Origin of the sequence: Anaerocolumna sp. AGMB13020, assembly GCF_033100115.1 — a bacterium.
In the GTDB taxonomy this organism is placed as follows: domain Bacteria; phylum Bacillota; class Clostridia; order Lachnospirales; family Lachnospiraceae; genus Anaerocolumna.
Window position 1 is genome coordinate 4,938,431 of the sequence record NZ_CP136910.1, and the last position, 57,671, is coordinate 4,996,101.

Annotated in this window: 51 protein-coding genes and 1 other RNA gene (1 of these 52 cut by a window edge); 40 read left to right on the forward strand and 12 right to left on the reverse strand. The window is 37.8% G+C overall.

The window, feature by feature from the left end:
• Both rnr and smpB read left to right on the forward strand, forming a co-directional pair.
• Positions 1-881: the 3' end of a ribonuclease R gene (rnr, locus tag R2R35_RS20805; RefSeq protein ID WP_317731779.1), read on the forward strand. Its footprint begins 1,246 nt before the window's first position; only the last 881 of its 2,127 coding nucleotides appear in the window; its start codon lies beyond the left edge, outside the window; its stop codon occupies positions 879-881.
• Between the two features lie 132 nt (positions 882-1,013).
• Complete coding sequence (smpB, locus tag R2R35_RS20810) at positions 1,014-1,481, forward strand: SsrA-binding protein SmpB (protein WP_033167761.1); 468 nt, start codon at positions 1,014-1,016, stop codon at positions 1,479-1,481.
• A gap of 235 nt (positions 1,482-1,716) precedes the next feature.
• Here smpB and R2R35_RS20815 read toward each other — a convergent pair whose 3' ends face one another.
• Positions 1,717-2,058, reverse strand: coding sequence for a hypothetical protein (locus R2R35_RS20815; protein ID WP_317731782.1), 342 nt, complete (start codon positions 2,056-2,058; stop codon positions 1,717-1,719).
• A 55-nt stretch (positions 2,059-2,113) separates the two neighbouring features.
• A complete protein-coding gene (locus tag R2R35_RS20820) occupies positions 2,114-2,683 on the reverse strand; it encodes a hypothetical protein (RefSeq protein WP_317731784.1) in 570 nt (189 codons plus the stop codon).
• Positions 2,684-3,129: 446 nt separating this feature from the next.
• On the opposite strand from R2R35_RS20820, the gene R2R35_RS20825 reads away from it, so the two are divergent.
• The 4 genes from R2R35_RS20825 to ssrA all read left to right on the forward strand — a co-directional run bounded on the left by R2R35_RS20825 (position 3,130) and on the right by ssrA (position 7,328).
• Positions 3,130-3,399, forward strand: a complete 270-nt coding sequence (locus R2R35_RS20825) for a hypothetical protein (RefSeq protein ID WP_317731785.1) — start codon at positions 3,130-3,132, stop codon at positions 3,397-3,399.
• A 138-nt stretch (positions 3,400-3,537) separates the two neighbouring features.
• Complete coding sequence (locus tag R2R35_RS20830) at positions 3,538-5,397, forward strand: HD-GYP domain-containing protein (RefSeq protein WP_317731786.1); 1,860 nt, start codon at positions 3,538-3,540, stop codon at positions 5,395-5,397.
• A 338-nt stretch (positions 5,398-5,735) separates the two neighbouring features.
• Positions 5,736-6,710 (forward strand): hypothetical protein, encoded by a 975-nt coding sequence (locus R2R35_RS20835; RefSeq protein ID WP_317731788.1) that lies wholly within the window; start codon positions 5,736-5,738, stop codon positions 6,708-6,710.
• Between the two features lie 257 nt (positions 6,711-6,967).
• Positions 6,968-7,328, forward strand: a transfer-messenger RNA (tmRNA) gene (gene ssrA / locus R2R35_RS20840).
• Positions 7,329-7,528: 200 nt separating this feature from the next.
• On the opposite strand, the gene R2R35_RS20845 is transcribed toward ssrA, so the two are convergent.
• Both R2R35_RS20845 and R2R35_RS20850 read right to left on the reverse strand, forming a co-directional pair.
• The gene (locus tag R2R35_RS20845) at positions 7,529-9,499 is read right to left on the reverse strand and encodes a S8 family peptidase (protein ID WP_317731790.1); all 1,971 of its coding nucleotides are present in this window, start codon (positions 9,497-9,499) and stop codon (positions 7,529-7,531) included.
• A gap of 702 nt (positions 9,500-10,201) precedes the next feature.
• The gene (locus tag R2R35_RS20850) at positions 10,202-10,750 is read right to left on the reverse strand and encodes a DUF3862 domain-containing protein (protein ID WP_317731792.1); all 549 of its coding nucleotides are present in this window, start codon (positions 10,748-10,750) and stop codon (positions 10,202-10,204) included.
• Positions 10,751-10,941: 191 nt separating this feature from the next.
• On the opposite strand from R2R35_RS20850, the gene R2R35_RS20855 reads away from it, so the two are divergent.
• The gene (locus R2R35_RS20855; RefSeq protein WP_317731793.1) at positions 10,942-12,042 is read left to right on the forward strand and encodes a hypothetical protein; all 1,101 of its coding nucleotides are present in this window, start codon (positions 10,942-10,944) and stop codon (positions 12,040-12,042) included.
• A 262-nt stretch (positions 12,043-12,304) separates the two neighbouring features.
• Positions 12,305-12,772 (forward strand): DUF3783 domain-containing protein, encoded by a 468-nt coding sequence (locus R2R35_RS20860; protein WP_317731795.1) that lies wholly within the window; start codon positions 12,305-12,307, stop codon positions 12,770-12,772.
• Here the strand turns inward: R2R35_RS20860 and R2R35_RS20865 are convergent.
• Both R2R35_RS20865 and R2R35_RS20870 read right to left on the reverse strand, forming a co-directional pair.
• The gene (locus tag R2R35_RS20865; protein WP_317731796.1) at positions 12,769-13,806 is read right to left on the reverse strand and encodes a bifunctional glycosyltransferase family 2/GtrA family protein; all 1,038 of its coding nucleotides are present in this window, start codon (positions 13,804-13,806) and stop codon (positions 12,769-12,771) included. The genes R2R35_RS20860 and R2R35_RS20865 overlap by 4 nt on opposite strands.
• A 214-nt stretch (positions 13,807-14,020) precedes the next feature.
• On the reverse strand, positions 14,021-14,953 hold the full coding sequence (locus R2R35_RS20870; protein WP_317731797.1) for a phosphodiester glycosidase family protein: 933 nt from the start codon (positions 14,951-14,953) through the stop codon (positions 14,021-14,023).
• Positions 14,954-15,203: 250 nt separating this feature from the next.
• Here R2R35_RS20870 and R2R35_RS20875 point away from each other — a divergent pair, with 250 nt between their 5' ends.
• From R2R35_RS20875 to rlmH, 10 genes are all read left to right on the forward strand, one after another.
• Entirely contained in the window at positions 15,204-15,851 is a 648-nt protein-coding gene (locus R2R35_RS20875; protein ID WP_317731799.1) for a flavodoxin family protein, read from the forward strand.
• A 120-nt stretch (positions 15,852-15,971) separates the two neighbouring features.
• A complete protein-coding gene (locus tag R2R35_RS20880) occupies positions 15,972-16,697 on the forward strand; it encodes a peptidylprolyl isomerase (RefSeq protein WP_317731800.1) in 726 nt (241 codons plus the stop codon).
• Positions 16,698-16,929: 232 nt separating this feature from the next.
• Positions 16,930-17,604, forward strand: a complete 675-nt coding sequence (locus R2R35_RS20885) for a response regulator transcription factor (RefSeq protein ID WP_317731802.1) — start codon at positions 16,930-16,932, stop codon at positions 17,602-17,604.
• A gap of 46 nt (positions 17,605-17,650) precedes the next feature.
• Positions 17,651-19,180 carry a sensor histidine kinase gene (locus R2R35_RS20890; protein ID WP_317731803.1) on the forward strand — a complete coding sequence of 510 codons (1,530 nt, stop codon included), beginning with the start codon at positions 17,651-17,653 and terminating at the stop codon, positions 19,178-19,180.
• A 172-nt stretch (positions 19,181-19,352) separates the two neighbouring features.
• The gene (locus R2R35_RS20895; protein WP_317731804.1) at positions 19,353-20,108 is read left to right on the forward strand and encodes a DUF4352 domain-containing protein; all 756 of its coding nucleotides are present in this window, start codon (positions 19,353-19,355) and stop codon (positions 20,106-20,108) included.
• Between the two features lie 24 nt (positions 20,109-20,132).
• On the forward strand, positions 20,133-20,471 hold the full coding sequence (locus R2R35_RS20900; RefSeq protein ID WP_317731805.1) for a PH domain-containing protein: 339 nt from the start codon (positions 20,133-20,135) through the stop codon (positions 20,469-20,471).
• 323 nt (positions 20,472-20,794) lie between these two features.
• Positions 20,795-21,571, forward strand: coding sequence for a threonine/serine exporter family protein (locus tag R2R35_RS20905; protein WP_317731806.1), 777 nt, complete (start codon positions 20,795-20,797; stop codon positions 21,569-21,571).
• A complete protein-coding gene (locus R2R35_RS20910) occupies positions 21,568-21,993 on the forward strand; it encodes a threonine/serine exporter family protein (RefSeq protein WP_317731807.1) in 426 nt (141 codons plus the stop codon). Before R2R35_RS20905 ends, R2R35_RS20910 begins: the two co-directional genes overlap by 4 nt.
• 114 nt (positions 21,994-22,107) lie before the next feature.
• Complete coding sequence (locus R2R35_RS20915) at positions 22,108-22,683, forward strand: histidine phosphatase family protein (RefSeq protein ID WP_317731808.1); 576 nt, start codon at positions 22,108-22,110, stop codon at positions 22,681-22,683.
• A gap of 20 nt (positions 22,684-22,703) precedes the next feature.
• Positions 22,704-23,183 carry a 23S rRNA (pseudouridine(1915)-N(3))-methyltransferase RlmH gene (gene rlmH, locus R2R35_RS20920; protein ID WP_317731809.1) on the forward strand — a complete coding sequence of 160 codons (480 nt, stop codon included), beginning with the start codon at positions 22,704-22,706 and terminating at the stop codon, positions 23,181-23,183.
• A 94-nt stretch (positions 23,184-23,277) separates the two neighbouring features.
• Here rlmH and R2R35_RS20925 read toward each other — a convergent pair whose 3' ends face one another.
• Positions 23,278-23,517, reverse strand: coding sequence for a hypothetical protein (locus R2R35_RS20925; protein ID WP_317731810.1), 240 nt, complete (start codon positions 23,515-23,517; stop codon positions 23,278-23,280).
• Between the two features lie 462 nt (positions 23,518-23,979).
• Here R2R35_RS20925 and R2R35_RS20930 point away from each other — a divergent pair, with 462 nt between their 5' ends.
• The 6 genes from R2R35_RS20930 to pflA all read left to right on the forward strand — a co-directional run bounded on the left by R2R35_RS20930 (position 23,980) and on the right by pflA (position 30,875).
• Positions 23,980-24,612: a histidine phosphatase family protein gene (locus R2R35_RS20930; RefSeq protein ID WP_317731811.1), complete on the forward strand. Its 633-nt coding sequence runs from the start codon at positions 23,980-23,982 to the stop codon at positions 24,610-24,612.
• A 289-nt stretch (positions 24,613-24,901) separates the two neighbouring features.
• On the forward strand, positions 24,902-25,654 hold the full coding sequence (locus R2R35_RS20935; RefSeq protein WP_317731812.1) for a transporter substrate-binding domain-containing protein: 753 nt from the start codon (positions 24,902-24,904) through the stop codon (positions 25,652-25,654).
• 239 nt (positions 25,655-25,893) lie between these two features.
• Complete coding sequence (locus tag R2R35_RS20940; RefSeq protein ID WP_331670166.1) at positions 25,894-26,634, forward strand: amino acid ABC transporter permease; 741 nt, start codon at positions 25,894-25,896, stop codon at positions 26,632-26,634.
• Positions 26,621-27,343 (forward strand): amino acid ABC transporter ATP-binding protein, encoded by a 723-nt coding sequence (locus R2R35_RS20945; RefSeq protein WP_317731813.1) that lies wholly within the window; start codon positions 26,621-26,623, stop codon positions 27,341-27,343. The genes R2R35_RS20940 and R2R35_RS20945 overlap by 14 nt, the downstream gene beginning before the upstream one ends.
• A gap of 182 nt (positions 27,344-27,525) precedes the next feature.
• Positions 27,526-29,751 (forward strand): formate C-acetyltransferase, encoded by a 2,226-nt coding sequence (pflB, locus tag R2R35_RS20950; RefSeq protein WP_317731814.1) that lies wholly within the window; start codon positions 27,526-27,528, stop codon positions 29,749-29,751.
• Positions 29,752-30,083: 332 nt separating this feature from the next.
• Positions 30,084-30,875, forward strand: a complete 792-nt coding sequence (pflA, locus tag R2R35_RS20955) for a pyruvate formate-lyase-activating protein (protein WP_317731815.1) — start codon at positions 30,084-30,086, stop codon at positions 30,873-30,875.
• 173 nt (positions 30,876-31,048) lie between these two features.
• Here the strand turns inward: pflA and R2R35_RS20960 are convergent, their stop codons facing one another.
• The 4 genes from R2R35_RS20960 to R2R35_RS20975 all read right to left on the reverse strand — a co-directional run bounded on the left by R2R35_RS20960 (position 31,049) and on the right by R2R35_RS20975 (position 34,813).
• Entirely contained in the window at positions 31,049-31,855 is an 807-nt protein-coding gene (locus R2R35_RS20960; protein WP_317731816.1) for a Cof-type HAD-IIB family hydrolase, read from the reverse strand.
• Between the two features lie 23 nt (positions 31,856-31,878).
• Entirely contained in the window at positions 31,879-32,784 is a 906-nt protein-coding gene (locus R2R35_RS20965) for a GGDEF domain-containing response regulator (RefSeq protein WP_317731817.1), read from the reverse strand.
• Between the two features lie 249 nt (positions 32,785-33,033).
• On the reverse strand, positions 33,034-33,354 hold the full coding sequence (locus R2R35_RS20970; protein WP_033167738.1) for a putative heavy metal-binding protein: 321 nt from the start codon (positions 33,352-33,354) through the stop codon (positions 33,034-33,036).
• Positions 33,355-33,604: 250 nt separating this feature from the next.
• Positions 33,605-34,813 carry an argininosuccinate synthase gene (locus R2R35_RS20975; RefSeq protein WP_317731818.1) on the reverse strand — a complete coding sequence of 403 codons (1,209 nt, stop codon included), beginning with the start codon at positions 34,811-34,813 and terminating at the stop codon, positions 33,605-33,607.
• Positions 34,814-35,345: 532 nt separating this feature from the next.
• Between R2R35_RS20975 and R2R35_RS20980 the strand changes: the two genes are divergently transcribed.
• From R2R35_RS20980 to R2R35_RS21055, 16 genes are all read left to right on the forward strand, one after another.
• Positions 35,346-35,948 (forward strand): Maf family protein, encoded by a 603-nt coding sequence (locus R2R35_RS20980; protein ID WP_317731819.1) that lies wholly within the window; start codon positions 35,346-35,348, stop codon positions 35,946-35,948.
• Between the two features lie 193 nt (positions 35,949-36,141).
• On the forward strand, positions 36,142-37,362 hold the full coding sequence (gene argJ / locus R2R35_RS20985; protein WP_317731820.1) for a bifunctional glutamate N-acetyltransferase/amino-acid acetyltransferase ArgJ: 1,221 nt from the start codon (positions 36,142-36,144) through the stop codon (positions 37,360-37,362).
• A 139-nt stretch (positions 37,363-37,501) separates the two neighbouring features.
• A complete protein-coding gene (gene argB, locus R2R35_RS20990) occupies positions 37,502-38,395 on the forward strand; it encodes an acetylglutamate kinase (RefSeq protein WP_317734829.1) in 894 nt (297 codons plus the stop codon).
• Positions 38,396-38,484: 89 nt separating this feature from the next.
• The gene (locus R2R35_RS20995) at positions 38,485-39,663 is read left to right on the forward strand and encodes an aspartate aminotransferase family protein (RefSeq protein ID WP_317731821.1); all 1,179 of its coding nucleotides are present in this window, start codon (positions 38,485-38,487) and stop codon (positions 39,661-39,663) included.
• Positions 39,664-39,802: 139 nt separating this feature from the next.
• Complete coding sequence (locus R2R35_RS21000; RefSeq protein WP_317731822.1) at positions 39,803-40,243, forward strand: DMT family transporter; 441 nt, start codon at positions 39,803-39,805, stop codon at positions 40,241-40,243.
• 135 nt (positions 40,244-40,378) lie between these two features.
• Entirely contained in the window at positions 40,379-41,089 is a 711-nt protein-coding gene (locus R2R35_RS21005) for a helix-hairpin-helix domain-containing protein (protein ID WP_317731823.1), read from the forward strand.
• Positions 41,090-41,130: 41 nt separating this feature from the next.
• Positions 41,131-41,817, forward strand: a complete 687-nt coding sequence (locus R2R35_RS21010) for a response regulator transcription factor (RefSeq protein WP_317731824.1) — start codon at positions 41,131-41,133, stop codon at positions 41,815-41,817.
• 25 nt (positions 41,818-41,842) lie between these two features.
• Positions 41,843-43,252 carry a sensor histidine kinase gene (locus R2R35_RS21015; RefSeq protein WP_317734830.1) on the forward strand — a complete coding sequence of 470 codons (1,410 nt, stop codon included), beginning with the start codon at positions 41,843-41,845 and terminating at the stop codon, positions 43,250-43,252.
• 74 nt (positions 43,253-43,326) lie between these two features.
• The gene (locus R2R35_RS21020) at positions 43,327-44,388 is read left to right on the forward strand and encodes a GerMN domain-containing protein (RefSeq protein ID WP_317731825.1); all 1,062 of its coding nucleotides are present in this window, start codon (positions 43,327-43,329) and stop codon (positions 44,386-44,388) included.
• A gap of 92 nt (positions 44,389-44,480) precedes the next feature.
• Entirely contained in the window at positions 44,481-46,916 is a 2,436-nt protein-coding gene (locus R2R35_RS21025) for a DNA internalization-related competence protein ComEC/Rec2 (protein ID WP_317731826.1), read from the forward strand.
• A 267-nt stretch (positions 46,917-47,183) separates the two neighbouring features.
• Entirely contained in the window at positions 47,184-48,014 is an 831-nt protein-coding gene (locus R2R35_RS21030) for an undecaprenyl-diphosphate phosphatase (protein WP_317731827.1), read from the forward strand.
• A 328-nt stretch (positions 48,015-48,342) separates the two neighbouring features.
• Positions 48,343-49,818, forward strand: coding sequence for an ABC transporter substrate-binding protein (locus R2R35_RS21035; protein ID WP_317731828.1), 1,476 nt, complete (start codon positions 48,343-48,345; stop codon positions 49,816-49,818).
• Positions 49,819-49,908: 90 nt separating this feature from the next.
• On the forward strand, positions 49,909-50,820 hold the full coding sequence (locus R2R35_RS21040; protein ID WP_317731829.1) for a carbohydrate ABC transporter permease: 912 nt from the start codon (positions 49,909-49,911) through the stop codon (positions 50,818-50,820).
• A gap of 11 nt (positions 50,821-50,831) precedes the next feature.
• A complete protein-coding gene (locus tag R2R35_RS21045) occupies positions 50,832-51,710 on the forward strand; it encodes a carbohydrate ABC transporter permease (RefSeq protein ID WP_317731830.1) in 879 nt (292 codons plus the stop codon).
• Positions 51,711-51,713: 3 nt separating this feature from the next.
• On the forward strand, positions 51,714-54,008 hold the full coding sequence (locus tag R2R35_RS21050; protein ID WP_317731831.1) for a glycoside hydrolase family 65 protein: 2,295 nt from the start codon (positions 51,714-51,716) through the stop codon (positions 54,006-54,008).
• 46 nt (positions 54,009-54,054) lie between these two features.
• The gene (locus R2R35_RS21055; RefSeq protein ID WP_317731832.1) at positions 54,055-56,247 is read left to right on the forward strand and encodes a glycosyl hydrolase family 65 protein; all 2,193 of its coding nucleotides are present in this window, start codon (positions 54,055-54,057) and stop codon (positions 56,245-56,247) included.
• A gap of 155 nt (positions 56,248-56,402) precedes the next feature.
• Here R2R35_RS21055 and R2R35_RS21060 read toward each other — a convergent pair whose 3' ends face one another.
• On the reverse strand, positions 56,403-57,419 hold the full coding sequence (locus tag R2R35_RS21060; RefSeq protein WP_317731833.1) for a LacI family DNA-binding transcriptional regulator: 1,017 nt from the start codon (positions 57,417-57,419) through the stop codon (positions 56,403-56,405).
• Between the last annotated feature and the right edge of the window lie 252 nt (positions 57,420-57,671).

The following is a 57,671-nucleotide window of genomic DNA, read 5'->3' on the forward strand; positions in this document are numbered from 1 at the left end:
ATTTTGATTTTCCAGAAAGTAAGATTATTTTAGATCCCGAAGGACATCCCATTGAGATTAAACCATATGACAGAAACAAAGCAACCAGGATAATAGAAGACTTTATGTTAATTGCCAACGAAACAGTTGCAGAGGACTATTTTTGGCAGGAGATTCCGTTTGTATACAGAAGCCATGAAAATCCGGATTCTGAGAAAATAAAGGAACTGGGCATCTTTATCAATAATTTTGGCTATAGCATTCGTATTGGCCAGGAGGAAATCCATCCAAAAGAATTGCAGAAGTTATTGAGAAAAGTAGAAGGTACACCTGAAGAAGCACTAATCAGCAGACTTACCCTGCGCTCCATGAAAAGAGCGAAATATACACCTGACAGTGATGGTCATTTCGGATTAGCAACCAAATACTACAGTCATTTCACCTCACCGATCAGACGATATCCTGATTTACAGATCCATCGCATTATAAAGGAGAATTTAAAAGGAGGATTAAGCGAGAAACGTTATAATCATTATCATAAAATTCTTCCGGATGTCTCAAGACAGGCAAGTATAACGGAGCGCCGTGCCGATGACGCAGAAAGAGATGTATTAAAGCTTAAAAAAGTAGAGTATATGAGCGACAGGATAGGGGAAGAGTTTGAAGGTGTTATTTCAGGTATTACCAATTGGGGTATGTACGTGGAACTTCCCAATACAGTAGAAGGTCTTGTCAGGGTTACTGATATGGAGGATGACTTCTATATCTATGATGAAGAACGTTATACCATGACAGGTGAGCACACTAAAAAGAGCTATAAGCTCGGACAAAAAGTCAGAGTCAGAGTCACAGCTACTGATAAATTACAGAAGGTTATAGATTTTGAACTTGTAGAAGAATAAAAAGAAAAAATATATAAAAAAGAATATGACAATTTAAGAGTTAGGCCCTTCAAGTGTAAGTTAGAATTCGGAGAACTTACACTTGAAGAGGTACATTCATTTCATGAAATTAATTATTCAGAAAGAGGTTGTATGGGAAAAGATGCTATAAAGATGATTGCCAATAATAAGAAAGCCAGATTTGACTTTTTTATAGAGGATACTTTTGAAGCAGGCATTGTACTGCATGGTACAGAAGTCAAATCCTTAAGAATGGGCAAATGCAGTGTGAAAGAATCATTTATCAGGATTGAGAATGGTGAGGTTTATATATACGGTATGCATATCAGTCCATATGAAAAAGGCAATATTTTTAATAAAGACCCTCTACGTGTGAAGAAACTGCTGCTTCATAATTATGAAATCAATAAAATAATGGGAAAAGTGGCACAAAAAGGTTATACTGTTGTTCCGCTTACCGTGTACTTAAAGGGAAGCCTCGTAAAGGTTGAAATTGGACTTGCAAGAGGTAAAAAACTCTATGATAAGAGAGAAGACATAGCTAAAAAAGATCAGAGAAGAGAAGCGGAGAAGGATTTCAAGATAAAAAACCTCAATTAATCTTTTCGCTTACTGCTTCGTATGAGAGAAATTTATGTATGAATACGTGGGAAAAGCAGTATTTCAACTGTATTTTCTTAGGACTGATACTCAGTGTACTCTTCACGCTTTCCAAATTCTGCGGTGTTATTTTGGGAACGTAATACCACTACGTCCCCAAAATCCTGCCTTGTCTCCAGCAAAGAAGAACTCCAGGCGGGCACATGAACTTACCCGTATATAAAAAGTTTCATGATTAACAGGTATGGTCCCAGAATAAAGATGATATTACAATTGAAGGACCGGCATTGAGGAAGAGGATTTTGGGTGTGAAATTAATGAATTTATCTACTTCACAGCCTCTTTTTCTAACAGCTAATTCGGTTTTTGCACATTGCCCAAAGTTACAATAGCAAGCATAGATGCAGTCAAGGAATGGATTTAATTCATTACCAAAACATACTTTCTTACACTCGCCAATCAGCAGGCAGAACTCTTCTATGTGAAAGGTACAACCGGGAGTATCTCTCTCTCTGACTGTTAATGTAACGTTTAAGTCAGAACAGGTATGATTGATAAACTCTTTCACTCCATCCATAAGCTACCTCCGTACATAATGTTGTCACAATCGACAGGTTATAGAATAGTATATGTCATTTTATATTCTGTTGTGATGAATAAAATACCAAAAAGCCATTCCATAGCACATCTGCGATCATAAGTACAAAATATTCTATATTGTCATATTGATAGACATCATCTGCATATTGCATGTTTTTACGTTTATTTGCTTCATCCAGGGTCATGGATAAAAGATTACCAAGCAGATTTTCAAACTGATTCTCATTCCACTTATTATTAATAGATGCCAGCTCGGCAGACAAGGCTTTGGTATTTTCCATCCATAAAGGGGCGGTCTGGTTAAAAGAATCTGAATCTCCGGTAATGGTGTCCTTAACCAGATCCATTGTATACCTGATGTGATCTCTTAAAAGAATCTCGATCTGTGCTGCCGTTTGATCACCATAATAAATTCGAAAAACACCTGCAATAGCAATCGGAATTTCCAACAGTCGGTTTTCAATTACTTCCTGGTCTTTTATTGCGGCAGCTACACTGACAATATAAAATCTCATCCAGGTGGAATATTGTGTCAGATATAATCTAAGAATATTTCTTAAGTCTTCTTTGGAATAAAATCCGGTTTCTTTGTCATTATTCACATACTTGCCTCATATAATTATACTTATCATATAAATGTAATGATCATATTCGTGCGGCTTCTTGTTCATTATATTTATATATAAACAGAAACAAAGCCTTTTTACACCTATATGAGTTAAGGAAAAACTGCCTGGCGAATATTAAAATTAACAATGATAAGCAAATTATATTTATAATCAATTATATTTATAATTTATATACAAGAAGAAGAAAAAGTTCCAGATTAATAGAAAAATTACAACTTCGGAAAGGATGTTTCCTTAAGCATTACAGCCTGTTTTTCTGTAAGGTTGATTTTGGCTAAGGATTATTTAGTCTGGTAGGAGGACAATAAGATAACAATGCAAGTTATATAGTAAACTGCATATAATAGTATGAACTGCAATTTTAAGTTCACCCTGATTTTAAACGCATGTTTTAAGCATGCAGAAAGGAGTAAAAGTTTATGAAATATCAGGATTACGAAAAAATAGTGAAGGAAGCATTACATGACTATCTGCAAAGAGGTGGTTCACTGGTAGATGCTGCATTAAAAGATATTCCCAAGGAATACATATACGAATTTGATGACAAGTATCCGGAAGATACTAAAAAACAGCTTATTGATAAAGCACATCAAGCCATGCGGAGCAGACAGGATTTACCGAAAGGAATCCGTCTGGTCAAAGTAGTATTCATTATAGGTGAAAAAGAAGAAAGAATCCGAAGAACGTAAATAAAAATCGTAATATTCTATTGCAAAACTTTAATGATTGTGTATGATTGTAGTATAAACAACTAACGGACAACGCATTGGAGCTATAGTACATTACAGAAGATGGAGTTAGATAAAGTGGGCAGGATAAAAAGACCAATGAAATTCCGCTACAAAATAGGTGGATTATTATTTGCATCAGTAATTATTGTTTCATGTATATCTTCAATTGTGGAATTGGTTATTAACACCACATATCTAAAAAATGAATTCTCCGAGCAGCAGAATATGATAGGACAGAGACTGCTGAATAATCTGAGCAATACAGATTATATTAATTATCTGATTGAAAAGCCTATGGATGAAGAGGCGAAGCAGGTTCTGAATAATGTTATGAAAGAATATGAGAAAAAGGGAGATATTAATTTTTCTCTGGAGGATTTTCAAACAGGAGAGAATGATTTTGATCTCTATATTATAAATTATGATAATATAATAATATCATCTACAGATAAACAGGATATGGGATTGAATTTTAATGGAAATAACAGCTTTGTAGATTTTCTGAGTCAAGTTCGCACAGAAGGCAAATTTGTTGCATCCCGTATCGATTTATCTTTAGCTGACGGTATTATGACAAAATATTGCTATTTGCCCTCAAAAGACGGGAATTATATTTTTGAATATGGTGCACCTATTGTGCAGGATGAAAGTCTTATGAAGGGAATCAGTTTTGTAAATTTCTATGAACAGATACAAGCAGATAATGTAGATGTTGATAGAATTCTATTGTATAACTATCTGGGAGTATCTTATAAAAAAACTCGTGACGGTAAGAATACCGTAATAGACAGCGACCATACTGTATATTTTAAACAGGCTATGCAGACGATGAGTACGGTAAAGGTTACCAAAAAAGAAAACGGACAGAAGGTATTCTATCAATATATTCCATATAAGATTAATGGCTCAACAGGCGGAAATGAAATAAATGTCGTAGAGGTAATTTATAACAATGACAGAAATGATAAATTAATAAAAAATTATATACTTCGAATAATAATGATTAATATATTCGGAGCTTTTGTTGCCGCAATCTTTGGGGTACATGAGTCCAGAAAAATGATTAAGCCTGTAGAAATCCTTACAGAAGGAGCTAAAAAGATAGGAACCGGTGATTTTGATCACGAGATAGCCGTAAAATCCAATGATGAACTGCAGTTACTGGCAGATCAGTTTGTGAAAATGCAAGCACAGATAAAAGAACTTTTGCAGGAAAGATACCAGGCAGAGCAAAATCTTGAAAATAAAAATAAAGAAATATCAGAACACAAAGATGAAATAGAATCTTTATACGAAGAAACCATATCCATCAACGAGGAATTGGAAACCTTATTTGCCAAAAATAAAAATAGCTATTTTGAGACCGTCAAAGTATTAGCCAATGTAATTGAAGAAAAAGATCTTTATACCGGGGGTCATTGTGAACGGGTAATGATCTACTCTATGATGATAGGTGAAGCTCTAAAAATAGGAGAACAGGAGAAGAGTGATCTTCAATTCGGCAGTATTCTTCATGATATTGGAAAGATTGGCGTTCCTGAGTATATTCTTCATAAGAAGGAACGTTTAACCCAGGAAGAGTATGAGAAGATTAAAGAGCATCCGGAAATTGGATATCAGCTCTTATCAAATCTGGATTTCTTAGACAGCAGCAGACGTATCATCTATGAGCACCATGAACGAGTAGACGGCAAAGGTTATCCAAGAGGCCTAAAAGGGGATGATATTCATTTCCTTGCTAAAATCGTGTGTGTTGCGGATGCATTTGATGCTATGACCAGTAATAGAGCATATCGTGCTGTTATGTCTGTCGAGGATGCTTTAAAAGAACTGATTGCAAACAAAGGAACTCAATTTGATGCGGAGATAGTTGATGCCTTCATAGAGTATTTTGAAGCACAGGATATTAAAAGCAAGATGCCAATCCATATGTTAAACTCAAAAATAATTTCATAGAGTATAGGATATAAGCTGAATCTAAGTTCAATCAATAAAGGAGTAAAGATGTCTGGTGCTACAGCATTTCCAACTTTTGAATGATTGGACTTATTTCAGTTTTATTAAAATATAGCTAAATCTGATTGGAAAAGCTGCATAATTCTTTACGTTATGCAATATTGAATCATGTTTGCTGAAATGGTATTGTTAGTTCTAATAAAGGTTTATGTGGAGCTGAATTGAAGTAAACTGGTTTTACAATAAAGTTGATATAGAGCTTGATAAAAAAGGATATGTTTCATATCTCATAATCAATAGGAGCGTTATCGCTGTGAAAAAAGAGGGAGGTTTATAAGATGGGTATAGATAAGGCGATTGAAATGTATGAGACCCAATATGGTTGTCTGACAGGAATAACAACACCGGATTACTACAAGAACGGAAAGCTTATGGAATGTTCCTTCGAGGCAAAAAATATACTGCACACTCCTTATGGTGATTTTATACCACAATACACAAACGAGGGTACCCGTAAAAAGTATATCAAATCCTTGTCCTTTTATGAAAATGGTAATTTAAGACGGTTGGCCCTGGAAGAACAGACCTTGATACATACAACAGCAGGTGAGATACAGGCAGAACTAGTTACTTTTTATGATAGTGGTGAAATAAAGCGTATATTTCCGTTAAACGGAAAAATTACAGGCTTTTGGACAGAAGAGAATGAATATGGATTGGCACAGCCTATAACCCTTAAGATGGATCAGGGTTATGTGGAGAAAAAGTTTATCAGTTTGCATTACTATAGAAATGGAAATATAAAGAGTCTGACACTCTGGCCAAAAGAAACCATGTCAGTACCTGCCGGAGATATTAAAATTAAAGTTCGTTTTGGGATAGCCTTTTATCCAGAGGGAAATACAAAATCTCTGGAACCTGCGTATCCTTTATTTCGGAATACTCCAATAGGTAAAATAGCCTGTTTTGACATGAATGCTAATGGAATCAATGGTGATATGAATTCGCTAAATTTTAATGAGGATGGAAGTATAAAATCACTTATTACCTCCACAGATCGCATTAAGATTCGAAATAGGAAGGACAACAGTATAGAAATAATTGAACCATATTTTAAGATAAGTTTGATAAATGACAGTGAAGAAGATATTGTGCCAATAAAAATAGAATTCATAGATAAGGGATGTATCCTTTACGGAAAAAATATATACACTTACGTTTATAAGGATTATGAATTTGAAATAGAAAACATGGCTGTTACACCAAAGAGCAGCTGCAGCGATTGTGCTTCTTGTAAAAGTACCTGCGGCTGAATAAAGGAGGAGGGACTGTAGCAATTTCCAGATGGAATTCACTGCTACAGTCCCCTTTTATGAAAAAAATTATTTAACCAAGAATTCTCTTGTGTCTACAATAGTTATTATATCGTTCATATATGTATATACTTTGAATAGAGTTTAAATATTATATTAATTTTTTTTAGACACATTTTAGACACAATTAGTGGTTATACTATGGATGTAATATTTAATAAATCGCATGTCTGCAAACCAAATTATTCCGAATATTCGGGGTTGTACTGGTTTCGACGGGGGTTTTGAAGTTGCGGAAGCCATTCGCGGACTAGGACCGCGTCATCAACTTAGAAATAAAATTAAACGCAGACGATAATTTAGCGTACGCTGCCTAATGGCAGCTGTCGACCTTAGGTTTCTTGCGGCTTAAGACCTCGGCATCAAATTAGCAAGGCACTTTGTCTTCAAAGCTTTGAGAAGATAAAAGAACCATGAAGCTACCAAAGTCATGAGCCTGTCAACCGGCGCTTGGCGGAGGGAACAGCAGGTAAGACCTGCATAAAAGATTGACTGTAATGGGAGATGCTGCAATGGATGGGCTTTCGGACAGGGGTTCGATTCCCCTCAGCTCCATTCTAAAACCTCAGTTTTTACTGGGGTTTTTAGTTTTGTGTTGCATTATTATTCAGTTTATTATTAGTAAGCTATTATCTCATTTTTATACTGATCCTTCTTTAGTTTATATTAAAAGAAAATCCATGATTTACCCAAAATAGAATAAGCCGAAAAGGAATGGTATAATTAATCCTTTTCGGCTATTAATACCAAGTTGCTATTTAATAGGTACTAATTGAATCAAAGAGTATTTTGTTGCTATTGTAATAAGTACTATTGACTGCATTAGCCTTGGTAGCATAAGTTGGTATCTTAAAAGTACCATCATATGTGCCTCTTATTGCCTGAGCAAAATCCGAAACATCACCTGCTGTATAACCGGAAATCCGTGTAATCAATGCTCTAGCCATTTCAGTTGCACACTTAGACCTATTTGCAATATATGTCCAAGTGTCTGCTCCTGAATCATGATTAATATAAGTGGTATCAGGCAGATAAGTACTATGTGAAAATAAATCTGTTGCTGTATGCAAAGCAGTACCATACATAAATAATCTTTTATTTCTATCCGTTACTCCATTGCTTCCGAGTACATCTTTCCATAAAACACCACAAAATGTAGTAGCTGTTGCTTTACCATTAATGTTATTATAGTCTGCTTGTGACATGTAAGAAGGTTTAGCCGGTGCCGTAAAGGTATTTGAATTTGTATAATCTTTTGGGAAACCAAGTGCTACCCTGGTTAGTAAAATATAGGAAGCCATGTAGTTACAATATTGTTTCGTTCCGCTTGCGTCAGTCCAGCTGGTAAACCCATGCCATTGGGGATATACACCCATTCCTTGAATATTATATATAGATTTATCCGGTGCAGCGGCGCCTAGTTTAACTACAGCCAAAGCAGCAGCGGTTAAAATATTACCAGTTCCTGCCAGCTCTTCATGTTTACTTGTAGCCCAGCTTCCAGTAACATAATCGATATCTTCGAATAAAGTAATCTCGCTATTATTTTCAATATTATTGTTATTATTATCATTTATACTGCTGGCTTGTACACTATTATATGAAATTTTAAAGTTATCGTAGACTTCCAAGGCATATCCTAAATCAATAAGACCGCAACCATATTCGTTTCTATCTCCGTATTTATTAGCACTAACATCAAGTAATTTACGTATAAAATCCCTTGAGGAAGACAAATCTTTTTCCCATAGTATTGAGGCTACACCAACGACATGGGGTGCTGCCATGCTGGTCCCTTCTGAAACTGAAACCCCTCCAAATGCTCCGGTAGAAAGAATTTGCTCACCTGGTGCCATCAATTCAAGTTCTGCTCCCGTAGCACTGCCGTCACTACGCTCACCTTTACTGTTTACAGCACCAACAGCGACAACTTCATCATATGCCGCCGGATATTCAATTGTACCACTATTACCTGCTGCTGCAACAATCAGGATACCTGCATTATAGGCATCTTGAATTGCATGTCTTAATGCTTCAGAGTTTGTAGTGGTACCAAAACTAATATTAATGATATTTACATCCTCATCAATTGCCCAATATATTGCATCTATTACTCGACTAATCGGAGCTTTATTCTCATGATCCAGCACTCTGGCAGAATATAATTCTATATTGGGATTTATACCCGTTATCCCTTCACCATTATCTTTTGCTGCCATGATACCAGAGATGCTTGTACCATGACCGCTGCTATCTTCATATAAAACAGATACGTTATCTTCCCCCGGGATGAAGTTTTTTCTTTTATATACATCTATATCATTGGTATAATCAACTCCCGAGTCTATAAGTGCGACCTTTACTTTTGATTCTGAATTTCTTACAACAGAATCTGCATTTATCATTTGCAAATTCCATTCTGTCTCGATATCTTTTAGAGCTAAATCATTAGTATTCTTTTCATGGTTCAATTCAATATTTGATAATTCTTGCTGACTGCCATATACATAACTGTCTTCTTCAATTACCAAATTATTTTTATCTTTTTTCATTTTTGACATCTCAGAATAGCTCAAATCAAATGTATGAATCTTATAGTTAGAATTTTCATATCGTAAAACTAAATATTGCTTGTCGGTTTGTTCTGAAATACCTTTGTCATATGTATTAAACGGTGCTGCTATAATACTGCAAATAGCTAATATTGCTATAACTTTTTTCTTGTTCATTATATTTCCCCTCTCTTGTTTATCTATTAATAGTTTCTGAATCCTTATTTATTATTAATCACTCCTTTCTATTAAATTTTAAGACTTGCAGATGATTATTTGCTATATATTTCCTTACAATATTTATTTTACATATATTTACTCATAGAGTCAACTATTTAAAGTTAATTTAAGCTTTATGTAATAGATTATCATTTAATATTTGGATTCTTAAAGTATTTGTAAGTTTATTAATTTCTTTTTAGTATAATGAGTTTAATCAGCACTTAACTTTCTCTAATTATCCAACAGGTTTGCCTAATACCTAAAATTCAAAATCGGAAAATGTTAGGGAAGTGGTATAGGACTTCAGACACTTTATAGAGATACTTGCGGGCAGATAGCTAATTCAATATACATAGTTGCTAAATTTACTGTTTATGAAGGAGTATATAAAAGTAACCCGGAGATTTACGCCTCCGGGTATATTTTTGGTAAATTATTAATAAACTCTTTAATTTCAAACTTGAGATCGTATCGACCAAGATAAACGCTTAATTCTTAAATAGGGCACTATGTAGAAGACCTAATAACACAATTAGTAACTTTTTTCTATAAGTACTAATTATGTAAAATAAAATACCGGTGGGTTATTCCTTTGATAATAAATGTTGCTATTTAATGTGAATAAATCTTTGTCTTTTATAACACCAGAAAATCATCTTATTCCAGACCAATTTGAGCTTTACCTGTTACTTTATTATTAGTAAATGTAACATTTGCATTTGATCCATTAAATCCATTACCATACCAAGAAATTATCTTAATCGAGACATTACCGACGGAGGATTCACTCATAGAGGTTCCTTCGCTTCCAATTAGTTTAACAACCTCATCATAGGTCATGCCATTTTTAATTGAGTTATATTCTGCTAATGTTATATATTCCAATTCATCATCAGACTCCATAGAGGTGCTTGGGGTTGTAAATTCAGATTTAAAAGTCTTTTTAATATCAGAGCTAAAATTTACATATATAATACTAAATAAAATGCCGCATAGTATTATTATCAAGAAAATAAAGAAAGATTTTCCAGCAGCAGAACCTTTATTATCAAGCTGATAATTATTTATATTTGCTTGGATGTGCTCTGAAGGTTCATATTGATCTGTATTGTCGACATTTTTTTGATATGCTATGGGTTTCCCGCAATTTGGACAAAAATTCCCTTCCGCTAAGGGGTCCCCACAATAACTACAATAATTATTCAAAAAATACTCCTCCTATGTATGTAATTACCTATAGTATGACATATGATTATTTAATTGGCAACAGAGTCTTAAGATAATTACAATTACTCTTTTATGGCACCTTGCAGCCGACATTTTTTTATGTTATAATGGAAAAAATTTCAAGTGAATTAGGAAAGCTTCTATAGAAAACCTACGAAGGAGATTGTATAATGAATTTGATAAATCAAAAATTTGACAATTTAGGACAAAGAAGCATCTGTTCTTTTCTGGTTACCTATCCGCCTTTTACTCCTGTGATTTCATCGGAAGCTACAGAAGTAGATCAAAAGTGCGCTTATTTATTTATCAAAGAAATTTATGAAAGATTGTACAAAGATCCTTCTTTGTTGAGCTTAAGAAATCTTCCGGATGATTCTTTTAACGATTGGGAATATCATAAAACGAATCCTCAACTAGTAGTAAATATTAGAGGGGGTATTAAAAAAGTTGAACAATTTATTGAGCTATTGTTTCAGATTTGTTTATCGAAGCAAATTAGTGATAACACTTTTTCTGTTAGTAGAAGTGATATGGAATTAAAACTTTCCACCAGGAAACACCTTGAGAAATTTGGAATAAAGACTAATATGACAGAGAATGAGTATATATTTTTGTTCCCCATAGAAGTGGACGGATTAAGACTTTTAGCCAATATCTCAAAACAGGGTACAACAAGTGAAAGTGATAAGGAATGGCTTTTATTTTCCAGAGGAGTATTTGACCCGGCTGCGCCTTGGACGCAAGAAGCTTACAAAGGAATGTTTGATGAAGGTGATGCTTTTGAGGAATTAATGGAGTTCTTTCAAAGGGAGGGTTACACAAGAATCGATGGGCAAAATAGTGTCTCTTTGAATTATGTTAAAAATTACAGCAAGAAAGAAGAAAAATTAAAATCTGCATGGGCAGAGCGAACCCATGGTGGAATCGAGATTATCTATGAAGAAACAAGGAGGAATCAACCACTCATATCCCTTCGTATTCCTTACTTTGATCAGGTTTTGATAGCATATGGCCGTATGAATGATAAAGTAAAGAGCTTTGTTTTAAACACCTCAAAAAAGTGTGATAATTGCGGATATTGCACACAGACAGATAAAACAGGAAAAAGACCAAGGGCCTATATCACCAATGATGAATTTAAAATATGTCCATTATTTTGTGGATATCAATATAGATGGAAATCAGTAGACCATGGCCTTGTCGAGAATATGATTGAACTGCTGCAATTTGTCGATGAGATATTTCATGATCGTGCCGTTGTGGCAGGATAAAGGCGGCTCTATAATTGAAATAATAAATAACTCCCTTCTCCACCTTAATATGGAAAGGGAGTTATTAGTGTTTATAAAGGTGTTCTATGAAATATGAATTTTTATGCCATCGATTGTCTTAGTATTATGTAATCTAAGAATAAAATAGCTTACGGTTTGCATACAGAACATGGGTCATAATTCTTTTTGGCTTCTGATGGAAATAGGCAGCAGTGCTGGTAACTAGTACAATTAAAAACAAAACATAGAAAAGAGACTTATCATGAAAGAAACAGTATTACTATTTAATATAACCTCAAGAGAAAGCAGACTAAAAATCGGTAAAGCCCTTCTACCCATGAATATAGCAGTAAAAGCTGTTGCCACGGAGGAATACAGCCAGAGCATCGGGTACCTTGCTGGAATGAAAGATAGGGAGACAAGGATTAAAGTTATAGAAAAAAATGTAGCAGAAACAAATGTAGCAGAAACAAATGCTGTAGTAACAAATGCTAAAGAAACAAATACCTTGGAAGGAAATACACCATATGATAATCTGGCCGGTGAGATGATAGTAATGGCAGGACTTACCGCTTCCAAAATGGAACTGGTACTGCAGGCTTTCAGAAAAGCCGGTATATTAAAGAGCTGCTTAAAGGCGGTCTTAACAGATACGAATCGGTTTTGGAACGCCTTTCAGTTATATGAAGAACAGAAAAGGGAATATGATAAAATGAATAATGTAAATTAAAGTTTGTTCTTTTTGAAAATATAGTTTTTTTGTATTTTATAGCTTAATAGGAACAGAAGTACTTCCGTTACTATTTTGCTAAAGGTAAGCGGCAGGGATATCCCAAAAGTAAAGAAGCGTATCAGATAATAATTGCATAGTAACATAAAGCCTGCCAGCAGATAGTATTTTACGAAACTTTCACCTGTTGATACCTTGCTTTTATTAAATACCAGCTGTTTGTTACAGAGAAAGTTGATCACAGAACTTATCATTCTTGAAATTACCACGGAGAATAATAAATTATTCGTTAGTTTCATAAATAAGAAGAGAAGGATGAAGTCAATTGAGCCTGCCAGCAGGGAGGAGAACAGGTATTTAAAGATTGGCAGATAGATGCGAAAGGAATCCTTTACGGGATGAAAATGTGTACCCTCATTTCTATTCTCGTAGATTGTTTCAATGGGAATACATTGAAGGACGATATTGGAGTCCTTTGCTTCCAGAAGCTGGTTCATTTCATACTCATATCGATTACCATTAATCTGAAGCAGCCAGGGTAGAAGCTCCGAGGAGAAGGCTCGTAAGCCTGTTTGAGTATCCTTTAGATTCTGACCGGATATCATGGTATATAAAAGGCTGGTAAGCTTGTTTCCGATTATGCTTTTTAAAGGAATTTTCCCTATGAAGTCTCTGCAGCCAAGCACAAGAAGTCTGCTGTCGTTTTTTAGAGCGGCGGATACCTTTAGGATGTCAGAAGGCCGATGCTGTCCGTCACAATCAGCACAAACAATCGCACCTTTAAATCCGCTGTTCAAAAGATAAGAGAACCCGGTTTTAAGTGCCGCACCTTTTCCCTGGTTTATCCTGTGCGAAAGTATTCGACAGCCTTTTTTTGAAGCCGCTGTAAAAATCGTGTCATATTCCGAAGAACTTCCGTCATTGATAATGAGAATATCAAAATCAGTGGTATTTCTTAGTGTATTTTTTAGAGAATCTATAAGTATTAATAATTTTTCGTCCGGTTCATAAGCTGGAATTACAATTTCAAGCATATTCATCACCCGCTGATATCGCTGGATAGAAGCGATATTGCCACAAAATAAAGCGCGAAAGAAGCTTATTGTGGCAGCCTTTCATAGATTTTCTTTCACACTTACCTAATAAAATAACGTTTAACCTGGCATAGGCAATTATTAGATGAGCTATGCCCCCATATGCTTAGACGGTTTCTTGTGAAAAGGCTCTACAGCTATCCTTATTAATAGGCTAACCGATATAGAGAATATCACTGACACCACGTTCTTTACCTTTGCCAAGAGGATTATTAACAACCCTGCCCATAAAGTACATGGTAGAGGAACCGCCGCCATCCAGGTTATAAGCTTCGGTGCAGCCAAGGCTTACAAAAAGATCTGCAAATTCCTCTAAGGACATGCCTTTGCTGTAGCCGCTGCTGCGACCATCCACTACAGCAAATGCATAATGGTTTGGGCTGATAATGCCTACACCGGTTCTTGGGTTGGAGCCTTGCATGGAATGATTGCCAAAGTTGGTGTCAATCTCCACTTTTCCAAGATTTGTAACAGCTGCACTGCCTGTAACAAGTGCTGGACCAAAGGACAGAGTTTGCGTTACTCCCGCATCCACTAATTCCTGTGCAGAAGTGTCAGTCTCGTCATATATTTTCATGGTGCCGTCAGTATAAAAGGCCAGACCTGTTCTTGCGGGGCTGTCCCGAAATACTGTTCCGTTTCTTATTACAATTCCATCCTCTCTGAAACCGTAATAATCACCATTAATTGCGAATATGGCATGATTGTCCTCTGCAATTTCAGAGGTATATTCGATTATGTTCTGACCAAATTTATTATCTGCAAAAGCAGATTTTAAGCTTGCTGAATCTTTTAGGATTACGTCTGCTATATAATAGGTAATGGTATCTGAACCAGTTCCAGCAGCTACTTTTTTAATTTGGATTGATACTGTATCACTGGTATAATTCCAATCATCTGCGGTATAATCAGTCTGAGAATCCTCTGTCCCTGTTTCTGTGGTATCAAGAGCATTTTCAACTTTTACATGCTTGATGAGGTAACGGTCGGCTGCCATATAAAGCAGTAAGGCAATAAGCATTAAGGCAAGGCTTAGAATTATGAAGGGTTTCTTTGTGGGTTTTCTGGCTGTTTTTTCAGTTTGCAAAGCAACAGCTCCTTTCAAATAAAGTAGATAACCTCAGTATAGAGGAATATTATGTTCAGTCTGTTAGCAAACTGTGATAAATCTGTGGTTTGGCTCAGCAATAAAGCTTGACAGGCTGTTATGAGAAATTATAAAATAAATAAAAATAAACCATAACTAAGAACATATCTCTCGTTTCTACTCTTAAGAAGAATGATATTAATGAAAGACAGAGTTCGAGGTAACATAAAAGGAATACAAGGAGGTATTTATGAAAGTTATAGCAATTAACGGGAGTCCTAGAAAACATGGTAATACTGCTGAAATGTTAAAAAGTGCATTGGAGGGAGCAAAGGAAAACGGTGCAAAGACTAAAATATATAACCTCTATGATATGGAATTTACCGGCTGTGTCAGCTGTTTCGCTTGTAAGAAGAAAGGAAAAGACTGTAAAGGTCTTTGTGTAATAAAAGATGACCTGAAAGAAGTATTAGAAGAAATTTTAAAATGTGATGCTCTGTTAATCGGTTCACCCATTTATTTTTCTGATGTAACCGGTGAAGTCAGATCTTTTCTGGAAAGGCTGCTTTTTCCTATTCTGTCTTATAAGAAAGGAGAGAGAGAAATCTTAAAGGGAAATATTCCTTCTGCATTTTTGTATACCATGAATGTACCATTGGAGCAATATGATAGTCTGGGGTATAAAGCAATCGCAGAAAGAAATCAGAAAATCATAGGAGGGCTTTTAAAAGCTGAGTCCCAAATACTGGTATCCTGTAATACCTATCAGTTTAAGGATTATGACAAATACGATGCCAGCCGCTTCTCCGTAGAAGAAAAAGAAAAGGTTCGGAAAGAGCAATTCCCCCAGGATTTAAAAGCAGCTTTTGAATTAGGCAAACAGCTGACAGCCAAATAGGGTTTTGCAGAGAATACCTTGCAGATAATTTTGACGTTGATGTTTTCCTGTGGTATTATAAGTGATTGAGCATATTAAATGGTTTGTATGAAATGAGAAGGAGAAAGGAAGAAGTACAAGATGAAGAAGAGTCTAATCACTATTTTAGTTGTATTAATTGTCATAATTGGAGTAGTTGCTGCGGGATTTGCGTTAAGAAAAGGGAATACAGCAGGAGGAGGTTCAGCTGTATCAGGTTATAAAGAACAGTTAGCTGAACCCAAAAACGGTGAGACAGTGGCTGAACTGGTAATAAAAGACTTTGGTTCCATTCGCGTGAAGTTTTTTCATGAAGAAGCTCCCAAGGCCGTGGAAAATTTTATAACGCATGCAAAAGACGGTTATTATGATGGTTTATCCTTTCATAGGGTTATGGATAACTTTATGATTCAGGGCGGTGACCCTACAGGAACCGGAATGGCTGGTGAAAGCATCTGGGGAGATAACTTTGAAGATGAGTTCTCAGATAATTTGCAGCCCTACCGCGGAGCACTTTGTATGGCCAACAGCGGAGCGAATACCAACGGAAGCCAGTTCTTTATCGTGCAGGCGAAGGACACTTACGATGAGGCAACCTTAGCCTCCATTACACAGCAGATGGGTACTGCTTATAATGATGACGCCATTGAAGGGTATTCTAAGAATGGAGGAACTCCCTGGCTTTATCGAGCACATACGGTTTTTGGACAAGTATACGAAGGACTTGAGGTTCTGGATGCAATTGCTGGTACAGCTACAGATGAAAATGATAAACCTGTTTCGGATGTTATCATTGAAAAGATTATTGTTTCGGAATATGGTAAATAATATAAAAAAGACTGCCGGTTTGGCAGTCTTTTTTAGAAGGAAAAAACATACTTTTTTCATAAATATCTGTTATAATAAAGCCACATACAGCGGATAATCTGTCATTGATGAAAATAATACATATAGGAAGATTAGAGCGGCTCAAAGCGATTTTCGTTGAAAGACAGATGAAAGAATAATATAAAGTATAAACGAATAAGGCTTCCGGCTAATATTAAGAAGAGAGGTAACCATGGATAAATTAAAAGTTTTAGTAGTTGACGATGAAAGCAGAATGCGTAAACTTGTAAAGGACTTTTTAAGTAAAAAGAATTATGAGGTATATGAAGCAGAAAATGGAGAACAGGCCGTTGATATGTTCTTTAACATTAAGGACATTTCTTTGCTTGTACTGGATGTCATGATGCCTAAAATGGATGGGTGGCAGGTATGCAGGGAAATCCGGCAGTATTCCCAGGTTCCTATTATAATGCTCACAGCAAAGAGTGATGAAAAGGACGAGTTATTAGGCTTTGAGCTTGGTGTTGACGAATATATCTCAAAACCCTTCAGTCCCAAAATTCTGGTGGCCAGAGTTGAGGCAATCCTTCGAAGAACCAATGCCATAGAAGAAGGTATCGTAGAAGTAGGAGGTATCGTACTTGATAAAGCTGCTCATATGGTGAAGATAGATGAAGAAGCAATCGACCTCAGTTTCAAGGAATTTGAACTGCTTACTTATTTTATCACGAATCAGGGCGTGGCATTATCCAGAGAGAGGATATTGAATAATGTATGGAATTATGACTACTTTGGAGATGCCAGAACCATTGATACCCATGTAAAGAAACTGAGAAGCAAAATGGGTGAAAAAGGAGAATATATAAAGACAATTTGGGGAATGGGTTATAAATTTGAAATCGATTAACCATGATAGCTTCTATATTAAATTAAAAGACTGGAATGATTGATTTATGAATCTAAAATTAATAAAATACCTGAACTTAAAATCGATCAGGATTAAACTTACCCTGACCCTTGCTATTCTGATTACAGCTACTATAGGAATACTATGGATACTAAACAGATCTTTTTTACAGGAATATTATATAAACAGTAAGGTTGCCAGCCTTGGAAAAACCTATAAGGACATAAAAGCAGTTTATGAAACCATTGATACGAATAACTTGACTGCCGAGGATAACCTTAACATGGAAAAAGTTACAGAGTATCGTAATATCAATGTCTTTGTTATAAATACCGAAACATATATTTGGTATGAAAATAAGGAGTGGTATTCCGCTAAAAATGCATCCCTTGCCAATAAAGAACGTTATGGTCAGTTAATGGCAAAAGTTTATTCCATATTAATGACGGATAATGATATCGTTAAGGATATGGGGGAATATTTTGTTTTTAAAGAGTATGAAGCAAGGGTCAATACCAATTATTTAAGACTACTAGGTCATACAGAAGGCAAGAGTTTTATTTATATTGAAACTAATCTGGAAACCATGAGAGAAAGTGTGGCGGTGGCCAATCAATTCCTTGCTTATGTAGGAGTAATTGCAGTAATTATATCAATTCTTGTAATGCTTTGGATAAGTAAGAAATTTACCGGCCCAATTCTTCAGCTGGCAGGAATTGCAAAAAAGATGAGTGATTTAGACTTTGATGTGAAGTATGTGGTTGACTCAGAGGATGAATTAGGTGAATTGGGAGGCAGTATTAATGTATTATCGGAGAAGTTGGAAAATACGATTTCAGAGTTAAAAAGTGCCAATAATGAGCTGCTTTCGGATCTCCAGAACAAGGTTCAGATAGATGAGATGCGAAAAGACTTTTTATCCAATGTAACCCATGAGTTAAAGACCCCGATAGCTTTGATACAGGGTTATGCAGAAGGTCTTAAGGATAATATCAGTGAAGATCAGGATAGTAAGGATTTCTATTGTGAAGTTATCATTGATGAAGCACAGAAGATGAATAGTATGGTAAAGAAGCTGCTATCCTTAAACCAGATTGAATTTGGTAGTAACCAGCCAAACATTGAACGTTTTGATTTGACAGCCTTGGTTAAATCAGTGATTCACTCAACTGAAATACTTCAGGAACAGAAAAAGGCCACAATGCATTTTGAAGAGACGGAGCCTTTATATGTATGGGCTGACGAATATATGATAGAAGAAGTACTTACCAATTACATCAGCAATGCCTTGAATCATGTAGAGGGGCCCAGAATAATAGAAGTTAAGTTTATTCAAATGGGAGAGGTAGTTAGGGTAGCTGTCTTTAATACGGGTATTCCAATACCGGAGGAGGATCTTGAAAATATCTGGATCAAGTTCTATAAGGTGGATAAAGCCAGAACCAGAGAATACGGCGGCAGCGGTATTGGACTGTCCATTGTAAAAGCTATTATGGATTCCCATAATAGAAAATGCGGTGCAATCAATCATGAAAATGGCGTAGAGTTCTGGTTTGAACTGGATACGAATGTGTAACAGGGACTTTTGTCACAAAAAAGCTAGAGTTTTTAATTTTGGCATTGCCCATTTTTGTAAATAGTGGTATTATATATTCACATATACTTACTACGGAGGATGAAGAGTGAAAAATGACTTTCACTCCCCCTGAATTTATACGTGTACTAAAATACGCAGATGGGAGCCAAAGATGAAAAAACCACTTTTATTACTTACCTTGTTTTGTGGGATGATGTTTACAGGCTGTGCGAAAATGACTGATTTATCAGATCAGCAAAGTGATGTTATTGCGGAATATATGGCAGGTTCCGTGTTAAGATATACAGATAATTATAAGGAAGCTCTGATTTATCCCGAAGACACGAAAGATGAACAAAACAACGGAAGCATTATAAACGAAAGCAAGGACACCACGACAGAAGAAAACACAGCAAATACTGCCCCAGACAATGAGGAAACCAATAAAGGCGCTGTTACAACAGGTAACAGTACAGGAACAAAAAATACGGAAGCGGTAAAAAGTGATTTAACTTATCAGGAATTTTACAAAATTATCAGTGATAATAAATACCAGTTTAAGTATACTGACTACAAACTGCAAACAAGCTATGCACAGAGAGAGGCGTATTTCACACTTACACCGACTTCAGGCAATAAGCTGCTTGCTGTAAACTTTAAGGTATCGAACAAATCCAAGAGCTCTGTTAAAGTCAATCTGGAAAAGATACATATTGTCTATAAGCTGAGTACGAAGGACGGAAAGTCCTATTCACCTATGGTAACTTTACTGGATACGGATTTGAAATACCTGAATCTCACTCTGAAAAGCGGTAAATCCGATGATGCTGTTTTGTTATTTGATGTGCCTGAAAATTTGAAAACCGACGGACTCACTCTAAGTATTTCACTGAATGGGCAAAAAGCAATTATAGATTTGAACGAATAATGAAATCCTTAAAGGAGCAAAGCAATGATTTATACAGAAAAGAAGCGTTCGAAGTTATTCGGACTTCCTTTATCCTTTACCTCATATACAATCACGGATGACAAGATAACCATAACAAGCGGATTTTTAAACATTACCGTTGACGATGCATTTATGTATAAGGTCCAGGATGTAAAACTCACAAAAAGCTTTTGGGAAAGAATCTATGGTCTTGGTTCCCTTACTTGTTACACAGGCGATACTACACATCCTGAACTTAAGATTCTGCATATTAAGAGAACCTCAGAAATTAAGGACTTTCTTTTAACAGCATCTGAAGAAGCCAGACGAAAAAGAAGAGCTTTACACACAATGGAAATATAATTCTTAATAAAGACATTAAGAGATAAATAAAGGACGAGCTGACAATGCAGCTTGTCCTTATCTAATGTGCAGATTTATATTTCTGCTATAAAATATTATTTTCGAACAGTATAAATTGAATTTGTAAGTAAAAATACCATTTTCAAACATCATAAATTGGAATTTGTAAGTATAAGTACCATTTTAAAACAGTATAAATTGAATTTGTAAGTAAAAATATTATTTTTAAACAATATAAATTGAATTTGTAAGTGAAGAGTGACGATAATAAAGAAAAATAGCAGTATTTTGATTAAGATGAAAGAACGGAGCTTCTAAATACCATGAATTATAAATTATTAGCGGATACTGCCATGCTGGCAGGTGAAATAATGTTAGTAAGCGGAGCAGAGACCTACAGAGTGGAAGATACAATGAGCAGGATTCTAAAGATATCAGGACTTGAGAGGACAGAAGCCTTTGTTACTCCTACAGGCATTTTTTTATGTCTTGATGATACGGGAATTGATGGAATCAGCCTTGTGAAAAGAGTGGACAATCGTGTGACGAATATATCCTATATCTTTGAAACAAATAATGTATCCAGAAACCTTTGCTCCGGCGTGATGTCAGTAGAAGAAGCTTATCTGGAACTTAAAAGTATAAAGACAAGGAATCAATACAGCAATTTTCTGATCTATCCATGCACCGTAATAGGTTCCTCAGCCTTTACCATCTTGCTTGGAGGTGACTTGCTTAACAGTGTTATAGCTGGGGTAAATGGAGGGTTTATTGTTCTGGTCACTATATTAACCATGAAACTTAAAATAAACACCTTTATAAAGAATCTGACGGCATCTGTGCTAATTGCACTAAACAGTATGTTATTTCTTCATTATCTCAGCGGGGCAATACAATTGGATGCCCTTATTGGCGGCTCTATAATGCCTTTGCTTCCAGGGGTAGCTATTACCAATGCCATCAGGGATACACTTCAGGGTGATTATATGTCAGGAGGTGCCAGAGCAATTGAGTCCTTTGTGTTGGCTGCTTCCAGTGCTGTTGGAATTGGAATTGGTATTGCATTGTATTCCTTACTGGCAGGAGGTATAAACCTATGATGTTTATTCAGGTAGTAGGTGCATTTATAGCTGTCGTAGCTTTTGCTGTAATCATTGGTGTTCCAAGAAAATTTCTGGGTTTTGCAGGACTTGTAGGTGCTATTGGCTGGTTCGTTTATCTAATACTGGAACCGACAGGTCTGACGGTAGTGGGAAGGATGTTCTTTGCCGCACTTATGGTTGCGCTTATATCCCATAGCTTTGCTAGACTTATGAAGACTCCTGTAACACTATTTTTGATTGCTGGAATTCTGCCTTTGGTTCCGGGAGTTGGTATGTACCGTATTGTATATAACCTGATAACCAATAACAATACGGTAGCCGGACACTATATGAATGAAACAATACAAATAGCAGGAATGATTGCGTTGGCAATCTTTATTATGGATACTATCTTTCGAATATTTCAGAAGAATAAATAGAAGAAGCATCCAGGCAAATATAAACTGGAGAGCAATTAGTCCTTGCATTCACAGGGAAAAGCCGATAGAATAGTTAGTGTAGGAGTGTAATAGAGAGTAGCAGGAGTATAGCAAATGAGAATTGGTTTATTGAGGCATTTTAAGGTAAACTGTCCCCATAAGAAAATGATGACTTCGGAGGAGTTTCGTCAGTGGTCTGAACATTATGAGCGGTCAAGGGTTATAAAAAACAAAGTAGAAATGTATGGATGCAAGTGGGACATCTGTTATGTGAGCGATCTCCCAAGAGCAATAACAACAGCTAAGGAAGTATATAGCGGTCATTTACATATTGATAAGCTTTTAAGAGAAGTCGATAATGCTCCCTTTATTCATACAGAGCGAATTAAGCTCCCTTTTGAAATCTGGCATGTATGCGGCAGGTTGGCCTGGTACTTTAAGTCAAAAAGTCAACCAGAGTCAAGAGAAGGCACCAGAAGACGTATAAATGCATTTCTTGATAAGATTGACTGGTCACAGGATAATGTATTGATTGTATTTCATGGATTCATGTTATATAATTTTCAAAAAGAATTAAAGAACAGAGGATTTTCAGGAGAAAAAATCAGAAGAGTAAAAAATGGTGTATTGTATCAGTTTATCAAAGAAGATTTGGTAGAAGAATCAATAGAGCCTAATTTTAGCGAGTAAATAGCAAGCAGGAAGAATGAATGAAGATAACACTTATATGTGTGGGAAAGCTCAAAGAGAATTATTTTACCCAGGCAGTATCAGAATACACAAAAAGGCTCAGCCGTTATACAAAATTGGAGATTATTGAGTTGCCTGATGAAAAAACACCTGATGGAGCAAGTGAAGCAGACGAGCTTCGTATCAAGAACATCGAAGGCGAGAAAATATTAAAACAGGTAAAAGAAGGCACTTATTGCCTGGCACTTGCTATCGAAGGGAAGATGTATGATTCTGTAGATTTTTCCAATCAATTGGAGAAACTGAAATTAAACGGTAAGAGTCATCTGACCTTTATCATAGGAGGTTCCCTCGGTTTAAGTGATGAAGTGATAAAAAGAGCGGATACTCTGATTAGTTTTTCAAAAATGACTTTTCCACATCAATTAATGAGAGTCATATTGTTAGAGCAGATATACAGAGCTTACCGGATAGCTGCTGGCGAGCCATATCATAAATAGAGCAGAGTAGGACTCTGCTCTATTTTTTCGGCGATTTATACTAATATAGAATCAAAACATTTTCTATTTTAGGTAAAATTAATAGTTAAGTAAATTATTTGATATTGCTTCCGGAAATCACTGTTCCAACCCATTCTATGACCGTAAATCCCTGCCGTACAAAAGGCTCAAGAGTCTGCTCACTTACGGTAAAAGACTTCCTAAGGGGTTGAAAAGCCATAAAGACTCTTAAGATACTATCGGGTTCAGGCTTGATTTCCAGCTTCGCATTGTCGGTGTATATCTCATTCTGAAAAGAGATTAAATTATAGGGGGTAATTACTATAATATACATTTTATAACAAAAATGTAAGAATATAAAGATAGCAGAAAAATTCAATTGAAGCTCTATGCAGGGAGTGTTTAAATTGGGTTAAGCAGAATAAAGATATTTAACTTATTTATATAATAATGATTTACAAAGAGGTGTTATATACGTTATCATATTACATGATTCAAAAGATGAAATGATGGATTTCCTTTTTGATAAAGAGTAAAACTCGGTCAGATACGATAATTGATTAAAATAACAACTCAATAGATCAATAAAAAAATAAAGACCACTTTCTTAATGAAACAATATAAAAAAATAAAAGACCTCTTTCTTAATGAAACAATAGAAAGAAATAAAAGACCACTTTCCTTAATGAAACAATATAAAACATAAAAGACCACTTTTTTAATAAAACAATTATCACAAGAAAAGTGGTGGCACAAAAACAGAAAACGTGTAAAAGACAAAAAGATAGGAGCTAATATGAATATATACTTGATACGTCATGGCAGACAAAACAGTCCATTATGCAATGTAGACGTTGAACTGGCAGCAGAAGGCAGAAGACAAGCAGAGCTGTTGGGAAAACGTATGGAAAAATACAATATTGATGCCCTCTATTCCAGTGATTTGATTCGTGCAGTACAGACAGCAGAGATTATTAATAAATATCTGGGACAGGAGCATCATATAAGAGAAGATATCAAAGAAATTTCCTTTGGCTATTTAGAGGGGAAATCTGATGCGGAAATCGATCTGGAATTTGCTGATTTTAAAAGAGAACAGCAATTATTGGAGGAGGATATTCCATATCCCGGCGGTGAATGCGGCAGAGAAGTGTTTGAGAGGGCTATGAGAACCATAAATGAAATAACTGATGGAGAGAAAAAGAATATTGCGGTAGTAACCCATGGCGGTGTAATAAGAGCATTGGTGTCCGGACTTTTAAGTCTTGATATGAGCAAGAAGTTATTGCTTGCAGCATCACTGGAGAATACCAGTATTACCCATCTCTTCTACAATAAAGAGAGAAAACGTTTTTACCTTCAGCGTTTCAATGATTACGCTCATTTGGAAGGTGAAGATGATTTACTTCGTATAAATTTCCTGAAATAAGTTCCATTCTCGCTAAAAAAAGAAAATATTGTAAAATACAGAAAAAATACTCTTTAAAATCGAATAAAAATACTTGAATTTTTATAAAAACATGATACAATACTAGCATTAATATTAGTTTTCATAAATAAATATTAGGTATCTATCATTCGTCAATGAAGACTGAAGTTTCTTCTTCCCTTGACGTATTTTTTATGAATACATACATGTTAGGTGCCTGTTTGAATAAGAAAGGCTTCTTATTCGGAATTCAAAGTGTCTTAAGACACGGATAGGAGAGAGTTGTATTATGAAAAAAGTTGTATGTTTACTACTGGCAGCGGCTACGGTGATTTCACTGGCAGGATGTAGCAAGTCAGATGATAAGCTGATTGTAGGTACTGAGGCAGGATTTGCTCCTTATGAGTATATGGAGGGTGACAAGGTAGTCGGTATTGATATCGATATTTCACAGGCCATAGCGGATGCTTTGGGGAAAGAACTGGAGATTAAGAATATGGATTTTGATGGTGCACTGTTAGCAGTACAGCAGGGAAAGGTTGATTTTGTAGCCGCCGGAGTATCCGTTGATGATGAAAGAAAAGAAAAGATGGATTTTTCCAATGAATATGTAAACTCTACAGAAGTAATCGTAGTGAATAAAGCAACACCAGCAGTTAGCAGCAAAGAGGATTTAAATGATAAGGTTATAGGTGTTCAGCAGGGTAACATTGCAGATTTTTATGTGTCTGAGCCTGAAAATGTAACTCCGAAGGATATCAAACGATACACGAAATTTGCGCAGGCTGCAGAAGATCTTAAGAATAACAAGATTGACTGTATCGTAATGGACCAGTATCCGGCAGAAGAGCTGGTTGGTTCAAATGATACATTGGCAATTATTACGAAAACTGACGGAACCTATGATGTATTATTTGAAGATAAATATGCTATTGCAGTTAAAAAGGGTAACAAAGAACTTCTTGATAAAATCAATGAAGTAATTGACAAGCTTATTGAAGAAGGTAAAATTGATGAATTTACTGCAAACCATACAAAGTAAAGTACATCATCAGCGCATCAGAGCAAGAATTTTTAATAAGTAATATACTTTGTTTGAATAAGACATAATTAGTAATTAGCAGCAGACAAGAAATTTGCCTGCTGCTAATTATCTGTTGTAAAGAATATTTTGTTACTGCATTTCATGAAAGTGTGATATGTAAAGATGCATATTTTTTCACTGTACAGTAAATACCTTACACGATTTAAAATGTATAAAAGTGATATAAGGTGTATACAATGTCAGTTTTAGAAGGAGAAGGAACATTGAATGCAATTTTGGATTGGTTAAATCATATTGGTCAAAGCTATTATAATGCCTTTATTACAGAGCAGAGATATATGTTTTATCTGCAAGGCTTGGGGAATACACTGCTTATTTCACTGCTGGCCATATTAATTGGAGCATTTCTTGGCGTATTGGTAGCTGTGCTGCGGTTTTCTACTGCGAATAAGAAAGGGTTTGGCTGGGTCAGCAAATTGTGTAACCTTTATATTACCATCATTCGGGGAACACCTGTATTATTGCAGTTATTAATTATTTATAACCTGATATTCACAGCAAGAAACACCAATGAAATATTGGTGGCCGGTATTTGTTTTGGTATTAATTCCGGAGCTTATGTTGCTGAGATTGTCAGAGCAGGCATTGAATCCATTGATAAGGGACAGTACGAAGCCGGACGTTCCTTAGGCCTTAACAGCAGCCAGACCATGTTTATGATCATTATGCCTCAGGCAATTAAAAACATTCTGCCGGCCCTTGGTAATGAATTCATTGTATTAATCAAAGAAACCTCAGTAGCAAGTATGATTGCAATAACAGACCTGACCAAAGCAGCCTCTTACATCGGTTCCAGGACCTGGGATTTATTACCGCCATTATTTATTGCGGCAGTATTTTATCTGATCATCGTATTAGGGCTGACAAAGTTATTGCATTTATTCGAAAGGAGGATGGCACAAGGTGATAGAAATTAAGAATCTTACGAAACAATTTGGCTCTCAGGTGGTACTAAATAATCTCTCCGAAACGATTCAAAAAGGAGAAAAAGTAGTTGTTATAGGGCCCTCCGGTTCGGGTAAATCTACCTTCTTACGATGCCTTAACCTCCTCGAGACACCAAATAGCGGAGAAATCTGGTTTGAGGGACAGAACATCCTGGATCCTAAAAACGATATTAATGTACTGCGGAGAAAAATGGGAATGGTTTTTCAGCAGTTTAATCTCTTTCCCCATAAAACGGTAAAAGAGAATATAACCCTGGCACCGGTTAAACTGGGGATACTGGGAAAAGAAGAAGCGGAGCAGAAGGCGCAGGAGCTTCTTAAGCGTGTTGGACTGCCGGAAAAAGCAAACAGCTATCCCAAGCAGCTCTCAGGAGGACAGAAACAGAGAATAGCCATCGCCAGAGCACTGGCAATGAACCCGGACGTTATGCTCTTTGATGAGCCTACCTCTGCCCTGGACCCGGAAATGGTAGGTGAGGTACTGGAACTGATGAAGGAACTGGCAGAGGATGGAATGACTATGGTAGTAGTAACGCATGAGATGGGTTTTGCCAGAGAGGTAGGAACCAGAGTTCTTTTTATGGATCAGGGTTCAATTATGGAGCAAAATGAGCCTCAGGCCTTTTTCCAAAATCCTACTAATCCAAGGCTGAAAGAATTTTTATCTAAAGTGCTGTAATATTAGTTATTTTTATCGTTTTTGATAGCACATACTTCTAAATGATAAAATTACTCATTAAAAGTATTGACAAGACAGAACGTATTATTTAGTATTTACTATATATTGATGTATTAATTAAAAAAGAATTGATTAACTACAAGATATATATCAATACTGAGAAGAGAGTCAGGAGGACATTCATGAGAGAAGAATGGAATGGTTTTACACCCGGAAGTTGGACGACAGACGTTAATGTCAGAAGCTTCATTCAACATAATTATACACCCTACGAAGGAGACGGTTCCTTCCTAGCAGGAGCAACCGAGAAAACCAAGAAACTTTGGGATAAAGTTCTGGAATTAATGAAGGTGGAGACAGAGAAAGGAATTGTGGATGCTGAGACATCAAGACCTTCCACTATTACCACTTTTGATGCAGGATACCTGGATAAAGATAACGAAGTTATCGTAGGTTTTCAGACAGATAAGCCTTTAAAAAGAGGAATCATGCCGAACGGTGGTATTCGTGTTGTAAAGAGCGCCCTTGAGTCCTATGGATACACACTGGATTCAAGAACAGAAGATGTTTATACCAATTTAAGAAAGACTCATAATGACGGTGTTTTCGCCGCTTATACCGATTCTATGAAAAAAGCAAGACATACTGGTATCATTACAGGTCTTCCCGATGCATACGGCAGAGGTCGTATAATCGGAGATTACAGAAGAGTTGCTCTTTATGGTGTGGATTTCCTTATTCAGGAGAAAGTTGACCAGAAGAAACTCCTTGAGAGAAATACTCTGGAATCCCCTGAAATCCTTTTAAGAGAAGAAATTTCCGAACAGATCAAAGCTTTAAAAGAATTAAAGGCAATGGCTGCAAGATACGGATTTGATATCAGCAACCCTGCAAAGAATTCCCATGAAGCTACACAGTGGACCTATTTCGCTTATCTTGGAGCTGTTAAGGAGCAGGACGGAGCCGCAATGAGCCTTGGTCGTGTAACTACTTTCCTTGATATCTACTATGAGCGTGATTTACAAAATGGTCTAATTACAGAAGAAGAGATTCAGGAAATCATGGATCATTTCGTTATGAAGTTACGTATGGTGCGTTTCTTACGTACACCTGCTTACAATGATTTATTCTCAGGAGATCCTACCTGGGTAACAGAAGCAATCGGCGGTATGGGTGTTGACGGACGTACGCTTGTAACTAAGAGCAGTTTCCGTGTTCTTCATACCTTATACAACTTAGGACCCGCTCCCGAACCTAATCTTACGGTACTCTGGTCAACCTTCTTACCTCAGGGCTTTAAGGATTTCTGTGCCAAGGTTTCCATTGACACAAGTTCTATCCAGTATGAGAGTGATGACATCATGAGAGATGTATGGGGCGATGATTATGCAATTGCCTGCTGTGTATCTGCCATGAGAGTTGGTAAGCAGATGCAGTTCTTCGGAGCTCGTGCAAACCTTGCCAAGGCTTTACTTTACGCTATCAATGGCGGTAAAGATGAGAAGACCGGTGAGCAGGTAGGACCTATGTTTGAGCCTGTACGCGGTGATTATTTAGAGTATGACGAGTTAATCAGTAAATTTGACCAGACCATGGAATGGCTTGCTGAATTATATATCAATACATTAAATGTTATTCACTATATGCATGATAAATACAACTATGAGCGTTTACAGATGGCTCTTCACGATATCTCAATTTTACGTACGGAAGCTTGCGGTATTGCAGGACTTTCTGTAGTAGCTGACTCCTTATCTGCAGTAAAACACGCTAAGGTTAAGATTATCCGTAATGAAGCGGGTCTTGCAGTGGACTATGAGATCGAAGGCGAATATCCTGCATACGGTAATAATGATGATCGTGTTGATCAGATAGCAGTTGATATTGTTGAGAAATTTATGAATAAGCTTCGTAAATTCAAGACTTACCGTGATGCAAAGCATACTCTTTCTGTATTAACAATTACTTCTAACGTAGTTTACGGTAAGAAGACAGGTAATACACCTGATGGAAGAAAAGCAGGAGAGCCTTTTGCACCCGGTGCCAACCCTATGCACGGAAGAGATAAGAAAGGTGCTGTTGCATCAATGGCATCTGTTGCAAAGCTGCCTTATAAGCATGCAGAAGATGGTATTTCCTATACCTTCTCTATCGTACCGAAGGCATTAGGTAAGGAATCAGATGAAAGAGTAACAAACCTTGTTGGTTTATTAGACGGATACTTCTTTGATAAAGGTCATCATATCAATGTTAACGTATTTGACAGAGAGACATTATTAGATGCTATGGATCATCCTGAAAAGTATCCTCAGCTTACTATTCGTGTTTCCGGTTATGCCGTTAATTTCATCAAGCTGAGCAAAGAGCAGCAGTTAGATGTAATCAATCGTACTTTCCACGAGAGGTAATCAGAATTTAATTGATAGGCAATTAACATTTATCAGTTAAAAGAAGTAACGGTGGTCTTAGACCACAATGCATACAATGTGTGAGGGGCTTGTTTCTGTTATTTAATGCAAGGATTGTCTGAGGACGGATTTTGTAATTAAATAATAGTCTCAAGCCCCCTATCATGTATTCGGAAAATGTGTTATTTTATTTATTCAATATAAATTCACGAAAGATTGAGGAAGGAATATCATAATCATATTTGATATTCAGTAAAGAAGCTTAAAATAAAAGATTTTTTATTTAATTTAATTTGTACCTGTGGTTCAAGCTGGCAGATTAGGAGAAAGGCATGGTAAAAAATATGAGTGCAGATACGAACAATACAAACGAAAATAGCAAAAAAATAAAGGAGTTAACAGGACGTGTACATTCCGTAGAAAGCTGTGGAACAGTGGACGGACCGGGAGTCCGTTTTGTTGTCTTTATGCAAGGATGTCCATTGCGCTGTCAGTTCTGTCATAATCCGGATACCTGGGATACGGGGACGGGAACAATCTACAAACCGGATAATCTTATGAATGAAATCAGGAGATACAAGTCCTATATGGCTTTTTCAGGAGGAGGAGTTACTTTTACAGGCGGAGAACCCCTGCTTCAGGCAGACTTCATATTGGAAATGAGTAAGAGATGTAAGGAAGAGGGGATTTCAGTAGCTATAGATACCTCAGGTTATGTATTTACCGAGAAAGTTAAGGAAGTGCTTGAGTATTCAGATCTGGTACTGCTGGATATCAAGAATTTTGACCCTACAGTATACAATAAAGTGACTGGTGTGGACTTAGCTCCCACTCTTAAATTTCTTGAGTATACCAAAGAAGCAGGAATAAATACATGGGTACGTTATGTATTGGTGCCGGGACTTACGGATAATATAGAGTCTATAAAAGCCCTTGCAAAGCATCTGAAAAATTACACGAATATTTCGAAAATTGAATTGCTTCCTTTTCATAAAATGGGAGAGTATAAGTGGAAAGAGCTTGGGTATGAATATAAGCTGTTTGACACCAATGAGCCAGATAAAAAGCTTGTAAAAGAAGTAAAAGATATATTTAGGTCAACAGGAATACCGCTTGCCAACTAAAAGGTAAAATATATTTGTAAGAAAGGTGTAATATACATGGAGCTTTATAATAAATCAAACAAACTGATAAGCTCCATGACCTGATTTGTGATAGATTTCACAAGGAAAAGGTCATGGAGCTTTTTTTATTCATAAATTTAAATTTTAAGGCATAAATCATAGAACATATACTCTTATAGCATAAATTCTTCAATTACATGAGCTATGCCGTCTTCGTCATTGGATAAAGTAATATAGTCTGCCTTACTCTTAACGATTTCTTGTGCATTTGCCATAGCTACGCCCATTCCAGCATACTCTATCATCGAGATATCATTAAATCCATCACCGCAGCTAATCATTTGTTCTCTGGACAAACCAAGATAATCCAGTAGTTTACCAAGGGAAAAGGCTTTATCGATATTCTTCGGCATAATTTCCAGAAAGAAGGGCTCTGAACGATAGATATTTAAGAAAGCTTTAAAGTGTTCTTTTAATTCGGGCTCTATTTGACGTAAGATATCAGGATCACCTGTCATCAGACATTTGTTTATGTCAAATTGTATATAGGAAGGAAAATCCTCGATTTGTTTAATGGGAATACCATTAATTCGAGACTCAATTTCCATGTATTTGTCAATTGGTGAATCTGTTATTACACAGTCGCCTTCATAGGATAGTATACCAACGTTATTTTCTTTTGCTTTATTATGAAGAAAAGGAAGATAATCCCGGTCAAGAACCTGCTGGAATATAATCTCCCCATTAGTACAGTCTATTATTTTGGCACCATTAAAGGATAAAATATAACCCCCATATTCAGCCAGGCGAAGTTTCTTAGCCAAGGGCAGAATACCGGGTGTTGGTCTTCCGGATGCCAGTACGACCTTATGTCCCCTTTCCTGTACAGTCATAATGGACTGATAGGTTTTATCGGAGATTTCTTTTTTTGAGTTGGTCAATGTTCCGTCAATATCAAGAACTAATATTTCGTAAGCCATTTGAAGTCCTTTCTAACATATGCCTAAGCAGGCTGATAACTGATACATAAATTCTTTCCAAGGGATTTACCTTGGTATAATGCCTGATCAGCACAGGTTATATTTTTTTCGACAGAAAGAGTTCTGTCATATTGTATAATTCCACCGGTAATCGTACAGTGGAAGTATACTCCTTCAAAAACGAAGGTATATCTTTCAACTTCCCTGCGTAGCTTATCCGCAATTTTCACAGCATCGTTCATACTTATATCCTGTAGAAATACAAGGAATTCTTCTCCGCCCCATCTGCTTGCAGTATCTTCTTCCCTAAGGATAAGTCTGAATATATTGGAGATACTTACCAAAACCATGTCACCGGCAGTGTGGCCGTAGGTATCATTAATTGTTTTAAAATTATCAACATCAAACAGAATCAATGCAAATTCAGAGTTAACAGACTCTACATAATTATGAAGCTCCTCCATGAAATATCTTCGGTTATAGAGCTTCGTCAGATAATCTGTTATGGCCATTTCTTTGAGTTCCTTCATTAAATGCTGAAGTTCTCGCTGGCTCTTTACATTCTGCATATGAACTTTGACACGAGCTTTCAGCTCTTCTGGAATAAAGGGTTTGGAGACGTAATCAGCTGCACCTACCTCGAAGCCATGAAGTACTGATTCGGAATCGTTATTTCCGGTTATAAATATAATAGGTATATCCTTGGTTTCCTGAAAGCTTTTAAGGATTTTGCAGGTTTCATAACCATCGATACCAGTCATCATGATATCCAGTAATATCAATGTAGGTCGGATATTCTTAGCAATAGATATACTTTCCTCACCAGAATGGGCAATAGATATGTGCAATGACGGGGATTCAAGTATATCCTTTATTATTGTACATATTATCTCACTGTCATCAACTACCAAGATGGTATCTTTCTCCATAATAAATCTCCTTGCAGAATCGAAATAGCAGTACTGGAACCAGTAACTAATTTAATATTAAAGCATTTTGGTGAAAATTTCAACTTAATATAGTATAAAATAAGAAAAATGTTGAGGGTTTTAAGGAATCAGCAAATTATTAGTCAATTTAAGGCTTTTTGACGGGGATTTCATAGTAAAGGCTGCCTTGGATAACCGCAAACAATGCGGTTTTCTAAGGCAGCCCATGAAATCGGAAAGTTGTGTATACTAATTCAACTTAACAGCAGTACCGGAAACGGTAACCATCAGCATTCCATTGTCAGCGCCTAACACTTCATAGTCAACATCAACTGCAACTACGGCATCAGCACCTAAGCTTCTGGCACGATCCTCCATTTCTCTTAATGCATTCTGGCGTGCCTGAATCAGTTCATCTTCATAAGTTGAAGAACGTCCGCCAAAGAAATTAGAGAGTCCTGCTGCAAAATCTTTTATAAAGTTAACACCGGATATTACTTCTCCGAATACAATTCCCTTGTACTCTGTAATTGTTCTTCCTTCGACAGTATTAGTAGTAGTTATAATCATATTCTCTCCCATCTGCATGCATTACACATGCGAAAAAATCGAGGGAGTGAAAGGGTTTTTCTTTCACTCGTGCTCTTCAATGAATAACCCGGACAGGGCTTTTTTTGATACTGATTGTCAAACCTGTCCCAGGGTCTCCAGAAAGATTATTTTAATAAGATTAACCTTACTGGCACTTTCTATACTGTTAATAATATAGTATGAACTTTAGAGCATTATGAGAGATAAATTAATATTGTATTAGAATAAATTATTCTTTTATAGTCTGCTGTTTCATGGCACGCACTTTTAAAGAGAGTCCAAAGAGATTAATAAAACCTTCAGCATCTTTATGATTGTATAGCTCTCCGGTGGTAAAGGAAGCAATGCTTTCATTGTAAAGTGAGTACTCTGAAGTAGTTCCCTGTTTAATAATATTTCCTTTATAGAGTTTAAGTTTTACTTCACCGGTAACGTACTCCTGGGTTGAGTCTATGAAGGCCTGCAGAGCTTCTCTTAAAGGTGTAAACCATTTTCCTTCGTATACAACATCTGCATATTTATCGCCAATACCCTTTTTATAGGCCAGAGTATCCCTGTCTAAAATAAGCTCCTCTAAAGCAGTATGGGCTTCCATTAAGATTGTTCCGCCAGGTGTTTCATATACACCGCGGGACTTCATGCCTACAACCCTGTTCTCAACGATATCTACAATACCTATTCCATGTTTTCCGCCAATCTCATTAAGCGCTTCAATAATCTCTGAAGCCTTTAAAGCTTTGCCGTTTAAGGCGGCAGGTATTCCTTTTACAAAGGAGATGCTTACCGTTTCACCGGCATCAGGAGCTTTTTCAGGTGATACCCCAAGTACCAGAAGGTGGTCGTAGTCAGGAGCATTGGCAGGATCCTCAAGCTCTAAACCTTCATGGCTGATATGCCAGAGATTTCTGTCACGGCTGTAGCTGTTATCAGCGGAGAAAGGAAGATCGATACCGTGGTTTTTGCAATATTCAATTTCCTCTTCACGAGAGGAGATATCCCAGATTCGCCAGGGAGCGATAATTTTAAGGTCAGGAGCCAAAGCTTTGATACCAAGTTCAAAGCGAACCTGGTCGTTACCCTTGCCGGTAGCACCATGACAGATAGCGGTAGCATTCTCTATTCTTGCTATTTCAACAAGACGTTTTGCTATAACAGGTCTTGCCATGGAAGTGCCTAATAAATACTTATTTTCATATACAGCACCGGCTTTTACACAGGGGATCACAAAATCATCTACAAATTCTTCTACCACGTCTTCAATGTAGAGCTTTACTGCACCGGAAGCTTTTGCTCTTTCCTCCAGGCCGTCAAGTTCGTTACCCTGTCCTACATCAATGCATACGCATACAACATCATAATCATAGTTCTCTTTTAACCAGGGTATAATTACTGTGGTGTCAAGACCTCCGGAATAAGCCAATATTACTTTCTCTTTCATTTATATGTCCTCCTGTTTTTTGAATTAAATTATTATAAATATACATCAAAATGTTAAATTATGCAATAGTATTTTGAAGAAAAATATTTGAGTTTAGAAGATTGGTTTTTTAACATGGGGACGTTGAATTGAAGAAAGCAGAAAGAACTCATGCTTCAATTCCAAGGCATAAGAAGTCCTAATTCTCTGAATATTTTGTGCTGGATATACTATAAAATAGATAACTCGCTTCGCTCAGACAATCTATTTTATAGTATAGCACAAAATTTTCAGAGAAAAGGACTTCTAATGCCTTTCCATAGGCGCATTCCTTCTTTCTGCTTTCTTCAACTCACCTGAAATTATGTGGAAGCATGGGAGATAATACTTATTTAATATAAGAATAAAAAATGTAAGAACTACGATAAGGATAAGGGCTTAAGAGAGTATTCGGTGAATGGATTGAATGGACAAACCATTGGGGCGATGATATAATTGGCAAAAAAAGTTACAATCTGAATAAATAAGATGAATCATCAGAAAAGAGGTTTCTATGTATAAGATTATATTGGCATCCGGTTCGCCGAGAAGAAAAGAAATATTAGCACAGGCCGGGGTAGATTTTGAAGTAATCGTGAGCAATGTTTCAGAAGAGTCCGATGAGAAAGAGCCGGTAGCGCTGGTGGAAGAACTTGCTGCCATGAAGGCGACAGCTATTGAGCAGGAAATAACAGCAGATTATGGAAAAGTTCTTATATTAAGTGCTGATACACTTGTATTTTTAGAGGGTGCACCATTGGGAAAACCAAAAGATAAAGAGGATGCATTCCAGATGTTGAGAAGCCTTTCCGGCAGAGCCCATGAAGTTTATACAGGTGTTTCTGTTATCATAAAGGAAGCAGAAGGAGAAAGAAAGCAATTGATCTTTCACCAGAGAAGCATTGTAAAGGTTGCAGAGTTAACAGATAATGAGATCGATCATTATCTGGCAACGGGAGAAGCCTTTGATAAAGCCGGTGCCTATGGGATTCAGGGAAGCTTTGCTATTCATATTGAAGGGATTGAGGGTGAATATTATAACATAGTAGGACTTCCTATTTCGAAAATATACCATGAACTTTTAAAGGAAGGAATTGATATCGTAAATAATTTTTAAGTTGGGTATTGCATAATAATTTATGAAAGTGTATAATTATAAATCAGTTACAGGAAATAATTCCTGAGATGAAAGCATTATGAAGCTTTCATATTTATATTATGCATTTATATTCTTCCAACAGATTAAGCCGGGTAAGAAGAAAATGCTTAAGGACATCACATGGAAGAGATATGTGGGAATGGAGGAAGTCATGGAAATTATTAAAGGAGGAGTAACAGCTCCCAAAGGATATAAAGCAGCGGGTATCTATGCAGGTATTAAAAAGAAGAAAAAAGATATGGCATTGGTATACAGTACGGTGCCTGCAAATGCTGCGGGAACTTTCACCACGAACCTGGTCAAAGCAGCTCCGGTTATCTGGGATATGAAAATCATAGAAGAATATGGGAAAGCCCAGGCGGTTGTGTTAAACAGCGGTGTAGCCAATGCCTGTACCGGTGAGTTAGGAACCGAGAACAATGAAAAAATGGCTGTCTTTATGGCTGAAGAGCTAGGTCTTAAGAAAGAAGAAGTTTTAACTGCCTCAACAGGTGTTATCGGTAAACAGCTTCCCATTGATATTATCGGTGAGGGCTGTAAACTTTTAATGTCTAACCTGGGAGATGAGATAGCATATGGTGATTTAGCGGCAGAAGCAATAATGACTACTGATACCTTTGCCAAGCAGTATGCAGTGGTCTTTGAAATTGACGGTATAACCGTTACCTTAGGAGGTATGGCAAAAGGCTCAGGAATGATTCATCCTAATATGGCGACCATGCTTGGAGTTATTACCACAGATCTTGCCATCAGCAGGGAGCTATTGTTAACTGCCATCAGAGAGGATGTTAAGGATAGTTTTAATATGGTGTCGGTTGACAGGGATACCTCTACGAATGACTCTCTCATTATTTTAGCCAATGGTCTTGCAGGTAATAAAGAACTCACAGCAACAGACAGTAACTATAAGATTTTTACGCAGGCACTTCGTAAGGTAACCACAGAATTATCTAAAATGATGGCATCAGATGGTGAAGGGGCTACCAAATTATTTGAATGTACGGTAAAGGGTGCCGACAGCAAAGACCAGGCAGTAATGTTAAGCAAATCCATTATAACCTCCAACCTTGTAAAGACTGCAGTATACGGAAATGATGCCAACTGGGGCCGAATCCTTTGTGCCATGGGATATGCGGGAGTAGCTTTTGACCCGGATAAAGTTGATCTTTTTATTGAAAGCTCTGCAGGTACGCTTAAACTCGTTGAAAATGGAATGGCAACTGATTACAGCGAAGAGACCGCCACTGAAATATTAAAGCAAAAGGAAGTGAAGGCCATTGCAGATATTAAGAGCGGCTCTTGTGAAGCCACAGCCTGGGGGTGTGATCTGACAGACGGTTACATCAGAATAAACGCAGATTACCGTTCATAATATGTCCTGCAATATAACAGTAAGGGGATAGCATGTCCTGAAATAAATAATTGCGAACGTTATATCTCAGAGAAAACCTATCATAAAAACGAAAGCAAACAGAGGCTTTCATCAGAAAGGAATTATTCATATGGAACCCATGGATCAGATACTTATAAAAGCGCAGACTCTCATCGAAGCGCTTCCCTATATACAGAAATTCAATAAAAAGAAGGTTGTAGTTAAGTACGGCGGCAGTGCTATGCTTGATGAAGAGCTTCAATTAAATGTGATAAAGGATGTGGCCCTGCTGAAACTTATCGGAATGCAGCCCATTATCGTTCACGGTGGAGGAAAGGAAATTTCAAAGTGGGTGAGCCTGCTGGGACATGAATCCACTTTTGTAGAAGGTCTTCGTGTAACAGATGAGCAGACAATGGAAGTTGCAGAAATGGTGCTTGGTAAGGTAAATAAGAACCTGGTTCAGATGATTGAAAAGCTGGGAGTAAAAGCGGTTGGTATAACCGGTAAAGACGGCTCCACTCTGAAAGTGGAAAAGAGATTTGTAAATGGTCAGGACATCGGATATGTGGGAAATATTACAGAAGTTTCAGCTGACTTAATCAATACCCTTATTGATAATAATTTCATACCGGTTATCGCTCCTATTGGTCTGGATGATAATTACCACGCTTACAACATCAATGCGGATGATGCGGCCTGTGCCGTGGCAACAGCTATTGGGGCGGAAAAACTGGCATTCCTTACAGATATAGAAGGCGTCTATACAGATCCGGCTGATAAAAATACCTTAATCTCTGTACTGACCCTTGAAAAAGCAGATGAACTTATTCAGGAGGGTTTTATAGGAGGCGGAATGCTCCCAAAACTAAAGAATTGTATCGATGCCGTAAGAGGCGGAGTATCCAGAGTACATATACTGGACGGAAGAATGGAACATTGCCTGCTTCTGGAGTTCTTTACCAACAGGGGAATAGGTACTGCAATTATTAACAATGAAAGTATTTTGTTTGAACATGAAATGGCGAAATAAAACCGCACTCTCTTAACCAGATTTGTACCTGCAATATACTGGTACAAATTCAGATGTGCAAAATATTACATGCAGGAATGGAGGAAAAAATGGAGGATTATATTAAGGAAGCTGAAGAACTGTTAATGCACACCTACTCCAGATATAAAATTATTCTGGACAGAGGAGAAGGCGTATATCTGTATGATATCAACGGAAAGAGATACCTGGATTTCGGTGCCGGAATTGCAGTATTTGCTCTTGGCTACGGTAATGAAGAATATAATGCGGTATTAAAGAACCAAATTGATAAGCTGCTGCATACCTCGAATTATTTCTACAATGTACCGTCAATTACAGCAGCTGATAAGTTATCCAAAGCTTCTGGAATGGACAGAGTATTTTTTACCAACAGCGGAACAGAAGCCATTGAAGGCGCTATAAAGCTTGCCAGAAAATATTATTATAAGAAGCATGGCACAGGTGACAGTCAGATAATAGCCCTGCATAATTCTTTTCACGGCAGGAGCATGGGAGCACTAGCTGTAACAGGACAGCCTAAATACAGAGAAGCTTTTGAACCACTGATTGGCGGAGTGGTATTTGCGGAACTGAATTCCATAGATGATATAAAGAATAAAATAAACGAAAAGACCTGCGCAATCCTACTGGAACCCATACAGGGAGAAGGTGGTGTAAATCCTGCCGATTCAGAGTATCTGCAATCTTTAAGGAAGCTCTGTGATGAAAAGGATATTCTTTTAATCTTTGATGAAATTCAATGCGGTATGGGAAGAACCGGTGAAATGTTTGCCTGGCAGGGGTATGGTGTAAAGCCAGATATTCTAACCAGTGCGAAGGCGCTAGGCTGCGGTGTTCCCGTCGGAGCTTTTGCAGCAAATGAAAAGGCAGCTTCTGCTTTTGAACCGGGAGATCACGGTACTACGTATGGTGGCAATCCCTTCACTGCGGCAGCTGTTAATGCGGTATTCGACCAGTATGAGAAGCTTGATCTGCTTCCTCATGTGAAGAAAGTATCCGCATATCTGGAAGAGAAACTTGAGGAACTGGTAAAGTCCTATGAGGGAATCAAAGAGAGACGAGGGAAGGGACTCTTACAGGGACTTGAGTTTCATTATCCGGTCAAAGAGATTATTACCAAAGCAATGGAGGAAAATCTGATACTCTTTTCAGCGGGCAGCAATGTAGTAAGATTTGTACCGCCTTTAATAATAACTAAAGAGCAGGTTGATGAGATGATTGATATCCTGAAAAAAATCATCGACTAATGTGTAAATAACCCTATATCGGTAAAGACTAATAAATAGTAAAAAGGAGCTGTTGTAACAGTTCCTTTTTTAAACGCTTCTGAAAAATTACTGTTTAGATAAAAAAGCAGAAGGGATATAGAAAGGAAAGATTAGCGATATGGGATTATTCGGATTCTTAATGGCGATTATTTCAGGTGCTCTTATGAGCATTCAAGGGGTATTTAATACCGGTGTAACCAAACAGACAAGTGTATGGGTGGCTTCAAGCTTTGTTCAGTTTACTGCATTTATCGTCTGTATGCTTGCCTGGTATGTAACAGGACGTGAAGGGAGTTTTTCAGGACTGTTTAAAATCGATAGTAAATATATGCTTTTAGGAGGTGCCATCGGAGCCTTTATCACCTTTACCGTTATTAAGAGTGTTGGTACCCTTGGACCGGCAAAAGCAATTATGGTAATTGTCACCTCTCAGCTCATTGTAGCATATCTTATCGAACTTCTTGGAATCTTTGGAGCTGATAAAGTGGACTTTCAGTGGAGGAAGCTGATTGGTGTAATTCTTGTAATTGGTGGCATTTTAACCTTTAAATGGGAGTAATTTTTACGATTTTCTTAAACTTTGATTCTTTTCAAAATATCTATTGTAATCCAATTGGTAATTAGGTAGAATGATAACATGCAAATGTATTGAGGATACAGTTTGTCGGGCCTTTCCTGAAAGGAAAGGTTTAATATGAAGGATAAAAAGTATATAAAAGCAGGTCTTATCGCTGTCTTTCTCATTCTGACCGGAGTTATCTACAGTTGTCAGAGAGCAGGAAGCAATCAGCAGAACAGTACTCTAGGCACTCCGATTAATTTAGCAGAGAGCAGTTCACCAGAATCCCAAACAGACTTACAGGCAGAAACTCAGAAAGAAACAGGGGAAACTGCAGTAGAAATTCAGGAACAGGAGAGTGCTCCAGAGCAGGAAACACAGATTTATTATGTGCATTTATGCGGTGCTGTAAGGAATCCTGGAGTTTATGAAGCTTCAAAAGATACCAGAGTATATGAGCTGGTCCTGTCAGCCGGAGGTTTTACAAAAGAGGCGGACGAGAATTACGTCAACCAGGCGGCAAATGTGGAAGATGGACAGCAGATATACATTCCTACAAGAGAAGAAGTACGAAAAGGTAACGAGAAGATTATCCTGACAGACAGAAATAGTGCCGGTTCAGATAATGCAGGAGAAGATACCAATAAAACAGACAAAGTGAATATAAATACTGCAGCAAAAAGCGAGCTGTGTACCCTGCCCGGAATAGGCGAGGTCAAGGCCGCCAGTATCATAGACTATCGGACAAACCACGGTAAGTTTCAAAGTATTGAAGAGTTGAAGCAAATCGAAGGAATTAAAGATGCAGTTTATAATAAAATCAAGGATATGATTGAAGTAAATTAGGCATAAGCCTTTGGAAAATGTGATTGGAATAGGTGATAAGCGTGGGAAAAAAAGTACTTGTTGTTGATGATGAAAAATTAATTGTAAAGGGAATCCGCTTCAGCCTTGAGCAGGATGGCATGGAAGTAGACTGTGCTTATGATGGGGAGGAAGCGCTGGAAGCAGCGAAGAAGAAGGAGTATGATGTGGTTCTTTTAGATGTCATGCTGCCTGTTATGACTGGTTTTGAAGTATGCCAGCAGATCAGAGAGTTCTCCAATATGCCAATTATCATGCTGACAGCCAAAGGGGATGATATGGATAAGATTCTTGGTCTGGAATATGGAGCAGATGATTATATAACGAAACCCTTTAATATACTTGAAGTCAAGGCCAGAATAAAAGCCATTATGCGCCGCAGCACCAAGCAGAATGCAGAAGTTCAGGCGAAGGTGGTAGTATTTGGCGATTTAAAGATAGACTGTGAGAGCAGAAGGGTATATGTAAATAACAAAGAAGTAAATTTAACTGCAAAAGAGTTTGATTTGCTGGAGCTATTAATCTTCAATCCCAACAAAGTCTACAGCAGGGAAAACTTACTGAATACCGTATGGGGATACGATTATCCCGGAGATGTCAGAACAGTGGATGTGCATATTAGAAGACTTCGTGAGAAGATAGAGGATAATCCAAGCGAACCTAAATATGTACATACAAAATGGGGTGTTGGCTATTTTTTCCAAAATTAAAGAAAAATTATGGTTTATCAAGAGCATGAGAGTGCATGCACTTCTTGCACTATTTATTATAGGAGTTATCCCTTTATTGTTCTTCTCCTGGGAAATCTTAAATACCTATGACAAGACCGCATTGGAGCAAAAGAAATCTGAAATGCAGAGTCAGGGCAGTTCTTTGGCGAATCTGTTGACGTCTTCCGGTTATCTGGCAGATTCTACACTGGCAGAAGTAAATACAGAGATATTGCGCATTGCAAGCCTCTATGAAGGCCGTATCATGGTAATTGACAGTAAACTTAATATATTAAAGGACACCTACGGAATAGAAGATGGCAATATCATTATTTCAGAAGATGTAATTAAATGCCTTAAAAGCAGCAATAGCATCTACCGCAGCAATGGCGATTATTATATAGAAATGATAGTGCCTATCACCTATTCCTCTGCCAAAGAGAATACAGCCTCTAAGGAAAGCGTAGGTGTTGTTTTGATGAACTTTTCTACGAAAAATGTTCAGAGTATTCATACGATACTGTATAGAAAAACTACGGTTCTCTTTGTTACGACTATCATATTAATTCTGGTATATGCATTTTTTTATTCCGGCGTATTTACGAAACCTTTCCTGAACTTAAAAAAAGCAATCGGACACCTGACAGAAGGTTATATGGATGATGAAGTTAAGGTGGACGGATTTTATGAGGTGCAGCAGATTTCCCAGTCCTTGAATCAGATGCTTCAAAGAATCAAGAACCTCGAAAATTCCAGACAGGAATTTGTATCTAATGTATCCCACGAATTGAAGACTCCTTTAACTTCTGTAAAGGTTCTGGCTGATTCCCTCCTGATGCAGGAAGGTGCATCAGAAGAATTGTATAAGGAATTTCTGGTGGATATTGCAGAAGAGATAGAGCGGGAGAATAAGATTATCAATGATCTGCTGGCCCTTGTCAAACTTGATAAAGCTGCCAGTGATATGAATATCAATGCGATTAAAATCAATGACCTGCTGGAAGTGGTATTAAAGCGGCTTCGCCCAATTGCAAAGAATAGTAATATTGAGTTGATTTATGAGAGCTATCGTCCGGTAATTGCCGAAGTGGATGAAGTGAAATTATCCCTGGCATTCTCTAATCTCATTGAGAATGCAGTAAAGTACAATGTGGAAGATGGCTGGGTAAGAGTATCCTTAAATGCTGACCATAAATATTTCTATGTAAAAGTGTCAGACTCGGGAATCGGAATTCCGGAGGAAGCTCAGGACTCTATTTTTGACCGTTTCTATCGTGTGGACAAGGCAAGGTCAAGAGGTACCGGTGGTACCGGATTAGGACTTGCGATTACAAAAAATGCTGTCCATATGCATAAGGGTGCCATTAAGGTCTATAGCAAAGAAAATGAAGGTACTACCTTTACTGTACGTATTCCAATAAATTATATTGCATAAGGAAGACAAGCCTTCAACGAAGCATAAGTGAATTATCAAAGGCAACGTCTAGCGTTTGCAGAGCAGGAAAAAACATGAATATATTCAAAGAAAAATTTCTTGAAAATAGAATAGCTGAAAAGCAGAGCTTGCGGAATGTCAAGTCCGGAGCAGGCGGAACGAAGTCAAAGCCATTAAGAAGAACATGTAGGAAACTTCCTCTGTTCTTTCTCTTTCTGGTTGTAATACTGCTGGCGGGTTGTAGTGAAGGGCAGGAGGACAAGGATAAGACTGCGAAAGAAGAGGGTCCTTTTGTATATTATATGGATAAATCAGAGACCAAGATAGTTCCTGTGAAATATACACCTACTGAAAATACGAAGGAGAATCTTGTAAAAGAGTTTTTAGAGGTACTGTCGACGGAGTCTGATGATATAACCCTAAAGAGGGCAATTCCGGAAGGACTACGGATAAAGGCGACCTTTAGTGACAGCGGAGGACTTAGTCTTTATTTTAATGCCGCCTATAATAATTTGACGGGTATTACAGAAGTCCTTACCAGAGCGTGTATCATCAAAACCCTGTGTCAGATAAAGGGAGTCGACGATATTGCTTTTTATGTAGATGGATCACCGCTTTATGGAACCAATGGAAAACCCATTAATTTTATGAAAGCAGATGATTTTATAGATGGCAGCGGCGCGGAGAACATCAATGTAACCATATATTATGCGAATGCAGCGGGAGACGGTTTAGTAGCTTCCAACCGTACCATTATATATACAGAGAACATACCGCCTATTGAAAAAGCCATTATTGATCAGTTACTCAATGGACCGGAAATACCAAATGAGCCTGTTGATCCTACCATGAAAAAAAGTCTTCCGGATGGAACAGAGCTGCTGAAGGTAACTACCAAAGATGGAATATGTTATGTGGATTTTAATGAAAAATTTCTGGATAAGGTTCCGGGAGTAGAGCCCGAGGTAGTACTATATTCAGTGGTTAATTCCCTGGATGAATTATCAACCATAAACAAAGTACAATTTACCATAAACGGATCACCAAAAAAAATCTTTCAGGATAACATTGCTTTTGACGGAAGCTTTGAAAGGAATCTGGATTTATTGGATGAGGACAGGAGTGAAAGAAAATAATAAATTGAAAGGATGTCACGTCAGGATTTTTCAATCCTTATTATTAGTGGCAGTATCGCAGGTTGTCCTGCAATATGCAAGGGGTATAAACAATGAATACAAAGAGGCCGTTAGTCTGGCTTTTAGCATCCTACCTGGCAGGGATTGGAGTGTTTCAGTTATCCCTGCCCTTAGTGTATGGAGGAAGTATCGTTTTAATGATAGCAGTACTGTGGTGGCTGTTTGAGAAGAAAGCTTCAAAACGACGTTTCTATCATTATTATTTTCTTCTGTTGCTGCCGGTTTTGTTCGTGTTAGGGTATCTGCGTATGAATCAGCAGATAAAAGCGCCTCCTGGGGATAAGGAATTTACCACTAAAATAAATGCTACGGCAGAAGGTGTTATCAGCCTTGTAGAGGAAAATGACAGCTATACAAGAATAACCTTAAAGAAATCCCAACTTTCCTTTGGCGATAATAAATACGCAAATCTCAAACTTTTGGTATATACAGAGGATGGAAAGCAATATATAATCGGAAACAAAGTCTATATCACCGGAACGCTGATAAAATTTACCAAAGCCTCTAATCCCGGTCAGTTCAATGAATATCTCTACTATAAATCTAAAAAGTATGCTTATAAATTCTATGCAGATTCTGCGGTCATATCCGGCACACAAACCAATTTTTATTATCAGGCTCTTTCTGCTGTCAGAAAACAGCTCACAGATACTTACTATAAATTGTTACCAGAGAAAAATGCAGGTGTACTTACAGCAATGATGTTAGGTGATACCAGCTATCTGGAGGAAGACATAAAAGAACTATACCGAGAAAATGGCATTTCGCATATACTGGCAATTTCAGGTCTGCACATATCCTTATTGGGTCTGACTCTTTATCAAATCTTTCGAAAAATACACATGCCGCTTTTTCAGTCCACGGTAATAACTTTATTCTTTTTATATTCTTATGGAATACTAACAGGCTTTGGTGTATCGACCAATAGAGCGGTTGTAATGATGACTGTATACATGGCAGCAGTTCTTGTCGGCAGAACCTATGACCTTTTCTCTGGAACAGCAGTCAGTGCACTGATAATCCTTCTGCAAAGCCCTCTGGATATAACCAGTGCGGGCTTCTTATTATCTTTTGGTGCAGTTATTGGTATTGGTACTGTTTATCCTGCTCTTTGTAAAGCATTACTAAAAGAGAAAAAAGAGGAGCGGAAAAAGCGATTGCCGAAGCTGAAGGTATCCTCTCGTGAGAATTTAAAGAGAATTTACGAAGAATTCAAGTTTTATTTTTGGAATAATATAGTAATTCAGACGCTATTATCGAGTTTAAGTGTACAGCTTATTCTTTTACCGGTGCTTTTATGGTTCTTTTATGAAATTCCCGTTTATTCTCCTATTGTCAATCTCTTAATCATCCCAGTATCCTCACTGTTAACAATTCTTGCTTTCCTTGCTGTACTAATCGGTTGTGTCAGTATTCCTGCCGGCGTATTTTTTATGGGCGGGGTTAATTATATCCTGGTATTTTACGAAGCAGTGTGCCATATTGGTTCAGGTTTGCCAGGAAAAAGTATTCTGACAGGAAGACCGGGGCTGATAACCATAGCTTCCTATCTCATTCTGCTAATCCTCTTTCTCAGGTGCAACAAACAAAAAGGACGAAGAAGAAGTCTGCTCCTTGTATTACCTATGTTGCTATTATTAATACCACAAACGGCAAACAATCTGCAGGTAACCTTTCTGGATGTGGGGCAGGGAGATGGAATCGTTATTCAGCTGCCAGGTAAGACAACCATTATGATAGACGGAGGAAGTTCCAATGTAAAGAAGCTGTCAAAATACCGATTGGAACCATTTCTGAAATATCAGGGTATCAACGTAATTGATTATGCCATTGTTACCCATGGTGATGCGGACCATTACACAGGAGTCTTAGAATTCTTAGAGGAGGATTATAAGGGGAGTATACGAATAAAGAACCTGTTATTGCCGGGAGCAGATCGAAAGGATGAAACCTACACTAACCTTATTAAGAAAGCAGGTGCTTCAGGGGTAAAGGTATCTGTGTTAAATACAGGAGACAATTTTAGCCTTAAAGGTATAAGTATCAAATGCCTATGGCCGGATCAGGGGTTCGAAACAAATTCAGACAAAAATACTCATTCGATTGTATTAAGTCTGAAGTATGGTGAATTTGATATGCTGCTTACCGGTGATTTGGAAGGGGAAGGAGAGAAGCAGATTATCGAGCAAATTACACAAAAAAAGGCTGATGCGTTACACGGATATGAGGTACTAAAAGTTGCTCATCATGGCTCTAAGTATTCAACCAGCAGTGAATTTCTTCAGGCAGTATCGCCTATGTATTCCATTATTTCTTGCGGAATCGATAATTCTTATGGGCATCCCCATGCAGAAACAGTTACAAGATTATTGGAGAGCGGCAGCCAGATACTAAAAACAACAGAGAGCGGAGCAGTTACTATTATTACAGATGGAAAGAATATGAAACTGGAGGAGTGGCTTCGGTGAACTGTGAAACGGGAAAAGGAATGAATAAAATACCAGTGTCGTGAAATATAAGAATTTATTAAGAACTTTTTCCTGTTAGTAAACTGCCATTTATGTTATAATATACCTTATCGTAATTCTGTTAAGAATAATAGAACCGGCAGCCAGCCATATTCCAGCCTGATTAATAGGCGGTACATGCTTGATTGCTATATCTGACAGAATACTTTTAATAGGGTATACCATTAATAATGGCACGAAAAAAAAGGAGGAAGGCAAGGTAAAGAAATGGATTTTTTAGAAATATTAAAAGTTATATTTTATGGAATTGTGGAAGGAATTACAGAATGGCTTCCTATTAGCAGTACGGGGCATATGATACTGGTTGAAAAAGTAATGCCTCTTAATGTAAGCTATGAATTTATGGAAATGTTTAGGGTGGTAATCCAGCTTGGAGCTATTTTTGCAGTTTTGGTTCTATATTGGAATAAGATCTTCCCCTTTCAACTAAAGGATAAAAAGAAATCCATTATCAAAATGGATGTTATGAATATGTGGTTTAAGATAGTGGTTGCTATTATACCGGCAGGTGTAATTGGGACCCTTTGGGATGATGATATTGACAAGATGTTCTACAATTATGTAACGGTTGCTGTAACTCTGATCGTCTATGGTATCCTGTTTATATTTATTGAAAACAGGAACAAGAGAGGGAATTTTAAAATCACCAGTTTGAACCAGATTACCTATCAGACGGCTATTATCATAGGTCTTTTTCAAGTTCTGGCTTTAATTCCCGGAACCTCCAGATCAGGGGCTACCATACTCGGTGCAATCTTAATTGGTGTATCCAGAGAGATAGCAGCTGAGTTCACCTTTTTCCTGGCGATTCCCATTATGTTTGGGGCAAGCCTTATAAAAATGTTGAAGTTTGGCTTTGATTTTACTGGAAATGAGATTTTAGTACTTGTCTTGGGAATGTTGTCAGCTTTCGTAGTATCCATAATTGCAATCAAATTTCTTATGGGCTATATCAAGAAGCATGACTTCAAAGCCTTTGGTATTTACCGTATCGTATTAGGTATATTGGTATTAGGGTATTTCCTTATCCTTCATTAATAGTAAACAATAGAGATTTAGGAATATGGTTATAGACAAAGAAACGGTACAAAAGTATCGTTTCTTTGTCTATAAAAAATTAACTCTTTTATCTTGCTGAAATAACGAAATAGTAAGTAACAAATCCTTTCTGTTACTGATATTTTCAGTAATAGAAAGGATTTACAGGGCAAAATACACAATTGCAAAATATAAATAAAAGCTATTGACAACAAAATACACAACTGCTATAATGGGTTTAACGTTAAACCAACAACGTACTATTTTTTTGCATAACTAGTTTAACGTAAAACTATATAAGAACCTACAATAAGGAAGGGGATCATTTATGAAAAAAACCAAAAGACTTGTAAGTTTGCTCCTGTGTTTTTTATTGGTTGCAACCATGTTAGCTGGCTGTAAGAAGGATAACAACACAACAGACACCAGTTCAGACAACAACACGCCGGAAGCAACAAAAGAAGCAACAGCAACAGAAGCAGCAGCTACAGAAGCTCCTGCCGAGAACTTTGAACTTAAGCTTGGTATCTGGCCGGAGGACACTTTAACAGATGATATTAAGCTTCATGAAGGATATGTTAAAACGTTTAATGAAACACATCCTAATGTTGAGGTAGTACCCGCCTATTACAAATATGCAACGGATACCTTCGTTTCTCTCGCAGAATCAGGCAACCTGCCTACTATCTTTGAGACCTGGTATACAGAACCTCAGAAATTAATTAACGGTGGTTTCGTGGCAGACATTACAGAGGAGCTAAAAGCAAGAGGCTGGGATACAGCAATGAATCCCTCCATCCGTGATCTGTTATCCAAAGATGGAAAAATATATGGAATTCCCCGTGACGGTTATGCACTTGGTATGATGGTTAATATCGAGCTTTTTGAAGAAGCCGGTTTAGTAGATGAGAACGGATATCCCCAATATCCTAAGACTTGGGAAGAGCTTGCTCAGACGGCTAAGATTATAAAAGATAAGACAGGTCAGGCCGGTCTTTGCCTATTGGCAAAGGATAATGCAGGCGGCTGGCATTTCAGTAATATTGCCTGGAACTTCGGTGCAACTTTAACACTTGAAAAAGATGGTAAATTCGTAGCAAATGTAAATTCTCCTGAAGCGATTGCTGCTATGGAATATGTAAAGTCCTTAAAATGGGAATACGACGTACTTACTCCCGATCCTACCAATGAAGATTGGGGAACTGGTTTTGTAAACTTAGGAACAGGAACAGCTGCTATGTACATAGCTGCCAACGATGCAGTAAATCAGCCTACACAGGTTAATGGCCTTCCAGCAGATAAACTTGCCATAGTGCCTATGCCTGCAGGTCCCGGAGGACAGTATTCCTTATCCGGTGGTACTCCTTATATGTTTTCAAAGGATGCAACGCCTGAACAGATCAATGCTGCTCTTGATTACCTAGAGATCATGGGGAAAGCTCCAGTTGCAACAGATGCTGCCATTGCCGGTATGAAAGCTGACGCTCAGAATAAGATTGATAACAATGTACCTGTAATACCTCGTTTCCCTTGCTGGGTTGACCAGAAGGTACTGGATGCAGAGGCTGCTGTAACCAATGAATTCAATAACGTTGATATGAATCTGTTCAATGATTATTTTAATATCATCAAAAAGGATGGTAACTTAAGACTGGAAGAACCCGGTTCTGCTCAGGATTTATATTCTGAACTTACCAAAGTGCTTCAGGCTGTTATCACGGATAAGAATGCAGATGTAGCTTCCCTTATGCAGACTGCTAATGACAACTATCAGAAATTACTTGATGAGAATGTAAATAAATAGTAAACATAACTTAAACAAAGCTGATGGGGATCTTGTGTAAGATGCCCATCAGCTGCGATAAGACATTATAACATAAGGAGGGCAGATAACGTGGCTGGAACGAAAAATGATATGGCAAAGAAAGCACCAGGAGCTGGAATCAAGAAAAAAGATGTGACAGGATGGCTTATAATGCTGCCGACAATCCTCTTATTTGCATTTTTTGTGTGGGAGCCATTGATAGAAAGTATCCGACTCTCCCTTTATACTGCAAAAGGAATCCGTTTGATCGAGTTTGTAGGCTTTGAAAATTATGGTAAGGTAATCAGACATCCTGACTTTCTCGCAGCTTTTTCCAACACATTTATCTATATTTTATGGTCACTGTTAATTGGTTTTGTGGTGCCGATCATTATGGCATCTCTAATTACTGAAACAACTCATTTTAAGAGCTTTTTCAGAGTGGGTGTATATTTACCTAATATTATGCCGGGTCTGGCTACTGTTTTGATGTGGGGATTCTTTTTTCGTCCCGGTAACACAGGAGTTTTAAATATCTTATTGGACAAAATCGGAGTTGCTCCACAGGTATGGCTTACCAATCCTAAATGGACCATTCCGTTGATTGTTGCAGCTATGACCTGGAAAGGTGCAGGAGCTACTGCCTTAATTTATATGGCCGGTATATCCAATATCAATCCAGAGCTTTATGAAGCGGCAACTATAGATGGTGCGGGTATACTGAACCGTATGCGTTTTATTACCATTCCCAGTATCTTTGCTTTGGGCAAGACTATGCTGATTCTTCAGATTATTGCAGTATTTCAGATTATTTACGAACCGCTGGTTATGACCAATGGTGGTCCGAATAACGCAAGTATTTCCATCATGCAGCTGGTATACAATTATGCTTTCAGGGATTTCAATTATCCAATGGCAGCAGCTCTGTCTGTAATGATGAGTATTGTTCTTATTATTTTAAGCGGTCTGTACTTTAAGCTTACCGCAACCAAAGAAGATTAGGGGGTGTTTGAATGTTTTTTGACAATTACAGAAAGAAAGAAGACGGTGTTGTCCGTTTTTATGACCTTCATTCCAAACGCACCAGAGCACTTATTATTATAATTTATCTGATATGCTTTAGCATTGTAATCACATCCTTATTTCCTCCGGTATGGGTATTCCTTGCCAGCTTTAAGGATATTAAGGAATTCAGAAGAAGTGCGACGATTTTGCCTTCTGTATTCAATTTCAGTGCCTATGCAAAGACCTGGAATGATTTGAAATTTGCAAAATATTATATTAATTCCTTTATCTCAGTAGGAGGTAGTGTCTTATGCGCAGTCATTTTTAACGGACTCATTGCGTATGCACTTGGAATCTTAAAACCAAAGGGACATAAGCTTGTCTTTGGTCTGGTCATGTGGAGTTTACTGATTCCGACTACGACCAGCGTCGTGGCACTGTTTGTCAATATTAACAGAATCGGATTGAATCAATCCTTTTTACCGCTTTGGCTGTCCTTTGGAGCCAATGCCTTTTACGTAATATTATTTAAGCAGTTCTTTGAAAGCCTGCCAAAAGAAATCATTGAGGCAGCCAAGCTGGATGGATGCGGTTATCTTAGAACCTTTGCCAGTATCGTAGTTCCGCTGTCAAAATCCATTGTTATGGTGGTGGTTATCTTTGCAATCAATGCTGCCTGGTCAGATTTTCTTCTGCCTTATCTGGTGTTAAATGGTTCGGGATTGGAAACGGTTATGGTAAGACTGTTCCTGTTCAGAACTTCTAATGCAACAGATGTGGAAGTACTGAGAGCAGTAGCATTTTCAATTATTCCTCCTATCATTTTATTCACATTATTCCAGAAACAAATAACAGAAGGTGCAGCAGCAGGGGCATTAAAGGGGTAGCGTATGGCAAAATCAGCAGATATTTATTATAAAGTACATCCATGGAAAATAATCGAGGAGGGTTTCAACAAGGAGTATGCCTTGGTGTCAGAATCCGTGTTTTCCCTGGGTAACGAATATATGGGAACCAGAGGCAGTTTCGAGGAGGGTTATTCCGGAAGCAGCCTTATCGGAAATTATTTTAACGGTATTTATGAAGCAGCACAGCTTGAGAAATCAGGTTATAAAGGAATTATTGACAGAACGGAATTTATCGTAAATTCAGCGGATTGGTTATATACAAGACTTGAAGCAGAAGGGGAAACACTGGATCTTAATACCTCCGACTTTAAAGATTTTTACAGAGAGCTGGACCTTAAGAGTGGTATCCTGTTCAGAAGCTTTGTCTGGGTGCTGCCCTCTGGTAAGAAAATAAAACTGGAGTTCAGACGCTTCTTATCCATGAAAGAAGCAGAAACTGCGGTGCAAAAAATAATTGTGACACCTCTTAATTTCTCAGGGGAAATCAAGCTTTATTCCGGGATTGATTTTACACAGATTCATCATATGACCGGACGTTCCATGTGGAATGTGATATCAAAAACAGCAGAAGAAGAGACCCTTAGTATGTTGGGGAATACTGTTAGTACAGATCAGGCACTCTTAACCAGCTGCAGATTTCTCTGCGAATATCAAAGCAAAGAAGATTATGCAGAAGAGAAAAAGCTCGTAAGAAAGTTTGTAATTGCCTTAGAGCAGGGAAAAGCTTTTGAATTTGGCAAGATAATCAGAAATATTACCAGAAAAGCAACTGAAACTGTTGATAAAGAAGCCTTTTTAAAGAAATGGGAAGAGAACCCGTCTATATTAAAAGCACTGGATATCGGAATGCTGGAAGCGGATAACCTTAACTGGTGGCATAAGACCTGGCAGGAATCAGATATTGAAATCCTTGGCGATGAGCTGAACCAGCAAGGCATCAGATACTGCATCTTCCAGATGCATCAGACCTATCACGGTGCGGATAAAGGTACAATTATCGGTGCCAAAGGACTGACTGGCGAAGCATACAGCGGCAATACCTTCTGGGATACGGAGGCTTATTGTCTTCCCTTTTATATCTTTAACAATACACAGGCAGCGAAGCATCTGCTGGAATTCAGGTATCTTACCTTGACGGAAGCAATGGAGCGTGCCAAAGCCCTTGATTGTAAGGGAGCCTTTTATCCCATAGCAACCATAACCGGCAGAGAATGCTGCTCTCTCTGGCAGCATGCCAGCCTTCAGCTCCAGGCTTCTACAGCTGTTGCTTATGGCTTCTGGCATTATGAAAATATAACCGGAGACGATGAATTTGTATTTGAGAAGGGTATGCCAGTACTGATTGAAGTCAGCAGGATGCTTGCCACCAGAGGTGACTGGAGCGGGGATGGGACTCGTTATGGCTTCTATGGAGTTATGGGACCTGATGAATTCCAGATGATGGTTAATAACAATTGCTACACCAATTATATGGGAAAGAAAACCCTTGAATATACTCTGGATGTATTAAGCAGATGCTCCTTCACTGCACCGGATAAGTATCGGGATATAACCGGAGACAGAAATCTTAAGGAAGAAGAAATTGAGAACTTCCGTAAAATAGCAGAGCATATGTATATTCCTTACCAGACAGAAACAGAGCTTTATGAACAGCATGAAGGGTATTTTAACCTTCCGCATGTGGATATTGACAAAATTCCCATGGAAGAATTCCCACTGTACCATCATTGGACTTACGACAGGATATATCGCAATGACATGTTAAAGCAGCCGGATGTACTGATGCTGATGTTATTGTATAACAGGGATTTTACAGAAAAGCAATTACGAAGCAATTATGATTATTATGAACCCAGATGTATCCATGAAAGTTCACTTTCACCTTCTGTTCACTCCATACTGGCAGCACAGTTAAAAAAAGCGGAGGAAGCTTATAAATTCTTTGGCTTTGCAACCAGAATGGACCTGGATAACTATAACAGAAATACCGGAGAAGGTTTACATACAACATCAATAGCCGCAGCCTGGATGAATATTGTTTATGGTTTTGGCGGTATGCGGTCTGATGGAAAAGAACTGGCTTTTGCTCCCTCTTTACCGGAACAGTGGCAGGGATATTCCTTTAAGATGCATGTAAAAGAGGAAGTGGTAGCGGTATCAATTGACAAGGAAAATATTAAGATTTCCTCCGATTCCAATACCGGACTCAAAGTATTGATCTATGAGAAAGAATATGTAATCGGACAGAAAGAAGTAAGAGTTCCTGTTATACAGTAATAGCTGGTGTATAAGGCGATACCAGGGAAGGAGTGATAAATAAGAAATGAACTGGAACATTGAAGAACTTGGCTATCAACCCGAGAAAGCAACAGGACTTGGTAATAAATTCTTAATCGGCAATGGTTATATGGGGATTCGGGGAACTTTGGAGGAATCAAAGAAGGATCAATTTCCGGCAGTCAATCTTTCAGGAATCTATGACCAGGTGGGAAATGGCTGGCGGGAACCTCTAAACGCACCCAATGGGCTGTTCACACGTCTTCTGATAGAGGGGAAGGAATACTGTCTTTCGGAAAAAGAACATAAAGCCCATACAATGGAACTCGATTACAGACATGGTATCTTTCGCAGAGAAACTGTTTTTGAGGCGGCAAAAGGGACGGTGACCTTAAAAACAGAACGATTTGCCAGTATGGTGGATAAACATCTCATTGCACTGAAGGTGACATTAGTACCTTCCTATGACGGTGAAATTGAGGTTATAACCGGTATCGACGGTGAGGTTTGGGATATTAATGGTCCTCATTATGACAGTGTGCTTACAGGAGTTACCGGAGAACTTATCGGTGCAGTTGCAACTACCCACGAGAAGCAGGATAAGGTAGCAGTTTATGAAGCACTGGAGATTCCTTCTGTTGCTGGGCAGGAGGCTGCTATTGCGGAGCAATCTACAAAAGAGAAGGATAGAACAGTATTAAGACATCTTAAACTACAGGTTACTGCAGAGAAGAGCTACACCTTTTTTAAGTACATTTCAATTTATACCAGTCTGGACACTGCTGCTTTTCAGGAGGAAGGAAAACAACTGGTATTGGAGGCAAAGAAAAGAGGATATGAAGCACTGCTGAAAGAACATAAGAATAACTGGGAAAAGAAGTGGAGCAGATCAGAAGTAGAGATTGAAGGTGATGACGAGGCCATGGAAGCTCTTAATTATTCTTTGTATCATCTGCACAGCATTGCGCCAAGACATTCTAAAAGCCTTTCTATAGCAGCCAGAGGCTTATCGGGACAGACTTATAAGGGTGCGGTGTTCTGGGATACGGAAATGTTTATGCTGGATTTCTTCCTTTTTACAGAACCGGAAGTAGCAAAAACCTTGCTGAAATATCGAATTGATACCTTAAAAGGAGCGAAAGCAAAAGCCGGAGACTATGGCTTTTGCGGTGCCTTTTACGCCTGGGAGAGTCAGGAGGGCGGTTATGATGCCTGCTCTGACTATAATGTAACAGACGTGTTTACCGGACGCCCCATGCGCACCTATTTTAAAGATAAGCAGATTCATATATCAACAGCCGTAGTTTACGGTATAATGCGCTATATTGAATTTACCGGCGATAAGGAACTGCTAAGTGAAGGCGGAGCAGAGACTATTATAGAATGTGCCAAGTTCTACTACAGTCTTTTAATTAAGAGAGTAAAGGATGAGAAGTATGAGCTTTACGATGTTATCGGCCCGGATGAGTACCATGAGAGGGTTAATAACAATGCCTATACTAACCGTATGGTAAAGTTTACTTTCGAGGCGGCTATAAAACTTCTGGAAGAAGAAACAGAGAATAAGGCGGAAGCAGCTGAGAAAACATTGCTTTTGGAAAGCTTTCGTGATGCGGCTCTGCATCTTTACATACCGCAGCCAGATGAGAAGACAGGCATTATTGAGCAATTTGACGGATACGAACAGTTGGAAGACGTATCCGTTGAAGCGGTAAAAGGAAGACTGCTCCATGAGAAGGAATACTGGGGAGGAGCCTATGGCGTGGCATCCCATACCAAAGTCATTAAACAGGCAGATGTTGTGACTATGATGAATTTATTTTCCTCAGAATATGATATGGAAATCCTCTATAAGAACTGGGCTTATTATGAGCCGAGAACGGAGCATGGCTCTTCCTTAAGTGCCTGTATGTACTCCATGGTTGCCTGCAAGTGCAATATGCCGGATCAGGCGTATCCATTCTTTTTAAAGTCAGCCAAAGCAGATTTGGGTGACGGAGGGAAACAGTGGGCCGGGTTAATATATATTGGAGGTACCCATCCTGCAGCCAGCGGAGGGGCTTATATGACGGCAGTGGAAGGCTTTGCAGGACTTAAGCTTGAGAATGGAGAGCTGAAAGCTGAACCAAGATTACCGAAAGGCTGGAAGCATTTGAAGTTTAAGGTTCAATATCTGGGAGAACTGTACCAGGTTACTGTAACAAAGGATAAAGCTGAAGTGGAGAAGATAAGAGACTAGATGTAATCAGTATGGGATAGTGATAGTGTTTATTATTTTATATTCATTGATGAGGGAAGAGTTTAGTTAGAGGCGCTTTTATACTTCAAAGCTGGAAGGTAAAGAAAATTTAAAGAGTCAAATTAAGGGGATGCGTTTAGAACATCCCCTTCTGATTAATTATAGAGTGATTTGACGCTCTCCCGTTCTACCAGATGAATTGGAAGAATCACTTCATTGTTAGGGAGAGGTTTGTTATCAAGCTTATCCATAAGGAAATAAACTGCCAGCTTACCTTTTAAAGGTGCATCCTGATGGATGGTCGTAAGCATTGGTGATGTCAGCTGGCACAGATTGATATCATCAAAACCCATTACAGATATATCGTCAGGAATCATTTTACCCGCTTGTCTGAGACCTGCCATAATACCGGCAGCTAAAATATCCGCAGTTGCAAAAACCGCTGTGATGTCTTTTCTGAGAGCAAGCTGCTTACCAAGTTCAACCGTGGTAGCAGTATCAAGTTCCTGTTCAAAGATAAGGTTTTTACGAAAAGGAATGGAAGCTTCCTTTAGCGCTTCTTTATAACCCAGAAAACGTTCGTACACAACACCTTTCTCTTTGATAGTAGGAGAAGCAAAAGCAATGTCTTTGTGGCCTTTGTCAATGAGGTACCTGGTGGCAGTATAGCCTCCATCATAATCTTCAAGACCTACGTTGCAAATGTTAGGATGTGATACATAACTGTCTATTAGAACAACGGGTATCTTAAGACTGGTTAATGCCTCGAAAAATTCATCCTGAAATACACCGGTACAAAAGAGCCCGTCCACATTCCAGTTATGTAGAAAATTCATCAGGTCTGAGGTGGTTTCCACGGTACGAAGCATTAAATAATAACCGTTTTCTCTCAGGGTTTTTTCGATGGAACCGATAAAGGCGGAATGAAAAGGGTCTTCTACGATACTTTCTTTTTTATTCGAAGTCAGGTGGCTGATCATTCCGATAACTTTAGAAGAGCTGGACACCAGTGCGCGAGCAGACATATTCGGAACATAACCTAGCTTATCTATGGCTTCGTTTATAAGGGTAATAGTTTCAGCTGATACACGTCCCGTCTTTCCGTGAATTACATTGGAGACAGTGGTACAGCTTACCCCAACGGCCTGTGCAATATCTTTAATCGTGGTCATTTTCATGTTCCTTTCTATCACAAGTTTAATGTTAAACCAAAGTACAAACAGTTTAACATACCTGACCGGAAATGTACAGATTAAATAAATTGCATACCTTTCACGCCTGCTGCCAGGGAAAAAGCATATTAGTCAGAGTGCAGGCTGTAATTAGTTAGTTCATAATCCTGAAGGAAGTAATATAGAAAAATCTTTGAAAGTAGAAAAACTGAGAACAAGAATTTTTTAGAAGAAAGAATTTTTTAGAAGAAA

Excerpts from the sequence above, each read along its gene's own strand:
- R2R35_RS20980 (WP_317731819.1), top strand. The coding sequence starts at position 35,346 with ATGTATAAGATTATATTGGCATCCGGTTCGCCGAGAAGAAAAGAAATA.
- R2R35_RS20975 (WP_317731818.1), bottom strand. The coding sequence starts at position 34,813 with ATGAAAGAGAAAGTAATATTGGCTTATTCCGGAGGTCTTGACACCACA.
- R2R35_RS20845 (WP_317731790.1), bottom strand. The coding sequence starts at position 9,499 with ATGAACAAGAAAAAAGTTATAGCAATATTAGCTATTTGCAGTATTATA.
- R2R35_RS20960 (WP_317731816.1), bottom strand. The coding sequence starts at position 31,855 with ATGGCTTACGAAATATTAGTTCTTGATATTGACGGAACATTGACCAAC.
- R2R35_RS20885 (WP_317731802.1), top strand. The coding sequence starts at position 16,930 with ATGGATAAATTAAAAGTTTTAGTAGTTGACGATGAAAGCAGAATGCGT.
- smpB (WP_033167761.1), top strand. The coding sequence starts at position 1,014 with ATGGGAAAAGATGCTATAAAGATGATTGCCAATAATAAGAAAGCCAGA.
- R2R35_RS21020 (WP_317731825.1), top strand. The coding sequence starts at position 43,327 with ATGAATATATTCAAAGAAAAATTTCTTGAAAATAGAATAGCTGAAAAG.
- argJ (WP_317731820.1), top strand. The coding sequence starts at position 36,142 with ATGGAAATTATTAAAGGAGGAGTAACAGCTCCCAAAGGATATAAAGCA.
- R2R35_RS20965 (WP_317731817.1), bottom strand. The coding sequence starts at position 32,784 with ATGGAGAAAGATACCATCTTGGTAGTTGATGACAGTGAGATAATATGT.
- rlmH (WP_317731809.1), top strand. The coding sequence starts at position 22,704 with ATGAAGATAACACTTATATGTGTGGGAAAGCTCAAAGAGAATTATTTT.
- R2R35_RS20880 (WP_317731800.1), top strand. The coding sequence starts at position 15,972 with ATGAAGAAGAGTCTAATCACTATTTTAGTTGTATTAATTGTCATAATT.
- R2R35_RS21000 (WP_317731822.1), top strand. The coding sequence starts at position 39,803 with ATGGGATTATTCGGATTCTTAATGGCGATTATTTCAGGTGCTCTTATG.
- R2R35_RS20855 (WP_317731793.1), top strand. The coding sequence starts at position 10,942 with ATGAATTTGATAAATCAAAAATTTGACAATTTAGGACAAAGAAGCATC.
- R2R35_RS20970 (WP_033167738.1), bottom strand. The coding sequence starts at position 33,354 with ATGATTATAACTACTACTAATACTGTCGAAGGAAGAACAATTACAGAG.
- R2R35_RS20875 (WP_317731799.1), top strand. The coding sequence starts at position 15,204 with ATGAAAGTTATAGCAATTAACGGGAGTCCTAGAAAACATGGTAATACT.
- R2R35_RS20895 (WP_317731804.1), top strand. The coding sequence starts at position 19,353 with ATGAAAAAACCACTTTTATTACTTACCTTGTTTTGTGGGATGATGTTT.
- R2R35_RS20915 (WP_317731808.1), top strand. The coding sequence starts at position 22,108 with ATGAGAATTGGTTTATTGAGGCATTTTAAGGTAAACTGTCCCCATAAG.
- R2R35_RS20995 (WP_317731821.1), top strand. The coding sequence starts at position 38,485 with ATGGAGGATTATATTAAGGAAGCTGAAGAACTGTTAATGCACACCTAC.
- R2R35_RS20905 (WP_317731806.1), top strand. The coding sequence starts at position 20,795 with ATGAATTATAAATTATTAGCGGATACTGCCATGCTGGCAGGTGAAATA.
- R2R35_RS21025 (WP_317731826.1), top strand. The coding sequence starts at position 44,481 with ATGAATACAAAGAGGCCGTTAGTCTGGCTTTTAGCATCCTACCTGGCA.
- R2R35_RS21055 (WP_317731832.1), top strand. The coding sequence starts at position 54,055 with ATGAACTGGAACATTGAAGAACTTGGCTATCAACCCGAGAAAGCAACA.
- R2R35_RS20815 (WP_317731782.1), bottom strand. The coding sequence starts at position 2,058 with ATGGATGGAGTGAAAGAGTTTATCAATCATACCTGTTCTGACTTAAAC.
- pflA (WP_317731815.1), top strand. The coding sequence starts at position 30,084 with ATGGTAAAAAATATGAGTGCAGATACGAACAATACAAACGAAAATAGC.
- R2R35_RS21045 (WP_317731830.1), top strand. The coding sequence starts at position 50,832 with ATGTTTTTTGACAATTACAGAAAGAAAGAAGACGGTGTTGTCCGTTTT.
- R2R35_RS20900 (WP_317731805.1), top strand. The coding sequence starts at position 20,133 with ATGATTTATACAGAAAAGAAGCGTTCGAAGTTATTCGGACTTCCTTTA.
- R2R35_RS20890 (WP_317731803.1), top strand. The coding sequence starts at position 17,651 with ATGAATCTAAAATTAATAAAATACCTGAACTTAAAATCGATCAGGATT.
- R2R35_RS20940 (WP_331670166.1), top strand. The coding sequence starts at position 25,894 with ATGTCAGTTTTAGAAGGAGAAGGAACATTGAATGCAATTTTGGATTGG.
- R2R35_RS20825 (WP_317731785.1), top strand. The coding sequence starts at position 3,130 with ATGAAATATCAGGATTACGAAAAAATAGTGAAGGAAGCATTACATGAC.
- R2R35_RS20910 (WP_317731807.1), top strand. The coding sequence starts at position 21,568 with ATGATGTTTATTCAGGTAGTAGGTGCATTTATAGCTGTCGTAGCTTTT.
- R2R35_RS21005 (WP_317731823.1), top strand. The coding sequence starts at position 40,379 with ATGAAGGATAAAAAGTATATAAAAGCAGGTCTTATCGCTGTCTTTCTC.
- R2R35_RS20925 (WP_317731810.1), bottom strand. The coding sequence starts at position 23,517 with ATGTATATTATAGTAATTACCCCCTATAATTTAATCTCTTTTCAGAAT.
- R2R35_RS21035 (WP_317731828.1), top strand. The coding sequence starts at position 48,343 with ATGAAAAAAACCAAAAGACTTGTAAGTTTGCTCCTGTGTTTTTTATTG.
- R2R35_RS20930 (WP_317731811.1), top strand. The coding sequence starts at position 23,980 with ATGAATATATACTTGATACGTCATGGCAGACAAAACAGTCCATTATGC.
- R2R35_RS20865 (WP_317731796.1), bottom strand. The coding sequence starts at position 13,806 with ATGCTTGAAATTGTAATTCCAGCTTATGAACCGGACGAAAAATTATTA.
- R2R35_RS21060 (WP_317731833.1), bottom strand. The coding sequence starts at position 57,419 with ATGACCACGATTAAAGATATTGCACAGGCCGTTGGGGTAAGCTGTACC.
- R2R35_RS21015 (WP_317734830.1), top strand. The coding sequence starts at position 41,843 with ATGAGAGTGCATGCACTTCTTGCACTATTTATTATAGGAGTTATCCCT.
- R2R35_RS20860 (WP_317731795.1), top strand. The coding sequence starts at position 12,305 with ATGAAAGAAACAGTATTACTATTTAATATAACCTCAAGAGAAAGCAGA.
- argB (WP_317734829.1), top strand. The coding sequence starts at position 37,502 with ATGGATCAGATACTTATAAAAGCGCAGACTCTCATCGAAGCGCTTCCC.
- R2R35_RS21030 (WP_317731827.1), top strand. The coding sequence starts at position 47,184 with ATGGATTTTTTAGAAATATTAAAAGTTATATTTTATGGAATTGTGGAA.
- pflB (WP_317731814.1), top strand. The coding sequence starts at position 27,526 with ATGAGAGAAGAATGGAATGGTTTTACACCCGGAAGTTGGACGACAGAC.
- R2R35_RS21050 (WP_317731831.1), top strand. The coding sequence starts at position 51,714 with ATGGCAAAATCAGCAGATATTTATTATAAAGTACATCCATGGAAAATA.
- R2R35_RS20935 (WP_317731812.1), top strand. The coding sequence starts at position 24,902 with ATGAAAAAAGTTGTATGTTTACTACTGGCAGCGGCTACGGTGATTTCA.
- R2R35_RS20835 (WP_317731788.1), top strand. The coding sequence starts at position 5,736 with ATGGGTATAGATAAGGCGATTGAAATGTATGAGACCCAATATGGTTGT.
- R2R35_RS20830 (WP_317731786.1), top strand. The coding sequence starts at position 3,538 with ATGAAATTCCGCTACAAAATAGGTGGATTATTATTTGCATCAGTAATT.